Origin of the sequence: Bacillus sp. SH7-1, assembly GCF_008042405.1 — a bacterium.
Lineage (GTDB): Bacteria > Bacillota > Bacilli > Bacillales > Bacillaceae_G > Bacillus_A > Bacillus_A thuringiensis_N.
In genome coordinates this window covers 57672-115342 of the sequence record NZ_QNUD01000026.1, presented here as the reverse complement: position 1 = coordinate 115342, position 57671 = coordinate 57672, and the positions used below count along the sequence as shown (strand labels likewise).

Genomic DNA, 57671 nt, shown 5'->3' with positions numbered 1-57671 from the left:
AATCTTACATTGTGAGGAAATGAAAGACGGTAGTTTATACCGTTATCAAATAAAGTGGTGAAGATTGTTTCACAACTAGGGTGGTACCGCGATATTTATCGTCCCTACGTATTTACGTAGGGACGTTTTTTATTTAGGTCCTAACTTTGTTGTGGCTTCATAACTAGGGTGGTACCGCGATATTTTATCGTCCCTACGTATTTGCGTAGGGACGTTTTTTATTTAGGTCCTAACTTTGTTGTATCTTCATAACTAGGGTGGTACCGCGATATTTTTGTCGTCCCTACGTATTTGCGTAGGGGCGTTTTTTATTATTAGGGAGGACGTGAGTGTATTAGAAAAGAGTATTGATAGAACAATATAAATACCAGATTGTAAAACAGAAAAAGAGACAGAGAGGAGATTAATAAATGAATTCACAGCAATGGACTTCGAAATTAGGTTTCGTATTAGCTGCAGCGGGTTCTGCAATTGGACTAGGGGCGATTTGGAAATTCCCGTATATGGCTGGTATCGGAGGAGGCGGAGCGTTCTTCCTTATTTTCATCGGTTTCACATTATTAATTGGTTTACCGCTATTATTAGCTGAATTCGTTATCGGTAGAAGTACACAAAAAGAGGCCGTTGATGCGTATAGAGAAATCGCACCAAAAACATTATGGCCATGGTTAGGGAAACTAGGGATTGTAACTTGTTTCATATTACTTTCTTTCTACAGTGTTGTAGGAGGCTGGATTTTATTATATTTATGGAATGCAATTACAGGTAGACTATGGGAAGGAAATGGAGCATACGAAGCTACGTTTGGTGAAATCATTTCCAATCCGTATTTAGCAGTTGAATCACAGCTATTATTCATCCTTATTACTATTTTTATCGTAAGTAAAGGTGTACAAAATGGTGTTGAAAAAGTAAATAAATATTTCATGCCAGCACTATTCGTTTTATTCTTTGTATTAATCGTTCGTGCACTTACATTAGACGGTGCTGGAGAAGGAGTTCGTTTCTTCTTACAACCTGATTTCTCACATGTAACATCAGAAATCATTTTATATGCAATGGGACAATCGTTCTTCTCGCTATCTGTCGGTGTAGCCGTTATGGTAACGTATAGCTCATATTTACCGAAAGAGGAAAGTTTACCGCGTTCAGCATTTTCTATCGTAGCTTTAACATTAGTAATTACATTACTTGCAGGGCTAGCAATTTTCCCAGTTGTATTCGCATTTGGGATGGAACCATCTCAAGGACCGGGGCTATTATTTATCGTATTGCCAGCTATTTTCAGTAAAATGGCATTCGGAAAATTATTCTTCATCGTTTTCTTATTACTATTCTTCTTTGCGACTATTACATCAGCAATTTCGATGTTAGAAATTAGCGTTGCATCTTTAACTGCAAAAGGTAAAGGGAAACGTGAAAAAATGGCTTTAATCGTAGGATTATTAATCTTCGTTGTTGGAGTACCATCAGCATTGTCATTTGGTATATTAAGTGATCTGAAGATTTTCGGAAAGACAGTCTTTGATTTAGCGGATTATGCAGTTAGTAACGTACTAATGCCACTTGGTGTTTTATTAGTTTCCATCTTTGTTCCTTTAAAAATGAAGAAAGATGTATTAATGAAAGAACTTGGTGTAAGTAAAAATAAGGGCTATAAATTATTCGTATTATGGTTATTCTTACTTCGCTTTATCGCACCAATTGCGATTATTATCGTATTCTTAAATGTACTTGGCATTATTTAAAAAGAAAGGTAGCGTATCATTTTATGATACGCTACCTTTTTATTTTGCTCTTTTTTGTAGTTCATTTACTGTTACGAACTGATAGCCCTTCTTAGATAATGAGTCTAAAATACCTTCAATGGTCTGTAAATTTTCATTAGAATCATCATACATAGAGTGCAGTAAAATGATAGAACCTGGTTTTACATTTTTATTAACATATTCAATTTTATCGGCCGCAGATTTATAAAAAGTATCGGGTTCAAGATCCCATGTGATTGTTTCAATATTGTTTTTATTTAAATAATAGGGCAGACCAATTAGCTTTTTACCGTTAGGTGGTCTAAAATCAATTGCGCTTGTAAATCCTGTCTGGCGAATTAATGTATTCGTTTTTTCTATTTCTTCTTTAATAAAAGAAGGTGTTTTGAAAACCATTCTGTTATGAGAATATGTATGGTTTCCGATTTGGTGTCCAGATTGTACGATGTCTTCTCCTAACGATAGATTTTTCTCTAATTCATTTCCGATTAAAAAGAAAGTAGCTTTTGCATTGTATGTATCTAGTAGCGGTAATATTTGTTTTACATTGTTAGTAGGACCATCATCAAAAGTTAAAGCAATCACTTTTTCATTTGTTTCTACTCGGTTTGTTAAATCTCCAAACAATTGAAAACTTCTTGCGTTCATCAATTTGTATGTTCCAAATAATGCTACAGTAATAATGAATATTGTAACGATTGTAATGATTATTTTCTTCTTCATAACGCAACCTCACTATAGTTTTTGATTAGACTAAAAAGTATTATATCAAACTAAGTAATTTCATGCTTTAAAAAAGGATGTGGATGCAAGGGAAAAGAATTTATCATATAATAAAATGAAAAGGTATATTAGGAGGTGTTTACATGGCGATTATAATTCAATTGCCGGACACTGCAGCGTCTCATGCAAAGCCAAGTATGGAAATGGCGATACTTTGCGTGAGGTAGACAAGTAATATACAATCGCCTAAATGAGCTCGTATCATTTTTTATATTTGGCTTTGCACCTTATTGAAATGAACCATAAAAAATAAGGGGCGAGCAGAAATGAAATACGTAAAAGCTGCGACGGTTTTACCAGAAAGTTTAATTACTGAAATTCAAAAGTATATACAAGGTGAAACAATTTACATTCCAAAACAAGAAACAAAACGTTATAAATGGGGTACACGATCTGGAGGAAGAAAACAGTTAGATGAAAGAAATAAAGCGATTAAAGAAGCGTTTAAAAGTGGGATTTCCGTTCATCAACTTGCAGAGGAGTATTTTCTTTCCGGAGAAACGATTAAAAAGATAGTGTATTCTAAATGAAGATAAAAGAGTCTAGTTCAAATATTATTTTGAACTAGACTCTTTTTGTTTTGTATGTATCGGATATATTGTGTATGAATGGACAAGATAATAGAAAAAATGTGCCGTTTTTTTACTAGAATATAGAGCATTTGAGTGAAAAGCAGAAAGGTGAGCGTATATGAATCATTTAGGACAAATAACGATAGAACTATTTTTTGGTTTTTTTGTGCTATTGATTGCTACTAAAATATTAGGGAAGACACAAATATCTCAGTTAACGCCATTTGATTTTATTTCTGCCATTGTTCTCGGAGAATTAGTTGGAAATACTATATATGATCCGGAAATAAAAGTATGGTCTATTTTATATGCAGTACTTGTATGGGTAGTGTTAATCTATTCAATAGAAGTGATAACACAAAAATTTAGAGGGACGAGAAGTTTTTTTGAAGGCTCCCCTTCAATCATTATCCGTAATGGATATATTGATCGGGAACAATTAAGTTCAAATCATTTGGATATTAATCAACTACAACAAATGCTTAGACAACAAAAAGACATATTTTCAATCAGAGAAGTTGAATATATGATTTTGGAACCTAATGGGAACATAAGCGTTCTAAAGAAAAGTAAATACGACTCACCCACTATAAATGATTTAAGTTTAAAGCATAAGCCTGTATATTTACCAATTTCATTAATTAGTGATGGAAAAGTAGTGAAAGATAATTTGAGAGAAGCTGGCTTTGATGAAGGATGGCTGTATAAACAAATAAAGCAAAAAGGGATTACTAAATTTGAAGATGTATTATATGCAGAATGGAAAACAGACGATGGTTTCTTTTGTCAGGAAATGTAGCGGTAGAGAATAAGCGATGTATGTAATGTTTGTTTCTAAGTTATCTTTTACATATCAAAAAACGTAATCATTGTATACAATAAAACTAGATCAACAATTTGTATGGAGTGATAAAGATGGAAGCTTTTATTAGAAGTGATCAATACAATTTTATAAAATCACAAGCTTATATTTTAGCGAATGGGCATGCAACGGCAAATGATAGAGGTGTAATTCAAGCGTTAAAATCACTTGCGATTGAAAAGATAATACATGTATTTGAGAATTTAACGGATGAGCAGAAAGAGTTAATTGATACGGTATTAACAGTTCAAAATAGAGAAGATGCAGAATCGTTTTTACTAAAAATAAATCCGTATGTCATTCCGTTTCAGGAAGTCACAGCGCAAACATTAAAAAAATTATTTCCTAAAGCGAAAAAATTAAAACTTCCTGATATGGAAGAACTGAACATGAAAGAATTATCTTATTTAAGCTGGATTGATAAAGGGTCAAGCAGGAAATTTATTATAGCGAAAAATGATAAAAATAAGTTTGTTGGTCTGCAAGGTACGTTCCAAAGTTTAAATAAAAAAAGCATTTGTTCATTATGTCATGGGCATGAAGAAGTAGGAATGTTTTTAGTTGAAATTAAAGGTGATGTACAAGGAACTTTCGTTAAAAAGGGAAACTATATTTGCAAAGATGGTGTAGCTTGTAATCAGAATATGAAATCACTTGATAAATTGAACGATTTTATTGAACGATTGAAGAAATAAAGAAAAAACCTCTAGTATTTAAACTGGAGGTTTTTATTTTTGGAAGAAGTAATAATAGGCTTCTTTTATAGTTGTAAATTTATAAAAAAATCGGGTCATTTATAATAAAATTAGATAAAAATATTTATTTTGATATGGTTGCTTATATACAAGGAGGTAAAACATGAATTACGAAGAGATATTAAAAGTGAAACGGTGGCCTAAAGGTACGATAGCGGCAGGTCGTGGTCATACCGTTGCTCTTAAATCGGATGGCACAGTTGTGGCAGTGGGGCGAAATAAAGAAGGAGAATGCAATGTAAGCAGTTGTTGTGATATTGAAGCCGTCGCAGCGGGCAATGTTCATATGGCGACGAACACAGGTAATGCTCATACAATCGCTCTTAAAAGTAATAATACTGTGGAAGCGGTGGGATGGAATAAGCATGGTCAATGCGATGTGAACGACTGGAATAATATTGTAGCGGTAGCGGCAGGGTGGCGTCGTACCATTGGCCTTAAACTGGATGGAACGGTAATGGCAGTAGGGCGAAATAAAGAAGGAGAATGTAATGTAAGCAGCTGGCGAAATATTGTGGCTACGGCGGCGGGTGACTGGCATACAGTCGGTCTTAAAGTGGGCGGCACAGTGATGGGGGTGGGGAATAATCGATATGGACAATGCGATGTGAGCAGCTGGCGAGATATTGTAGCGGTAGCGGCTGGGTATCTTCATACTGTTGGTCTTAAAGTGGACGGCACAGTGACTGCAGTGGGGAATGATAAACATAACCAATGCGATGTAAGTGGATGGCGAGGTATTGTAGCGATAGCAGCTGGTACGAATCATACAATCGGACTTAAATCAGACGGTACCGTGGTGGCAGTGGGCTGGAATGAGTATGGTCAATGTAATGTAAGTGATTGGCGAGATATTGTAGCGATAGCGGCTGGTTGCGCGCATACGGTCGGACTTAAATCAGACGGCACGGTGGTCGCGGTAGGGAATAATGAATTTGGCCAATGCGATGTAGGTAGCTGGAACAACATTCGATTGCCTGGTAAATAGTCAATTTACAATAAATTATTAGTAATATTAAACTATTTTAGGAGTAATTATGGAATAGGATATGTAGAAAATAATTAAACTTAAATTTGCTGAATAAGAATCTTTTTTGAAAAGGGATTCTTATTATTTTTCGTAAAATGAGGGTCTAAATGGAATTTTTGAACAAACCTTATTTCAAAGTTACAGTAGAAGATATAAATAAAGTATAGGAGAGATAAAGGAATGTTAAAAAGGTTTTTACTTTCTTTACCGTATGTTTTACTTATATGTATCGTTCTCTACATAACGTACACAAATTCTTTTAGTTTTGGACAGATGTTATTAATTTCAATTGCAATTGGAATCATTGGTGGTCTTATTATAAGAATATGTAAGGATTTATTTACTTTTATCCAGTGGACAATTAAACAAAAGAAGTCTTGACTATGTTTAATTGTTACTAGGAGGGGATGGAATGAATCAGAAAAAGAGTAGGGTGAAAAATGAGATAGTACTTTGGACATTAACAGCTGTTGTTTTTATCATTGTATGGTACTTTTTTCAAAGATAAAAACGCATCGCACTTTGAAAAGAGAGTACGATGCATTTTTATTATTTTTTTTGCCAATTTTCTTTTATAAAGTCTGCACGGCCAGATTCTTTTTGCTCAGTAGCATATTTCTCTGGGTTCTTTTTATAGAAATGTTGATGGTATTCTTCGGCTTCAAAAAAAGGTGCAGCCGGGCGAATTTCAGTTACGATTGGATCTTTAAACATTCCGCTTTCAGTAAGAGCTTGTTTTGATTTTTCAGCAAGCTCTTTTTGCGTTTCGTTATGATAAAAAATAGCGGTGCGATAAGATGGACCACGATCAAAGAATTGTCCGCCATCATCAGTTGGATCGATTTGTGGCCAATATAAATTTAGTAATTTTTCATATGGAAAAATAGAAGGATCGAATGTAATTTGTACAACTTCTAAATGACCAGATGTACCAGCTTTTACTTGTTCATATGTTGGGTTTTCTACATGACCACCTGCATAGCCAGAAAGCACTTTATGAATACCAGGAAGTTCATCAAATGGCTTTACCATGCACCAAAAGCAACCGCCTGCGAAGGTTGCGAGTTCGTATGTTTTTTCGGACATTGTTGTAATCCTCCTAAATATATATGTTTTATATAGTATTATACAAAAAGTTTTATTGCGCAATAAAAAAGATTCGAAAATATATGTATTATTAAAAATATTTTCTGGAAACATGTTGACAATGAAAAGAACAACGTCCTATAATACGTTTAACAAATAAAAGTGAATTAAGAATTTTCTAACTTTATATGTTGCATATGCAAAGAAGAGGAAAGTAGATGGTTATGATCGTTTCAGAGAGCTGCTCCTAGGCTGTGAGAGTAGTAACAATCGAATCATTGAAGATCACCTCGGAGCATCGCTTGCGAAAGGGAAACTGAGTAGAGGGCGACGGCATCGTCTCCGGTAAAAGGACGGGGGTCTAATTGGACCTACAAAGCTTATATTTCGCGAGAAGTATAAGGAAGCTGAGTGGTACCGCGAAACTCTCGCCTCAGCAATCAAAGCTACTAAATTGTAGTAGTTGATTGCTGAGGCGAGAGTTTTTATTTTAAAAAATAGAATACGATAATGCGTAGAAGAGGAGAGTAAATGAAGAAAATTGTTTCAGAGAGCTGCCCAGAAGCTGTGAGGGTGGTAACAATTTCATCATTGAAAATCACCTCGGAGTACTACTTTTGAAAACTAGTAAAAAGTAGCGGAGTTGTTTTCGATAGAAAAACAAAAGTCTAATTGGACTTGCAGAGCTTATATTTCGTGAGAAGTGTAAGGAAGCTGAGTGGTACCACGATTCCCTCGTCTCAGCAATGGATTGCTACAAGTATGTATTATGTAATCGATTGTTGAGACGAGTATATTTTTAAGATTTATATACTGAATATTCTGTTAAAAATACTCATCTCAGCAATCGATATAGAAATGGATTGCAAAAATAGAGAGAAAAAGAGGAGCGATGTGAGATGGGAAACCAGTACATTTATATGAATGGGGAATTTGTAGAAAAAGAAAAGGCAGTTGTTTCAGTATATGATCACGGTTTTTTATACGGAGACGGTGTATTTGAAGGAATTCGTAGTTACGGTGGAAATGTATTTTGTTTAAAAGAACATGTAAAACGATTATATGAATCGGCAAAATCTATTTTACTTACAATCCCACTGACGGTTGAAGAAATGGAAGAAGCGGTTTTACAGACACTTCAAAAAAATGAGTATGCAGATGCCTACATTCGCTTAATTGTTTCAAGAGGAAAAGGGGACTTAGGACTTGATCCGAGAAGTTGTGTGAAACCGAGCGTTATTATCATTGCAGAACAATTAAAATTATTCCCACAGGAATTTTATGATAATGGACTAAGTGTTGTATCTGTTGCATCAAGACGTAATACGCCAGATGCATTGGATCCACGTATTAAGTCAATGAATTACTTAAATAACGTACTTGTAAAAATTGAAGCAGCACAAGCAGGAGTGCTAGAGGCCCTTATGTTAAATCAGCAAGGATATGTTTGTGAAGGATCTGGAGATAATGTTTTCGTTGTGAAAGATGAAAAAGTGTTAACACCTCCTTCTTACTTAGGGGCGCTAGAAGGGATTACGAGAAATAGTGTTATCGAGCTATGTGAACGACTTAATATTCCATGTGAGGAAAGGCCATTTACTCGCCATGACGTATATGTAGCAGATGAAGTGTTTTTAACAGGAACGGCAGCAGAATTAATTCCAGTTGTAAAAGTTGATTCAAGAGAAATTGGAGATGGAAAACCAGGAAGTGTAACGAAACAATTGACAGAGGAATTTAAAAAGTTAACGAGAGAAAGAGGCGTACGTGTTCCAGGAATGGCGGAGAGCTTACTGTAGATAGGGAGAGGAGTTAATTAAAATGGAGCAGCATACAACACGTGAGAAATTACAGTGTGAAGATGTGACAGGTGCCGGACATGTTATTCAATGTTTGAAAAAACTAGGTGTAACGACCGTTTTCGGTTATCCGGGCGGAGCGATTTTGCCAGTGTACGATGCGTTATATGGAAGTGGTTTGAATCACGTTTTAACTCGTCATGAACAAGCTGCCATTCATGCGGCAGAAGGATATGCGAGAGCTTCTGGAAAGGTCGGGGTAGTCTTTGCTACCTCTGGACCAGGGGCAACAAATTTAGTTACGGGCTTAGCGGATGCTTATATGGATTCGATTCCTTTAGTTGTTATTACAGGGCAAGTTGCAAAACCTCTCATCGGAAAAGACGGATTTCAAGAAGCAGATGTTGTCGGGATTACAGTACCTGTTACGAAGCATAATTACCAAGTTCGTGATGTGAATCATTTATCACGTATTGTACAAGAAGCTTTTTACATCGCAGAAAGCGGGCGACCAGGACCCGTATTAATTGATATTCCAAAAGATGTTCAAAATGAAAAGGTAACAAGTTTTTATAATGAAGTAATTGAGATTCCAGGGTACAAATTAGAGCCTATGCCAGACAGTAGGAAGCTTAGAGAGGTAGCTAAAGTAATTTCCGAAGCAAAACGTCCACTTCTTTATATTGGAGGAGGGATCATTCATTCGGGTGGTTCTGATGAACTTATTCAGTTTGCGAGGGAAAATCGTATTCCTGTCGTTTCCACTTTAATGGGACTTGGTGCATATCCGCCGGGAGATTCGTTATTTTTAGGAATGCTCGGCATGCATGGAACGTATGCTGCAAACATGGCAGTAACAGAATGTGATCTACTACTTGCATTAGGTGTTCGCTTCGATGATCGTGTAACAGGAAAATTAGAACTTTTTTCTCCGAACTCAAAAAAAGTACATATTGATATTGATTCTTCTGAGTTTCATAAAAATGTAACTGTGGAATATCCGGTTGTTGGAGATGTGAAAAAAGCGTTACACATGTTGTTACATATGCCAATTCGTACACAAACAAATGAATGGCTTACGAAAATAGGGGAATGGAAGGAGGAATATCCTCTTTCCTACAATCAAAAAGAAGGTGAGTTAAAACCACAGCATGTTATTAGTCTAGTAAGTGAATTAACGAACGGTGAAGCGATTGTTACGACAGAAGTAGGACAGCATCAAATGTGGGCTGCGCATTTTTATAAAGCGAAAAACCCACGGACTTTTCTAACATCTGGCGGACTAGGAACGATGGGGTTTGGTTTCCCGGCGGCAGTTGGTGCTCAGCTTGCAAAAGAAGAAGAACTCGTCATTTGTATTGCAGGCGATGCTTCTTTTCAAATGAACATTCAAGAACTACAAACAATTGCTGAAAATACCATCCCTGTAAAAGTATTTATTATAAATAACAAATTTTTAGGGATGGTAAGGCAATGGCAAGAAATGTTTTATGAAAATCGTTTATCAGAATCAAAAATTGGATCACCAGATTTTGTGAAAGTAGCAGAAGCTTATGGAGTAAAGGGATTAAGAGCAACAAATTCAACCGAGGCAAAACAAGTGATGTTAGAAGCATTTGCTCACGAAGGTCCTGTCGTAGTTGATTTTTGTGTAGAAGAAGGTGAAAACGTATTTCCGATGGTTCCGCCAAACAAAGGGAATAACGAAATGATTATGAAGAGGTGGGAAGAATGAGTCATACTTTTTCACTCGTTATTCATAACGAGCCAAGCGTCTTATTACGTATAAGTGGGATTTTTGCTCGGCGTGGTTATTATATTTCTTCTTTACATTTAAAAGAAAGAGATACTAGTGGTGTTTCTGAAATGAAACTCACAGCAGTTTGTACTGAAAATGAAGCGACATTACTTGTTAGTCAGTTGAAAAAATTAATTGATGTTCTGCAAGTAAATAAATTATAAGGAGTGTATGGAATATGAAAACATATTATGAAAAAGATGCAAATGTAGAGTTATTACAAGGAAAAACTGTTGCAGTAGTTGGTTATGGATCACAAGGTCTTGCGCAAGCACAAAATTTACGTGATTCTGGTGTAGAGGTTGTAGTTGGTGTTCGTCCTGGTAAGTCGTATGAAGTAGCGAAAGTGGATGGATTTGAAGTAATGTCTGTTTCAGAAGCGGTTCGAACCGCACAAGTTGTACAAATGTTATTGCCAGATGAACAGCAAGCTTATGTGTATAAAGCAGAAGTAGAAGAGAATCTTCGTGAAGGACAAATGTTACTTTTCTCACATGGATTTAACATTCACTTCGGCCAAATTAATCCGCCAAGTTACGTAGATGTAGCGATGGTTGCGCCAAAAAGTCCAGGTCATCTCGTTCGCCGTGTATTTCAAGAAGGAAATGGTGTTCCAGCATTAGTCGCAGTGCATCAAGATGCGACGGGAACAGCGCTACATGTAGCACTGGCGTATGCAAAAGGTGTAGGTTGTACACGTGCGGGTGTAATTGAAACGACATTCCAAGAAGAAACCGAAACGGATTTATTCGGTGAGCAAGCTGTACTTTGCGGCGGGGTAACTGCACTTGTGAAGGCCGGGTTCGAAACGTTAACGGAAGGTGGATATCGTCCTGAAATTGCATACTTTGAATGTTTGCATGAATTAAAGCTAATTGTTGACTTAATGTACGAAGGTGGATTAACGACTATGCGCCATTCTATTTCAGATACGGCAGAGTTTGGAGATTATGTAACAGGATCGAGAATTGTTACAGATGAAACGAAGAAAGAAATGAAGCGTGTTCTGACAGAAATTCAGCAAGGTGAATTTGCGAAGAAATGGATTTTAGAAAATCAAGCAGGGCGTCCGACGTATAACGCAATGAAAAAAGCAGAACAAAATCATCAATTAGAAAAAGTGGGAGCAGAGCTTCGTGAAATGATGAGCTGGATTCATGCACCGAAAGAATTAGTAAAGAAATAGAGTAAGAGAGTATAAATGAAAAATATGTAAGAGGGGATTTGACAAGATGAGAAGTGACATGATTAAAAAAGGTTTTGATAAAGCACCGCACCGTAGTTTATTAAAAGCAACTGGTTTGAAAGATGAAGATTTTGATAAGCCTTTCATAGCGATTTGTAATTCTTTTATTGAAATTATTCCAGGGCATAAACACTTGAACGAGTTTGGGAAACTTGTAAAAGAGGCAGTTCGTGCGGCAGGTATGGTACCATTCGAATTCAATACAATTGGAGTTGACGATGGTATTGCGATGGGACATATCGGTATGCGTTATTCTCTTCCAAGTCGTGAAATTATTGCAGATTCAGTAGAAACGGTTGTAAATGCACACTGGTTTGATGGCATGATTTGTATCCCAAACTGTGACAAAATTACACCAGGTATGATGATGGCAGCCCTTCGTATTAACATTCCGACTGTGTTTGTTTCAGGCGGCCCGATGGCAGCAGGAAAAACCTCTAAAGGCGAAGTTGTTGATCTAAGTTCCGTTTTTGAAGGGGTAGGAGCTTATCAATCTGGGAAAATTTCAGAAGAAGAATTAAAAGATATTGAAGATCATGGCTGTCCATCTTGTGGCTCTTGTTCGGGTATGTTTACCGCGAACTCTATGAATTGTTTATGTGAAGTGTTAGGTTTAGCTCTTCCTGGTAACGGGAGTATTTTAGCAATTGATCCAAGACGTGAAGAGTTAATTAAACAAGCAGCAGAGAAATTGAAAATTTTAATTGAAAGAGATATTAAGCCGCGTGATATTGTAACAGAAGAAGCAATTGACGATGCTTTTGCACTTGATATGGCGATGGGTGGATCAACGAATACAGTATTACACACGCTAGCACTCGCACAAGAGGCAGGACTAGATTATGATATGAACCGTATTGATGCAGTTTCAAGACGTGTACCTCATTTATGTAAAGTAAGTCCAGCTTCAAATTGGCATATGGAAGATATTGATCGTGCGGGCGGGATTAGTGCAATTTTGAAAGAGATGAGCCGGAAAGAAGGAGTACTTCATCTTGATCGAATAACTGCTACTGGGCAAACATTAAGAGAAAATATTGCTGATGCAGAGATTAAAGATAAGGAAGTTATTCACTCTCTTGAAAACCCTCATAGTGAAGAAGGGGGATTGCGTATATTAAAAGGCAACCTTGCGAAAGACGGAGCAGTTATTAAAAGCGGTGCAACTGAAGTAAAACGATTTGAAGGACCTTGCGTTATTTTTAATTCACAAGATGAGGCACTTGCTGGCATTATGCTTGGGAAAGTGAAAAAAGGAGATGTAGTTGTCATTCGTTATGAAGGACCAAGAGGTGGTCCTGGTATGCCAGAAATGTTAGCACCAACATCAGCAATTGCTGGTATGGGATTAGGTGCAGATGTTGCACTATTAACGGATGGTCGTTTCTCTGGAGCTTCACGTGGTATTTCGGTAGGGCATATTTCGCCAGAAGCAGCTGCGGGCGGAACGATTGCACTTCTCAAGCAAGGGGATATCGTTTGTATCGATGTTGAGGAACGCTTGCTAGAAGTAAGAGTGAGTGATGAAGAATTAGATAAGCGTAAAAAAGAATGGAAACGACCAGAACCGAAAGTGAAAACCGGCTGGCTTGGCCGCTATGCACAAATGGTAACATCGGCGAATACAGGTGCAGTTCTAAAAGTACCGAATTTTGATTGAGCCAATTTAAAAGAGATAAGGATGATATGAAATGGTGCAAAAGGTAAAGGAGAGAGTAAAAATTGAAGATATCTTAATGGCCCATAATTGCATGAAAGATATCGTTATTAAAACACCGTTACAACGTGATACAGTTTTATCTGAGAAATATGATTGTGACGTTTATGTAAAACGAGAAGACTTACAATTGATTCGCTCTTTCAAAATTCGTGGTGCGTACAATTTAATTCAAAGCTTACCGAAAGAGCAATTACAAAACGGTGTTGTTTGTGCAAGTGCTGGTAATCATGCGCAAGGAGTTGCTTATACGTGTAATTTATTGAAGATTCCGTCAAAAATTTTCATGCCGACGACGACACCTAAACAAAAAGTATCACAAGTACAATTTTTCGGTGGTGATTTTGCGGAAATTGTATTAGTTGGTGATACATTTGATAGCTCTTTCCAAGAAGCACAGCGCTATTGTGAAGAAAATAGAATGACGTTTGTTCATCCGTTTGATGATCCGCATGTCGTTGCTGGTCAAGGAACAGTGGCAGTTGAAATTATGCATGATATGGAGAAATCGGTTGATTATATCTTTACAGCAATCGGCGGTGGTGGATTAGCGTCAGGTGTTGGTACATATGTAAAAGGTGTTAGTCCTGCTACAAAGGTCATTGGCGTAGAGCCAATGGGAGCTGCATCTATGAAAGAGGCTTTTCTTCAAAATGAAAATGTTGCATTAGAGAAAATAGATAGTTTTGTTGATGGAGCAGCTGTTAAAAAGGTAGGAAAGTTAACTTTTGAAACTTGTAAAGATGTAATTGATGACATTGTTTTAGTACCAGAGGGAAAGGTTTGTACGACGATTTTAGAACTGTATAAGAAAAATGCAATTGTAGCAGAGCCTGCTGGTGCACTTTCTATTGCAGCACTTGATCTATACCAGGATGAAATTAAAGGTAAAACAGTTGTATGCACATTAAGTGGTGGAAATAATGATATTGATAGAATGCAAGAAATGAAAGAACGTTCGCTCATTTATGAAGGACTAAAGCATTACTTCATAATTGAATTCCCGCAGAGGTCGGGAGCGTTAAGAGAGTTTCTTGATAAAGGATTAGGGCCAGAAGATGACATTACTCGCTTTGAGTATATTAAGAAACATAATAAGGAAAATGGTCCAGCGCTAGTCGGTGTAGAATTAAAACATAAAGAAGATTACGAGCAATTAATTACTCGTTTCAAAGAAAATAATATTCAATTTATGGAGCTTAATAAAAATCCTGTTTTGTTTGATTTACTTATTTAATAGAAGGAAAGAGTTAGTATCCAAATAAAAAAGATAGATACAAGCGGTGAAATATAACGCTTGTTCTATCTTTTTTACAGTTAAACTAGATACTCATTAAATTCAAGAAGAATAAAGCTAGCTAACCAAAAAAATATTGCAATACGAATGATTACATACATAGTGAATTCAAAGGTAGTAAGTTTTCGTTCTCGTTTTATTTTTTTTAGAAGTCTAACAGAGAAAACGGAACATAAAAGTAGAATTGCTATAGATATTTTATAAATATTCTCTAACAAACTGACATTTTCTAATAAGTCTTTCAGCATATTCATCACCTATTCTCTCATGTATGTTACAGAGAAATGGTTCTTGCATTGATTAGTTACGTTTATTTATTATTTTCCCTGTATCATCAATTTCTACATCAGTTGAAATCGTTTGTAAATATTGTAGAGCTTTTCTCTTTTCTTCCTCATTTACAGGGGAAACTTGGTTGTTACGGATGATATAAGGATTGAATGACATTTGGACATCCTTTCCTTTAAAAGTTAAAGTTAATACGCCAGTTTCGGCACTTTTTCCGTTCACATAACTTGGGAACAAAAAGTTTCCTAATGAGTAAGCGACAGGAACGTTATTATAATATTCAAATCCTTGTAACCAATGTGGATGGCTTCCGACAATCGCGTCGGCTCCTGCTGTAACCATTTTATTTACATATTGTTTTTGATAATCTACCGGACGATTTGATTTTTCGACACCCCAATGCATATAGACAATTACATAGTCTGCATCTTTCTTTTGCTCTTTAATTGTTTTTGTTACAAGATCTAAATCATATCCATTCGCAACGCCAGGTTTATTGTCATCAGCTACCCAAGTAAAATCAGGCATAAATCGGACGAAGGAAAGGAATTTGAATTTTTTTCCTTTTACAGTCATTTCTCGTGCGGTATATGCATCTTTTGCATTTTTTCCGGCGCCAATATAAGGGAACTTTAATTTTTCTACATGAGAGATCGTATCTAATAATCCCTCTTGACCGTAATCAAGTGTATGATTATTCCCGATATTTACGATGTCATATCCAGTATTTTTAATAGCTTGTAGTGTGGATGGATCACTTTTAATCCAAAATAGCTGTCCAGGTGCTTTCTTTTCTTTCGTTGTAAATGCTGACTCTAAATTAACGAAAGAAATATCAGCTTTTTTTATTTCTTCTTTTACATGTTGGAATGGGTAGTCAGCCCCATTTTTTTCGATTACCGGACGTAATTGCCAATCAAACATTGTATCACCAGAAAAGGTGAGTGTAATTTCCGGGTCTTCTCTTTTTTTGTCGCTTGTTGAAGCAGTTTTGCTAGATTTGTTTTGGAAATCAGGTTTGTCTTTCGCTTTTGAAGTAAAAGAGTGGTTAATTAATACAACAATTGGTGTAATACAAAAGGCTATTAACAAAAATCGTTTTAGTAAAGTTTTCATAAATACCTTCCCTTTTGAGTTTATCCCGCTATTTGTGGGCAACAAAATTTCAGCTGAGTAAAGTTTCACTTTATGTATTGCTACAAAAAATTGCGGTTTATGTAGCGAAAAACATTTGTTAATATTCTCAATATTAAGTTAACATATAGATAACCTGTAAATCAATGAATAAACCAAAATATAGAAATAAAGAATTCGAAGGGTGAAGAATAAGAAATGGTTATATTAGGAGCAGTTGTAAATGGGATTTGTATTATATTTGGTACTTTACTTGGTAAATTATTTAGTAGAATTCCAGAAAGTATGAAGGGAACCATAATGCACGCAATCGGTTTAGCGGTTACTGTGCTTGGACTTCAAATGGCATTGAAAAGTGAAAATTTTCTTGTTGTCATACTAAGTTTAGTCATTGGTACGGTAATCGGGGAATGGCTACAACTAGAGGGAAAGTTAAAACTGTTAGGGGATTGGTTAGAAACTAAAGTTGGATCGAAAGGGAAAGGGAGCATATCAGAAGGTTTTGTAACCGCTACTTTAATTTTTGCAATTGGTGCGATGGGGATACTTGGTGCACTCGACAGCGGGATTCGCGGAAATCACGATATTTTATTTACAAAGGCGATTATTGATGGGTTTATTTCTATTATATTAACGACAACTTTAGGGATTGGCGTATTGTTTTCAGCAATCCCGGTGATTTTATATGAGGGTAGTATTGCGGTTTTTGCAACACAAATTAATAGTTTGGTCCCGAAAGAATTAATGAATCAATTTATAGTGGAAATGACAGCTACGGGCGGTATTATGATAGCCGCTATTGGATTGAACTTACTTGGTATTATTAAAATTAAGGTTGCAAATTTACTGCCAGGTATATTAGTAGTTGGAATAATTGTGTCATTTATTTATGGTTACGGTTTAATAGTAAAGTAGTATGGGATGGAGATACATATGGAGGGATTTCAATTTACAAAACGTGTGCAAAACATAATGAAGATTGCAGCAGAAGAGGCAGAATGTAATCTTATTCAACCAGTTCATCTGTTTATTGGTATGTGTAAAGAAGGTACTGGCGTTTGTGGCGACTTGTATATGTATTTGTTTCGTAATATGGGTACGGATTTTTTAGAAAAACTTTCATTGCGAAAACAATATGATTTAACGGATCAAGATTATAAAAAAATAGGACAATATAAGTTATCCCATAAGACGCTAGAAATTTTACAAATAGCGAAGAAACGTATGGAACGTTTTCAACAAGTAATAATGAATGAAGGACATGTTATATATGCATTATTTCGTGTAAATCCAGTTATTGAAAATGCACAGATGCAAAGAGATATATTACGTATTATAGCTGAGCCAAGAGATTTAGCAGTCGATTTAAAAGGTTTTGTTCCTATTTATAATGATTTAACTTGTACTGTTAGAAAGGCTAACGCTTCTGATTTTGAACAATTAGCAAGCTTTGGTGAAGCAGAATTTGGTGAACGGTGGTTACATTCGATAGAATATGGATTTCGTACATATAAAGAAAACTTACCTATTTATATAGCAGAACAAGAAGAAGTGATAGTAGGTTTCGCTTGTTATGATGTAGTGAGAGGAAAGAAAGGATTGTTTGGTCCAATGGGTATAGCGAAACAAAATCATGTGAAAGGTGTAGGGAGGCAATTGTTACATCTTTGTTTACAGAGTATGAAGCAAGAAGGATATGAATATGCAATTATTGGACAAGCAGGTCCGATTGAGTTTTATGAAAGAACTTGTGATGCTCGTTTAATACCGATAATGGATTATTAACCAACTTCATTTAGGGGGAGTTGGTTTTATTATGAAAAAAATGTGGGATTGTAGTGATTTTCACTAGAAAATAGCGGGTTTTGTAGAAAATCTTACAAATAAAGCAAATTACTAAACTTTTTACAAGAAAGGGTGTAGAATGGGTATCGAATGAAAGAAGGTGTGAAAATGGCCAGCTGGAAACGAAATTTAATGATTTGTTGGCTAGGTTGTTTTACCACTGCGGCCGGTATGAGCTTAGTAATTCCTTTCTTATCTTTTTATATTGAGGAATTAGGGGTGACTGGCACTTCTAGTATTGCACAGTGGTCGGGACTTGCATTTGGTGTAACGTTTTTAATGGGTGCGATCGTATCACCTATATGGGGAAAGCTTGGTGATATACATGGACGGAAATTGATGCTGATTCGCGCGAGCCTTGGTATGGCGATTATTATGACGCTTATGGGGTTTGTAACGGATGTATATCAATTAGTCGCACTAAGATTTTTGATGGGAGCAGTATCTGGTTTCCTTTCAACGGCGATGACATTTATTGCAGCAGAAACTCCGACAGAGCATTCAGGTTGGGCGATTTCCACAATTTCAACTGGTGGCGTGAGCGGTTCATTACTTGGACCGTTACTTGGAGGCTATTTATCTGAATTGATTGGAATGCGCCATGTCTTTCTTGTTACAGGAGCTTTTTTATTCCTTTCTTTTCTAATCGTCTTTTTCTTCTTACATGAAGAAAATCACTCTGCCAAGGCAAAAAAAGCACAGCCGAAAAAAGTATGGACGATGGTTCCAGCAAAGCATTTAATTATTAGTTTATTTGTAACAACATTTATTATTCAACTTGCGAATATGTCAATTCAACCTATTATTACGTTATACGTAAAGAATTTGGAAGGGGCAGGAACGTCTCATATCGAAATGATTGCAGGGGCAGTTATGTCAGCGACAGGGCTAGCAGTTATTTTGGCAGCACCTAAATTAGGGAGATTGTCAGATCATATCGGTCCTCAAAAAACGTTAGTAGTAGCATTGTTTGCTGCAGGAATTATTTTTATTCCGCAAGCATTTGTAACCTCAGCTTGGCAGCTATTAATTCTTCGATTTTTATTAGGTATCGCACAAGCAGGATTATTACCTTCCGTACAAACTCTACTAAAACAGCATACGCCAACCCATGTAACAGGACGAATATTTGGGTATAATCAATCGTTTCAGTTTTTAGGAAATATGATTGGACCAGTACTTGGTGGACAAATTGCAGCGCATGCAGGCTTCCAATATGTTTTCTTCTCTACATCATCACTATTATTTATTGCGTGCATCTGGGTTTATTTTCATAATAAGAACGAAGAGGTATCAGAGAAACGACATTTGGAAGTTAGTTAACTAAGTGAATGAAAAAAGGATGAAGCAATGATTGCTTCATCCTTTTCTTTAAAATTTAAGACATAGATAACTTAATGTACCAAGCTCATAACTACGGTGAATGACTTCACCGCTATTTTCACCACTTCCCATAGCGATAAATAAAGGAACAAAATGCTCTGCTCTTGGTACGGCTAATTGTGCATGAGGCGCATTGTTTTCCCAATTAAACAATGCATCTTTATCGTTTGTATGCATATGTTTTATAATCCAATCATCAAATTCAATTGCCCATTGTTCGGGTGTAGTTTGATTCCATTTCAGTACTCGTAAGTTATGAACGGTAACACCGCTACCGATTACTAAAATATCTTCTTGTCCAAGTCCTTTTAATGCTTCTCCAATCTTAAATTGTTCTTTTGCAGAAAGGAATGGATTTACTGATATTTGTACGACAGGAATGTTTGCTTCTGGATACATGCGATGCAAGAGTGTCCATGAGCCGTGATCTAAACCTCGCGTCATATTATGATGAACTGGAATACCTTTATTTTTAAATTTTGTTTCTAACATGGATGCTATGCTAGAAGAACCTTTTGCACGATATTTAATTTCGTATAACTCAGGAGGAAAACCTCCAAAATCATAAATTGTTTCATATTCGTTATCTGATGAGGAAATCGTTAATACTTCACTTTCCCAGTGAGCAGTGAAAATAACAATTGCTTTCGGTTTATATGTTTCGCCAAGTGTTTTTAAAAAGCGTGTATAATCTGTATCTTGAATAGCGAGCATTGGTGAACCATGTGCTAAAAATAGTGATGGCATCATAGTAGAGACCTCCTAAAAATATAATAATTACTTTATGTAAGTAACTATATAATTTTATTTGTGATTCGTCAACATAATAGTCTGACGGCTAATCGGAAAAGGAAGGTATTTGTCATAATGAAAGCAATTGCATATAATACATAATAAGAATAATGAATGTATATTCATTTTTTATAGATACATAATAGATTTGGGGGCTGACGAAATGAACGTAAAGGAAAGTTTCGTTACGGCATTGGATGGATCGGAAATTTATTTACGCAAGTGGTTACCAGAAAGTGAACCAAAAGGGATTATTCAAATTGCACACGGTATGACAGAGCATGCAGGTGTTTATACTGACTTTATTGATGCGTTATTAGAAGCAGGGTATGGTGTTTATGCACATGATCATAAAGGTCATGGGAAAACAGTGAAAAGAGAAGAAGACTATGGTCATTTTGAACCGGATATAGGGTGGAATCAGGTTGTGTCTGATGTGATCTTTGTTTCGGAAATGATAAAAGAAGAGCAGTCATGTCCCTTGTTTTTACTTGGTCATAGTATGGGATCTTTCCTATCAAGACGAGCTGTGCAACTTAGAGGCGAACTATATGATGGATTTCTTATTTCAGGAACTGGTGGGAATCCTGGATTTTTAGGAGTCATTGGTCATAAAGTAGCGACAATTGAGATGAAATTGCGCGGGGCAAAAACGAAAAGTCCGATGCTAAACTTTTTATCCTTCGGAAACTTTAATTCGAACTTTAAGCCAAATCGTACAAATTTTGATTGGTTATCTTCAGATAATAATCAAGTTGATAAATATATTGCGGATCCGTTATGTGGATTCATTTGTACGACGAGTTTTTATCGAGAATTATTTTCTGGTGTATTAGAAGTAAATAAACTAGAAGAATACAAGAAGACGCCAAGCAATCTTCCGATACATATATTCTCTGGAGACCGTGATCCTGTTGGAGATATGGGGAAAGGTGTAAAAGAAGTATATGAAAACTATAAAAAAAGTGGTGTGAAAGACGTGACACTACGTTTATATGAAAATGGAAGGCATGAAATGTTCCATGAAGTGAATAGAGATGAAGTATTTAAAGATTTGATTTCGTGGTTAGATGCGCATAATAGATGAGAAAGTTAAGCCCAAACCGATTGTAGTTTGGGCTTGTATTTATATATTTGTTAGAGAAAAGATTTTTTAAAAATTGCTTCAAAAAATATAGAAACAGTTTCGAGGAGTTGAATATATGAAATTTGGAATTATCGGTCCATCGGAAGATGAAATTATGCCATTTATTGAAGAGATGACTAATAAGGAAATAACGAACCTTGCGATGTTAACGTTTCATAGTGGGAAATATGAAAATGTGGAAGTTGTTGCATTGTATTGTGGTGTGTGTAAAGTTAACGCAGCAATTGCAGCTCAAATATTAATAGATAAGTTTAATGTGACACATATTATTGTAACAGGTGTTGCAGGAGCGATTGATAAAGTATTGAAAATTGGAGATACAGTAATTTCAACAGAAATAGCATATCACGATGTTGATGAAGGGATATTGACTGAATATCATCCGTGGATGGAGAGCGTATACTTTAATACAGATAGTACACTTCTTGAATTAAGCTGTGAAGTGGTTGAGAACAATCAATTCGCTCAAAATGTTTATTGTGGAAAAATAGTTACTGGAGAAGCGTTTATTAGTGAAAGCGGCCGTACAGAAATAATCTCTAAATACAATCCACTTTGTGTAGATATGGAAACTGCAAGTATAGCTCACGTCTGTTATGCAAATGCAATACCGTTTTTAGCAGTGAGATCAATAACAGATACAGAAGAAGCGTCTGGTATAGAAGTATTTGAAGATAATTGTGTTTCTGCTTCACATAATTCCATTTATTTTGTTAAGAAGTTATTAGAATTAGTGAAACAGTAAAGAAATATCGTATGAGAAGAAACCTCACTTTTTTGAAGTGAGGTTTCTTTAGGTAATGGAGTAATAGTAGCGGAAACTATTTTTAAAATGTGGCATAGCTTTGGTAGTTATAGTTGCGAGATTTTAAGATCAGCTATCTTCTAATCAAACTTTTAATACACAGCAACAGATGCTCGTTCACAATAATAGTATAATAGTGAATGAGGTGTTAATAATATGGAAGATAATACATTAGGTTTACTATTAGATGTTGTTGGGGAATTATTTTCAGATGAAATTTCAATTGCTGTATCGAATACGAAAGAATATATTTATTATCGGCCAAGTAAACGAATTGATTTAAAGATTAGCGTCGGGGATCCTATAAAGGAAGGAACGATTGCTCATAAGGCAATGGTGACGAACCAAAAAACCTCTGAGTTTATTAATCGGGATGTTTTTGGTATTCCTTATCACGGAATGGCCGTACCATTTGCAAACAATGGGAAGCTTGAAGGTTGCGTGACAGCTATTTATCCAGCTTTAACGGATGGAAAGTCAGTCGTTACTTTAAAAACAACGGACGGTTGGATTCCGGTTCCTTTTTCAAAGGTTATGTATTTAGAGGCGAAAGATAAAAAGACGTATGTAAATTCAGAAGAGTTAACAGGAACACATAAATACTCGCTACAAGAATTCGAATACTTGCTTCCGAAAGATTCATTTATTAGATGCCACCGTTCCTTTATTGTAAACGTAAATCATATTAAAGCGATATATCCTGATACGCATTCTACTTTTTTACTTTCGATGGATAATGGAGAGAGGGTACCAGTTAGTCAATCATACGCTAGCTATTTTCGCAAACTTCTAGGATTCTAGAATATTCTGCTTTAGAACCTTGATTCGCTGTTTTGTCTGAATTTTTGGCATTGTATACTGAAATCCCTATTTGGATACTGTTAAAGTGTAAAATAATTATGAATATTCATTAGGAGAGGGATTACATATGGAGAATAATTTGGATAGAATTAGGGATCAACGTCTGAAAGATCGCGTAGTTACACCTGAAGAAGCAGCTTCATGGATTGAAAGTGGAATGACTTTAGGCTTAAGTGGGTTTACACGTGCAGGTGATGTGAAAGCAGTCCCATTTGCGCTTGTAAACCGAGTTAAGAATGATAAATCTTTTAAAGTGAATGTTTATACTGGTGCCTCTTTAGGTTCTGATGTGGATAAATTATTTGCGGAAGCAGGAATTTTAGGGAAAAGATTGCCTTTCCAAGCCGATGCGGCTATGCGAAAAGGAATTAATAACGGAGACTTTTTATTTGTAGATCAGCACTTGTCTCATACAGCAGAGTTACTTCGCGCTGACGTAATGGATGTAGATTTTGCTATTTTGGAAGCGGTTGCGATTACTGAGGATGGCATGATTATTCCAACGACTTCAATAGGGAATTCTCTAGCGTTTTCTTTAAATGCTAAGTCCATCATCATTGAAATGAATATGGCTCAATCCGCGCAACTAGAAGGGCTACATGATTTATATGAACCAGGTAAACAAGGAGAAAGGCTTCCAATTCCAATTGTGAAAACGGATGATCGAATTGGAACGATTGGTATTCCTATCGATGCTGAAAAGGTGAAGGGAATTGTGTTTACGAACCAACTAGACTCACCATCGACAATTGTTCCTCCGGATGAAGAAACTGTTATCATGGCACAGCATTTAATAGAGTTCCTTCGAGAAGAAGTAAAAGTGGGCCGATTAACAAATCGTTTAGCACCGTTACAATCGGGAATTGGTTCAGTGGCTAATGCAGTTCTTCATGGAATGTTAGATTCTGAGTTTGAAGATTTAGAAGTGTATTCTGAGGTTTTACAGGATGCGGTCTTTGATCTTATGGATGCTGGGAAAGTCAATTTTGCTTCATGCTGCTCAATTACACTTTCTGAGGAGAAAATGCAAAAAGTATTTTCTAACTTTGAAAAATATCGTCACAAATTAATGATGCGCCCACAAGAGATATCCAATCATCCTGAAATCATTCGTCGCCTTGGATTAATTTCAATTAATACTGCTTTAGAATTAGATATATACGGAAATGTGAACTCTACTCACGTTTTAGGTACAAAAATGATGAACGGTATCGGTGGTTCTGGTGACTTTGCAAGAAATGCCCGTCTAGCTATCTTTGTTACTAAATCAATTGCGAAAGGTGGTAACATTTCAAGTATCGTTCCTTTCGTTTCTCATGTAGACCATACGGAACACGATGTAGATGTTATCGTCACTGAACAAGGGTTTGCTGACTTAAGAGGACTTGCACCAAGTGAAAGAGTGGAACTCATTATTGAGAATTGTGCACATCCAATGTATCGTGATCAACTACGAGCTTATTACGAGGAAGCAAAAACAAGAGGCGGACAAACTCCTCATATTTTAGAGAAAGCTTTTTCTTGGCATACGAATTATGCTAAAAATGGAACGATGCTCGAAGCAGTAGTAGAAACTGTGTAGGTATGTTCCGTAAGAAATAGTAAAACAAATGATTGAATTTTAAAGTTAAATTTTAGAGAAAGAGAACGCCAATTTTCAGGAATGGCGTTCTTTTTCTTTAAATAAATTGTTACAAACAGTTACCAATAATATGGTCAGCCATTTTAGTTTTATAGAAATTATCCCTAATCTATGAAAATAAAGGTTTTTTGAAGTGTTTTCCGAATCAATTTAGTATTTTACATATTGAAAGTGAGGAGAAAGAATCATGAAGATAAGAAAAGCGTTATTAAGTGAAGCAAATGAATTAAGTGAACTTGCACTACATTCAAAAGCAACGTGGGATTATAGCGAAGAATTCATACTTGCTTGTAAGGAAGATTTAACAATTACAGAAGAGTACATAAAAAATAACTTTGTATATGTTTTAGAAAAAGATAATATGAAGATTGGTTTTTTCTCATTTTTACGTAATGATAAAGCTCTCGATTTCCTATATATTCATCCTCGTTATAAAGGGAAAGGCTACGGGAAAATATTGTGGGACTATGTAATAGAAAAAGCAAATGAACTAGGATTAAAAAGTTTTACGATTGATAGTGATCCGAATGCAAAAGGGTATTACTTGAAAATGGGAGCAAAGTTAATCGGAGAGACACCATCCACTGTTTTTAAGGGTCGTTTACTGCCTCTTTTGAAATATGATGTGTAAAACAACTAATAGTAGGAGAAGCTGAAAATGGATCATATAAAGAGAAAAAGAATATATGAAGCACTAATAAAATCGTGGTCGATTGAAACAAGTTCAAAGTGGACAATTGAAAATCCAGCAAAGGGACAATGCGGCGTGACAGCTCTCATTATTCAGGAGTTGTGTGGAGGAGAGATACGAAAGACAAAGATAGGGGAAGTGTGGCATTTTTACAATATAGTAGATGAGGAAAGATATGATTTTATTTGGAGCCAATTCAGTGAAAAACTGAATTATATGGATATAGAATCAAATCGAGAAGAAGCATTTGCAGATACAAATGAAAAACAATATAGCATGTTGAAGAAAAAGATAACGAAAGAATTGAAATTATCTTTTGACTCTTAATCTTTAATAAGTTACTATAATGGTGGTAACTTATTAAAGGGAACTTCATAGAGTTGAAAGGGGAAATACTTTTGAAAACAACTTATGTAAACGCTACAATAGTAACGATGAATGAACAAAATGAAGTGATAGAAAATGGATATATCATTGTAGAAAATGATCAAATTATAGATGTGAAGAGCGGAGAATTCGCTAATGATTTTGAAGTAGATGAAGTAATTGACATGAAAGGAAAGTGGGTTTTACCAGGGCTTGTCAATACACATACACACGTTGTAATGAGTCTCTTAAGAGGTATTGGTGATGATATGTTATTACAACCATGGCTTGAGACGAGAATTTGGCCACTTGAAAGTCAATTTACTCCAGAACTTGCGGTTGCTAGTACGGAACTAGGATTACTTGAAATGGTGAAAAGTGGTACAACATCATTCTCTGATATGTTTAATCCAATTGGAGTAGATCAAGATGCAATTATGGAAACGGTATCAAGGAGCGGGATGCGAGCTGCTGTTTCAAGAACTTTATTTAGCTTTGGAACGAAAGAGGATGAAAAGAAAGCAATTGAAGAAGCTGAGAAATATGTGAAGCGTTACTATAACGAAAGTGGTATGTTAACTACGATGGTTGCACCGCATAGTCCATATACATGCAGTACAGAACTGTTAGAAGAATGCGCACGTATTGCAGTAGAAAATCAAACGATGGTTCATATTCACCTTTCGGAGACAGAGCGTGAAGTACGTGATATTGAAGCACAGTACGGAAAACGTCCAGTAGAATATGCAGCAAGTTGCGGATTGTTTAAACGACCGACAGTTATTGCACACGGTGTAGTATTAAATGACAATGAGCGTGCATTTTTAGCAGAACATGACGTTCGAGTAGCTCATAATCCGAATAGTAATTTAAAACTAGGTTCTGGTATAGCGAATGTAAAAGCGATGCTAGAAGCAGGAATGAAAGTAGGAATTGCAACAGATAGTGTTGCATCTAACAACAATTTAGATATGTTTGAGGAAATGCGCATTGCAACTTTATTACAAAAAGGTATTCACCAAGACGCAACAGCGTTACCGGTTGAAACAGCTCTTACACTTGCAACTAAAGGAGCGGCTGAAGTAATCGGCATGAAACAAACAGGATCACTTGAGGTTGGAAAGTGTGCTGATTTCATTACAATTGATCCATCTAATAAGCCTCATTTACAACCAGCGGATGAAGTGTTATCACACCTTGTATATGCTGCTAGTGGAAAAGATATAAGCGATGTAATTATTAACGGAAAACGTGTCGTTTGGAATGGCGAATGTAAAACATTAGATGAAGAGCGTATTATATTTGAAGCAAGTCGATATAAACGAGGTTTGCAAAGATAGGTATTTTTAGGCTGTGGAGAGGGTCTTCTCCACAGCCTGTTTTTGAGTCTAACCCTTTTTTATTAATAAAAAAGAAGAGAATGATTTATATAAAATCACTAGTTTCAAAAAATACTTCACGTAATAATGATTAGATGAAGTATTTTGATGTTTCTTATTTTTTTGTCTCGTTGACCCATTTAATAATGTCCTGGATGACGTACTCAGGAACATTAGCAGGGATTTCATATTCACTAGGAAGACTTAATTCCCCATCACCCTCCGTGAAGAAATGATTCAATTTTGGGTATTCATTGAACTGAACATTCCTGCGGTTTGAAAGCCCTTCCTGCCATTTTGTATATTCATTTTTTACTGTTACTTGATAATCGCGTGATCCTTGCAGAATCAGTAAAGGCTCTTTTCGTGATCTTGCCTCTTCAACTGGACGCCACCTAGAAACATCATACATAAAATGAGGTAACCCAAAATTGTAGCCAGCTGGAGGATGGTCAGGATTGAAAGTAGGATCTTGGATGAAAGCGAACTGTCTTTTTAGTTCATCGATTACTTCCTTTGACGCCCCTAGGTATTGATTCTGATCAATGGCAATGTCAGTCAATGGGCGTGCAGGTGGTGCGAGTAAGATACTTCCTCTAACAAGTGAGGAAGGGGATTTGCTTAGTATACGCGGCATTGTGCCGGCTCCTAGACTATGTCCAAGAATGAAAATATTATTTGGATCAATGCCTTCCTGCTGCGCTGCTGATTTTGCTGCATATATGGCATCATCTGTAGTTTCACGGTCTAACGTAACAGGTTCTGCACTCATCTTTAATGCGTGTTCTAAGGTGCGTTTTTCATAGCGCAACACTGCAATTCCATTGGACGAAAGGCCCACCGCAAGGTCTCGTAAGATTTTTGTTCCCAGATATGTACTATCGCGATCATGGATGCCAGCGCCATGAACAAGTACAACTACGGGTACCTTTTCACCAGGCTTATGTTTCGGAACTGTTAATGTGGCTGGTAATGGATAGGTAGAATTTCCAATGACGATTTCACGTTCTTGATAGGAAGCAGGTTGATCATATCTAGGATGCGGGATAATATAAGATTCTGGAGGCGTCCTTACCCCAACCTCATCTACTTTCCCGCCAGGTGTGAATTTTAAGAGTAACGGTATGGTAGTTCCTTCAATAGTTCCTGAAATTTCCACCGTCTGATGAACCAAGTTTCGTTCTTTTATCACGGGGGTTCCCATGCTTTTTATCCCGCTCCAGCCACTGTGTTTCCACCAGTTTTGTAATGTGTTTGTTGTAAACTTGGATTGAAAAGCAGTAGACGTCAACTGAAGTGCCTCTGCATACTTACCTTGCTGGAGATATTCAAGAAATAATGATGTACGCTCCGTTAAAAAGACTCGTTTCTTTTCTACAGGTTGTTTCTCACGTGTATCTGCGTGAATAGCTGTTGTAAGCGGAAAAGATGAAATGCCTAAAGAAAAGAGTAGGGTAAAGGAAAGTACTGATTTTTGTATTTTCTTTTTTTTAATCATATTTTAACCTCCAAAATGTGATGATAAAAAACAGGTATGATAAATTAAGGTTCGGTTGTAACAACGTCTAAATCATTGATATGTTCATCTAAAACCAACAGTTCTAGTTTTGTCGTAATCGCTCTGGCAACTTCTAACCTCTCTTTGTTCCTTCACTTTATATTTTGACTATACGAAACAAAGTTCTCGTTTTTCTTACTTGATCCTTACAAAATCCTTAAGTGTATAAGATTTGTAAAATACAACTTTCTACTTGACCTGGATTCCAAAAAACAAAGCGGCATTGCTGAATGGAGATACGAAGATATTCCAACCAAACTGTACCCTATACGTCTATTAAGTTAGTTATGGGGAAATTTACATAAAACAGAAGGGAGGTATGCAATAAGAGATTTTTTATAAACACTTGAGCGAACAGTGCAGATTAAACATTCAATCTTTAGCTATCCTTTTTAAAAGGGTAGCTTTTTTCTTGAACGAATAAATATTCAAAAGAATGTCGCATCTTTCTGGTAGTATTTCTGCTATAATATATTACGCTTTATAATATTTTATATTTAAGGAGAACAACTCATGAAGCGAAAGAAGAGCCGTTTAATGGTAATGGCACTTGTTACATCTTTATTATTAACAGCTTGTAATAATAAGGAAAATAAAAGTGATACAAAGGCAAAAAAACAAGTATTAAATGTAACAGTATCAGAAGAAATTCCTTCTCTTGATACAGCGAAAACGATGGATGGTACGTCAGCGCACGTTATGCAAAACATATTTGAAGGGTTGTATGTATTAGACGATCAAGATCAGCCGATTCCAGCAGTAGCAAAATCGTTTAAAAGAAGTGAAGATGGTAAAAAATATACATTTGATTTGCGTAAAGATGCAAAATGGTCAAATGGGGACAATGTGACAGCTCATGATTTTATGTTTGCGTGGAAACGTGCAATTACCCCTGAAACAGCGTCTCAATATGCGTCCATGCTCTTTTATGTGAAAAATGCGAAAGAGATTAATAAGGGGACGATGCCTCTTGATGAACTTGGGGTTACAGTTATAAATGATTATAAGTTAGAGGTGGAATTAGAACAGCCAATTCCTTATTTTTTACAATTGTTAGCACTACCTATATATTTACCACAGCATGAATCATTTTTGAAAGAACAAGGGAAGAATTATGCATTGGAACCTAGTAATCTCCTATATAACGGCCCATTTGTATTAGAGAAATGGAAGCATGAACAAGAGTTTCAATTAAAGAAGAATGCTACCTATTGGGATCAAAAGAAAGTGAAGTTAGACGAAATAAACTTTCAAATTGTAAAGGATACAATGACAGCTGTTAATTTATACGAAGCTGGTAATTTGGATAGGGTACCTATTAATTCTCAATTTGTAGACAAGTATAAAGGGAATAAGGAATTACATATGTCGAGTGATTCTGGAATTGCTATGCTACGTTTTAACGAACAAAATAATGCGTTAGCAAATAAAAAGGTACGTCAATCTATTTCATTTGCGTTAAATAAAGAGGACTTCGTTGCTCATTTTATTAATAACGGGGCAAAATCTGCAAGCGGACTTGTACCAGTTGGTCATGTAGATGAAGAGACTGGTAAAGATTTTAGAAAAGAAAACGGAGATCTTTCTTCATATGACTTGCAAAATGCGAAAAAGATTTGGGAAGAAGCGAAAAAAGAGCTTGGAGTAGAGCAGGTAAACCTCGAGTTTTTAACGTTTGAACAAGATAATGCAAAACGTCTGGCAGAATATATAAAAGGTGATTTAGAAAAGAATTTGCAAGGACTCACGATACAAATTAAACAACAACCATTTAAGCAAAAATTACAGTTAGAACAAACAGGTAATTACGATATAACTATGGCAAATTGGGGACCTGACTATAAAGACCCAATTAGTTATTTAGAGCTATTTACGACGGGTAATCCGAATAATAAAATGAGTTACTCTAATTCTCATTACGATGAATTAATAAAGAAAGCGAAAACTGATTTTGTACTAGAACCAGAGAAACGATGGGGAGTATTGCTAGAAGCTGAGCAGGTATTATTAGAAGATGCAGCTGTAGCACCGCTGTATCATATTGGTTCAGCGTATGTACAAAAGGATTACGTAAAGGGAATTGAAAAGCATCAATTTGGTGGTGTTTATACTTATAAAAATGCGTATATCGCTAATGAATAAATACAAAAAACCTTACTTTTAAAAAGTAAGGTTTTTTTACAGAGGGCAGGGAAATCCTTTGGTGGTGTTCCCGACATATAAAGAAGATAAATGCAAAATTGTAGTTATGCATTCATAAGAAGTTGCAACAAATAAGATTGAGCAGTTTGTTTAAGTAAAAAGAAGAATAGAAATATAGCATACATGGAATAAGGGAATGCAGTACAGGTCAGTATACAAGCATTCTCTTTCTGTAACTATGTTTGTTTTTAATTATATAAAAAAAATATTAGATTATATATTTTGTCCTTGGTATACTTAAAAGGTAATTTGGGGTATTAAGATGAATTGATAAAGCAGTTTGTTTGGAATTATTTGAGTATTATAAAAAAAGCGAGAGCTTAAGTGTTCGATTGGAACAGGACTTTTTTTATATGAATTAATTGGTATGTATAATACTTGGAGAGATATTAATTTGGGGATATCGGTGATTTGGTTTAGAAGTTAATGTTAAGGAATTAAGGGGAAAATTAGTATGAATAAGAAAGTAAAAAATTTAAAATATTTTATGGTTATATTAGCTTGCATTGCAATTTTTGGGACAGTTTTACCTAATGCATTAGATCCAAATGAATCATTAGCAGGAAAAATTTCAATTGCAACTTTCGGTACAATTGGAGCTTGTTTACTATTCTCTATTATGTATTTTATTGTAAAAAAAGCTATTTTAAGAGGTGGGAAATAAGATGGGACAAAATTTAGAGTTAGAATTACTTCCAATAGGATCTGTTGTAATGTTTAAAGATTGGGAACATCCATTAATGGTTTAAGGAAGAAGACGGATGGATTCTGAAACAAAAAACATGTGATTATGTATGTTGTTATTTCCCTCATGGTAGTATTTCTTCAGAGTACAATTTCTTTTTGAATCATGAAGATATCTTTAGTGTGTTACATCTTGGTTTTATTAATGAAACAGAATTAGAGTTTCAAAAATTATTTAAAAAAGAAATTGAAGAAAAGCAGTGATTCTTTTTAGGTGTTGGTGTTTTTGAAATAGTTAAAGAATAAATCTTAATTCACATATACATAAAAAAGGGGAATTTCTATGAAATCATTACGTTTATTTATGATTCTCACTCTTGTTGTATTGTTAAGCGCGTGCAATACAGCAACACAAGTTACAAAGGTTCAAAAAAATGGAGAAACGACTTTGAAAATTGGTTCTCTGCAAGGGTATTACGATGTACAAACGCTTAAAGCTGAAAAAGGAAATGTGGAAATCCCTTATGAAGCAGCTGTTGAAGAAGGTACGGTTTTATTACAAGTTACAAAAGATGATAAGGTTATTTATGAAGAAGAAATCACTTCTCAAAAAGAAGGTTTGCTTTCTTTTGAAGCTCCAAAATCCGGATCATATGATTTAATTGTACGCGTGAAGGGTGAAAAAGAGAAAGCAAAAGAAATTCAAATACATACTAAGCTATGAAAAAATGGCAAGTGGAGTGCACCCGCTTGCCGTTTCCATTTTCATTTGATTCTGTTACAACATATGTTTATCAATTTAAGAGGTGATCTTCCGAAATTCCTAATGAAGTTAAAATAAGAGATGAACAAAAAAATGTTACAGCTTGGCATGTTAGTAACGGAATTTATACCTCTCTTTTACATGATAAAAAGACTGGGTTTGATACATTTTTATTCGAAAGAGATGTAGGTGGTAAAAAGCAAGTAATAGTATTTAGGGGGAGGGACATATGGTGATGCTCTTTTTGGAGAAGGTGTCCTAGACCTTACTACAGATATTGATTATATAGGGGGAAATAAGTTGAAAAGCATTGAAGTTCTAAATACATACATTGAAGGGATTTCTGTTGCAATCCCTACGTGGTTAAAACATCTAATTGAGGCAGAGGAGATACATCAAAACTATGAGAATGTACAAGCACTTGGTGCATTAAAAACAGATGCAGTGTTGTACTATGTACACCGTACGCTGCAAGTGCTAGATGGATTGCCTTTAGATGAAGAAGCGTATCGTATTATTGAAAAGGTACTAACGTATAGTGAACTTGCAAAGGTAGGATCTTTAAAACAACGGGAGCAATGGAAGAAAAAAGGGATTAATCTATTGGTACATAACGAGGGTTCTGCTGATATCTTTAGTGATATTCAGTTTATTGAACGTGTAGAGACAAACTTAAACGCTATTGAATATTTGTTTATTCGAGATTTAATTAGAACACATGGATTAATCGGGCAGTATATCCGCGGGGAGGCTCGTTTGGACTCTCATGTTGATTTAATTAACACGTATAAAGAAGAATACGGAGACGTTAGGTTAAAGGAGATTCTATACTATCTTAACCAATGTATTATTGAGGGCGTATCAAAAGCTTTGTGGAGTGAAGTGAAGAACGATGTGAAAATTACAATTGATGGTTTGTTTGACGGTTATATGGAGCCATTTACTTCTCGCATACATAGACTCACGCCAAAACATAAGGAGTCAGCATTTGAAAAAGATATAATTATGGGGAGCGAGAAGAGTGACGTTCAAACATTCTTATCTGATAAGGATTTGTGGTATGTAGAACCGTCTATGCATGCTCTTAGCTTTGAGGATATTTGGACAGTTTTTGTTATGTTAAAGAATGAGATAGGCACTAGAAAAGTTCAGCATATACATTTCGAGAAATTGATGCAACAGCTGCATTATGATTTCAAAGGCGAAAAAAAGGACAACGTGTATCGTAAGCGGGTTATTGAGAAGTATCTACGGGAGTACCGTGAGAACGAGAAACCGAATACAACGCATGTTTCTTTTGAGGTTAAAGTCGATGAAGATATGAAGACTGCGTATGTGTCGTTTCAGTTTTCTGCTGTAGGTGAGGCGTTAATTACCTTCTGTGTAGAGGCAGAAAAGATAGATATGATGCATGCTCGGGCAAATGTGCTGCTGTTTGATTTCTTCGGGTTACGAAAGGATGCATATGATAGATTCCATAACGAAGAAGTGTATTTGGAGCATATGAATAGCTCGGCTGATGATAAACGAATTATTCTTGATTATATAAAGGGAGATACGATTGTAGATGTCGGAGCTGGTGGTGGTGTCATGCTAAACATGATTGAAGAAGAGACCGAGAATAAACGAATCTACGGTATCGATATTTCTGAAAATGTGATTGATACGTTGAAAAAGAAGAAGCAGAACGAGGGGCGTTCTTGGGACGTCATTAAAGGAGATGCAATCAACTTAAGCAGCTCGTTTGAAAAAGAATCGGTTGATACGATTGTATATTCTTCTATCCTTCATGAGCTGTTCTCTTATATCGAGTATGAAGGTAAGAAATTCAATCATGAAGTAATTAAAAAAGGACTGCAGAGTGCCTATGAGGTGTTAAAGCGAGGAGGTCGTATTATCATTCGTGATGGCATCATGACCGAAGATAAAAAGTTAATGCGGTTGATTCGTTTTAAAGATGCAGGCGGAATGAAATTCTTAGAGCAGTATGCCCATGAATTTAAGGGGCGTATAATCCAGTATGAGGTAATTGCAGAAAATACAGTCAAAATGCCTGTTAACGATGCAATGGAGTTCTTATATACATATACCTGGGGAGAGGACTCCTTCGTTCATGAAGTGCAGGAGCAGTTTGGAATCTTTACGCCAAACGATTATAAGGATTTTGTAAAGAGTATCTTTGGAGATAAAGTAAACATCGTTCAAGCTATGAACTATTTGCAGGATGGATATACAAACCATCTTAGCGAGAAAATCGAGTTTACAGATGAGTCTGGCAATGCGGTTGCGCTACCAGATAGTACGTTCTTTATGGTTTTAGAAAAGAGGCAATGATGTTGAAAACCTTTAAAAATATAATTTTAAAAAACTGAATTTAATAGTCTTCAGTTAAAGAGCGTGTTTTTAGAGTAACGAAAAATTCCTAATTTCTTAATTTTATACCGAGAAACATATCCAAGTGGGGTATTGGCGATTAAAACCGGGAATATTAGAACAACATCGCTAGCTGAAATTTATCGAAACGCTCTTGTGTTTCAAAACCTTCGTAATCCAGATAAGGATAAGGGGAAGTGTGGTGTTTGTGAGTTTCGGTATGTTTGTGGGGGATCGCGTTCTAGAGCATATGCGATGACGGGGATTACATGGAAAGTGAGCCTTTCTGCGTATATATTCCAAAAGCATTGCGAAAACAGAAAAAGAACATAAAAAAAGGGACATGAGTAAAAGCTTACTCATAGCCTTTTTTTATGTATAGTACTTCGCATCCTTCATTAAAAAATCACTACCTATATCTGTTGTACTAAAACAAGTTTTTTACACATGAATTCTATTAAACCGATTTTAACAACGAATAAAAATTCGTATCATATGGAATATCATCTTGATACATATAATTTTTTAGAATTCCTTCTTTTTCAAAACCTAATTTTAATAGAACTTTATTGGAAGCCTCATTTTCAAGAAATACAATGGCCCCGATACGCTTTAAATGAATGGTATGGAAACCGTATGATATAACTTCAGAAACAGCTTCAGTCGCATATCCTTTTCCCCAGTATTCAGGGAAAAAGGCATAACTTAAATTGGCCCGTTTATGCTCAGAAGACCAATCGTGAAAACCGATGGTACCAATGAGTTTTTTCTGGTTTTTTAATTCAATTCCCCATTTTATACCGCTTCTTGCATTGTAACTCAGTTTAAAGTTATGAATGATTTGTTTTACTTGATCAATATCTTGTAATGGCTTTTGCCCATAATAGCGCAGTACGTCAGTATTAGAGAAGCATTGTAGTATACTCGGTGCATCTTCTTCGGTAAGTTCTCTTAAAATGAGTCGGTCGGTTTTCAATATAGGAAACATGCTTTCACTCCATTTCTTCTGAAACTAAAATGTGTTGTTATTATATAATTTAGTCTGAAAATAAAGATTATTCAATAGAGAAGTATGATTTTGATATATGATAAAATTGATTGTGGAATAAATTACAAAAAGAGGTTTACATATGGAGAAAAACTCAATTTTAATTGTAGATGATGATAAAGATATTGTTCGATTTGTTCATGTGAATTTAATGCAAGAAGGTTTTAAAGTTTTTAGTGCTCATAATAGAGAAGAGGCTTTAGAAATAATAAATAATAACAGTATTCAACTTGCTATTTTGGATATTATGATGCCGCAAATGGATGGGATAGAATTGTGTAGAAGAATTAGAGAGAAACATAGTTTACCAATTATGTTTTTAAGCGCGAAATCATCAGATATAGATAAGGTAATTGGATTGAGTACTGGAGCAGATGATTATATTGTGAAGCCGTTCAGTACAATTGAATTTATAGCAAGAGTGAAAGCTCAATTAAGAAGGTATACATATTTCAATCAAAATGCTATCCAAGTAATAGAAAAGAAGATAAACATTAGAGGTTTAGAATTAGATGAAGTGTCAAGAACAGTAATGCTATATGGAGAAACAATCAATCTTACGAAAACTGAATATGATATTTTGTACTTAATGGCAGCTGCAAAGAATCGTGTGTTTACTATTGAAGAAATATATGAGAGTGTTTGGAAAGAAAGGGCATATGAAAGTAATAATACAGTAATGGTTCATATTGCAAGATTAAGAAATAAAATTGAAGAGAATCCAAAAGAACCGGAGTTTATTCAAAATGTTTGGGGAGTAGGATATAAAATTGAAGATTAAATCATTACAAGGCATTAGAGTTAAGTTTTTTATCGCATTTATATGTAGCATCTTGTTAGCAATTGTAAGTATAATAGCGTTTCAAATGTTAATTGGAAATATATATAGTCGTGCTAATTCATTAGAAGAAAAATATTCATTTTTATATTTTATAGTTTTTTTGATTTTTACTACGACATACTTTGCATTTATGACAAAAACAATGATGAATAGATTATCTGAAATTAATAAGAACGTGAAGGAAATAAGTAATGGCAATTTGGAAATCCATATACCTATTTCAAAAAATGACGAGATTGGTGAATTAGCGACGAATGTTAATAGAATGGCGAAAAGTTTAAAAGAGGCTATCGAGAATGAAAAAAAATCACAGGAAATGAAAAATGAAATGATTAGTAATATTTCACATGATTTACGAACGCCTGTAACATCTCTAATCGGTTACGCGGATCTATTAGGCAATAGACTTCATTCAAATATAGAAGAATGCGAGCAATATGTAAGTATATTAAAGCGAAAAAGTTATGAATTAAAAAATCAAGTAGATGATTTATTAGAATACTGTCAAATAAATTATAGAGAGATCGAATTACATAAGAGTGTAGTACATATGAAAGCGTTCATTGAACAAATCATGATTGATTTTGTACCACAACTAGATGATGCCGATATGAGCTTTTGTATTAAAGGTGATAAGGAGTTACATGTGGAAATGGATGTAGCGCTTATGGTGAGGTTATTCGAAAATGTAATTAGTAATAGTATTATGTACGGGAAAGATGGAAAGGAGATTTTTATTCAAGTTTCTAAAAGAGATATGAGTGTTGAAATAGAAATTAAAAATTTGGGACAATGTATTCCGAATAAGAACCTTCCTTACGTTTTTGAGAAGTTTTATCGTGGTGAAAAATCACGTAGCTCTTATACGGGTGGAAAAGGAATGGGGCTTGCAATTGCGAAAAGTATAGCAGAGCTTCATAAAGGGGATATCACTGTGCGCAGTAACGAGAAAGAAACTGTTTTCACCATCGTTTTACCACATTATAAAGAATTGTAAGAAAGTCGTAAGTATTTCTTTTATATGTCGTAATTTTCACATCGTATCATGTAGAACAAAGATAGGAGAGTAGGGATACAACATGTGGAAGAAATACGTATTAGTAATTTTAGTAGTTTTTTTAATTACAAGTTGGAGTGTAGTTTATTTAATGGATGGTGTTATATCAGTCGTTTTTTGGTGGAGTATACAAGCGTTTAGCTTAGTATCAATCTTTATTTTGATAGCGTCAGTATTACTATTTGTGTGGAAAGGCATTTTCAGAAAGCGAATAGATAGAACACTACTCTTCATAGTTCTTTTCTCTATAATAGGGGCTTGGCCCTTAGGATGGTTCGCTAACATAGGCGGACTTGCTTACCCAGCAGATGTACAGTCTATGACTCCTAAAGTAGTCGTTCGCTTTCCTTTGAATGAACGAGCACTAGTAGGCTGGGGTGGTGATCGGTTAGAAACGAACTATCATGTTATAAAACCGAATGAACGATGGGCATATGATATTCTTATCCCGCCTGCTGAAGTGAAAAGTAGTAAGTTAGAGGAGTATGGGATATACGGTACAGATGTACTGGCACCAGTTTCTGGAACAGTTGTATCAATTAATAATGATGAAAAAGATTTAGTTCCGGGATCGGAGGGTTTTCAGTCAATGGCCGGAAATCATATTTATTTACGACTAGATGAAACAGGCACATTTTTGATTCTTGCCCATTTAAAGCAAGGGTCAATTAAAGTGAGGGAAGGACAACGTGTAAATGAAGGAGAGATTCTTGCTCAAGTCGGTAACTCAGGAAGTTCAAGTGAGCCCCATTTACATATTCATCATCAAAGGAAGGATCCATCAAAGGTAAGTATGTTTTTAGCGGAAGGACTGCCACTGTACTTTCAAACTGAAAAAGGTGCGATAATGCCGGAAAGAGGCACATATATAAGAGGTAATTAGAAGAGATTTACTTCATTAAGAAAAGGTATTCCAGTTTTTGGAATACCTTTTCTCATTACCCTACAAATGTTTGATACAGTAAGAAAATATTTAAAATGATAACAAGTACAGCAATGATCCAAGCGATAAAGGTAGTTATGCGGTGATTAACGAGTACACCCATAATTTTTTTACTACTTGTAAACATAATAAGTGGTACTAATGCAAAAGCAATACCGAATGATAAGACGACTTGGCTCATGACTAGAGCGTAAGTTGGATTTACACCTAAAGCGATAATAACTAATGGTGGAATCATTGTAATAAATCGGCGTAAGTATAACGGAATATGCATTCGAATGAATCCTTGCATGATAATGTCACCAGACATTGTACCGACTGAGGAGCTAGATAAACCTGCTGATAAAAGTCCGATTCCAAATAAAGCAGCGGATGCAGGACCGACTAAGTTGCTAAATTGATTAAAAGCAACATCAAGATCTTCAACATGCAAGCCGTTTTTAAAGAATAGTGCAGCAGCAACAATTAACATGCTTGCATTAATTGCTCCAGCGATAACCATTGCGATAATGATATCAATAAACTCAAAGCGGAAAATCTTTTTCTTTTGTTCATCATTTGTTCCGACTACTCGGCGCTGCGTTAAAGCGGAATGTAAATATATTGCATGTGGCATAACTGTCGCGCCTAAAATACCAGCTGCTAATAAGATACTATCCACGCCTTGGAATTTTGGAATAAATAGCCCTGAAAGTAAAGGGCTTAATTCCGGTTTTGCGTAGAAAACTTGTACACCAAAAGCGATAACAACGATAAAAATCATCCCTGTTATAATAGCTTCTAATGGACGGAAACCTCTGCGTTGAAATTCAAGAATAATAAATGATCCGGCAGCTGTTATTAAAGCGGCTGGTAACATTGGAATCCCGAATAATAAGTACAATCCGAGTGCCGCTCCAATAAATTCAGCTAAATCTGTCGCCATAATAACGAGCTCCCCTTGAATCCATAAACCGATGGAAACAGGTTTTGGGAAGTTTTCTCGAGCGATTTCAGGAAGGTTTCTACCTGTAGCAATTCCTAATTTAGCGGATAAAGTTTGGATTAATACAGCCATTAAATTAGAAGCAAGAATTACCCAGAGTAATAAATATCCATATTGTGATCCAGCGGCAATATTTGTCGCGAAATTGCCAGGATCAATATAAGCGACGGAAGCGATAAAAGCAGGACCTAAGAATGGTAATAGTCTTTTTAAGCCTTTCGTTTGTCCGCTTAATGCTAAATGTGCGGATTGAACAGTTGTACTTTGAGAAGGGACTTGTTCATCTTTTGATATATCTTTATTCATAGTAGTTTTCCCCTTTAAAATGTTAACTTGATGAAATTATTGTAAGTATTCTTATTGTTTATTTCAATACATTTAAATGTACTAGGTGATATTTTTATTTGAACATAAATGTTTCCTTAGTGCAAATTATATGTCTTTATACAATGAATGGTGTGATGTTATAAAAAATTGGGAGTTTATGGCATGATGACGTGGGGAAACATAATGAATTAAAGGACTAATTTTGAAATTTATGTGAACATAAAGTCGATAATACAGCATATTAATTGATGGAATTGCATTTGTATGATATATAATATATTGGGATTACAACATAACCACAGTATTTTGGTGTGTAATCTTGTTTTTTATTTTTGTTAACTTATAGAAAATAGTATAAAGAGAAGAAAATGGATTCATTTTCTTATTATATATGTTTTGATATGAACGTTAACTTATACATGATTTTAAAATTTAGATAGGTGGTAGAAATACATTGGCAACTACAAAACCATATAGAGTATTACTATATTACATGTACACAACAATTGAAAACCCAGAAGAATTTGCGGCAGAGCATTTAGAATTTTGTAATTCACTTGAGTTAAAAGGAAGAATCCTTGTAGCTAAAGAAGGTATTAACGGAACTTGTTCTGGTACTGTAGAACAAACAGAGAAATACATGGAAGCAATGAACAACGATCCACGTTTTGACGGTATCGTATTTAAAATAGATGAAGAAGAAGGGCACGCATTCAAGAAAATGCACGTACGTCCTCGTCCAGAGTTAGTTACACTTCGTCTAGAAGATGACATTAATCCACACGAAATAACTGGGAAGTATTTAGAGCCAAAAGATTTTTATGAAGCAATGAAACAAGAAGATACAGTTATCATTGATGCACGAAATGATTATGAGTTTGATTTAGGACACTTTAAAGGTGCGATTAAACCGGATATTGAATCATTCCGTGAATTACCAGACTGGATTAGAGAAAATAAAGAAACACTTGAAGGTAAAAAGATTTTAACGTACTGTACAGGTGGAATTCGTTGTGAGAAGTTTTCTGGTTGGTTAGTTCGAGAAGGATATGAAGATGTAAGTCAGCTTCATGGCGGAATTGTAACATACGGAAAAGACCCAGAAGTACAAGGTGAGCTTTGGGATGGACAATGTTACGTGTTCGATGAGCGTATCGCTGTACCAGTAAACCAAAAAGAACATGTTATTGTTGGTAAAGACCACTTTACAGGTGAACCTTGTGAGCGCTATGTAAACTGTTCAAATCCAGAATGTAACAAGAAAATTTTATGTTCTGAAGAAAACGAAGCGAAGTATTTACGTGCATGTTCTCATGAATGCCGTGTAAGCCCACGTAACCGCTACGTAATACAACATGAATTAACTGAAGAACAAGTAGCTGCTGCGTTAGAGAAGATCGAAGCAGGGAAGTAAGTGGAATTCGTGTAATAAAAAAGGGTACTCCAAACTTTATGTTGGAGTACTCTTTTTATATTGTCCGGTTCAGCTTTTGGTCGGTTTCTGTCGGCAAGTCGATATATCTGGAAAATCGCCGATATATTTTGAGTTGCGCTGATATATTTAAAAAATCGCCGATATATTTCGAGATGCGCCGATATATCCGAAAAATCGCTGATAAAAATTTCATTTACTGTAGCGCACCACGTATTTCAATGTAAAAACAACCTTCTTTACTTCGTATCATCTTTCTCTCTCACAGCAGACAACACTGTTTGTTTTACCCATGCTTTTCTTCTTCTATGCTGTACACCCCATTGATATAACCCTTGCGCACCTAAAATAAGTGAAATGACGATGCCGCTAATTGCTATTAAAAGTGCGAAAAATTCAAGTGGCGACGATATTTTGTTTGAGTCGGTGTTTCTTAAAAGGTCAATCATAGTAAATCCTAACATTTGGCCCACTACAGAATAGAGCGTTAAAATTAATAATAAAAGGCTATCTTTTTTAGAGGCAACATTTTCTTGATATTTAAACAAACTATCAAGATTTTGTTTCGCGTTCGAGTATAGAACCTCAATATTAAAAAGTTTTCTTAAGCGGAAGAAAATATCTTCACTTTGTGATTGGGATACTAATTCTAAAGAAAAATAATTAGCAGTGAACGAATTGATTGAATAAATTAATTTCTCTATTTCATTAGTATCTTGTTCAATATTTAGCTCAGCATAGGCGTTTGCCATTTTTAATAAAACAATTTTATGGAATAGATTTAATAATAAAGCGTAATAAAATTCTCCGTACATTTGACTCGCAAGTTTAGCTATTGCATCGTCAGCTTCGTTTGTAATACATGTAAAAATATGTTCTTCCATTATGAAATAGCGATTGGGTGCCCATCTCTGGTAAGCGTGCAGCTTTAAATAATTATGAATATAAGGAAGGTTATTTGCACTTACATAAGCCTTGCCATCACTTGTTAATCCGGAAAGACTGGAAGTGCGATACACATCCACTTCATTTAGTTCTATATCTACTTTTATAGATAATAAAGTTTGAACGTACATTCTTTGGTCTTCAAAGAAAGGAAAGGTTTGAAAGTAAGAGCTTCTTAATCTCTTCTTCTCAAAGAAATCTGTTACGCCATGAAATAAATAACCAAAAATGAATCTTTCCACTTGGGAATACTTTTTTCCGTTACATTCAATACAAATAGTCTCAGTTGTATCATTTTTAGTTTCAAGTACACGGAAGCGAGCGGCGAATTCGATTGCTTCAGATAAAGTCATGTTTGGAGCAGTATTTACTTCTGTTCGAATTGTTAAGAAGCCAAGCTCATAAGGGCAAAGTGTTACATCAATAGAGTGTATCTTGAATGGAATTGAAATAAGGTTTGTTGTTAAATGTCCAGTTAAGTTAAGGTCCTTTGAATAACGTTGCAATCCTTTTTGATGCTCTGAATGAGGAAATAGAATTTTATTTGTAAATGAAAGATAGTATGCTTCCATATTTTGATGTGAAACTTGAAACTTTCCGTAGTATGTATTTTCATTTTCAAGATGGTCGAGTCGAAAAGGGCGAAAATCATTTTTTTGTAAGAAAGGGAACATATTTTGTTCGTACCCAGTTTTAAAAGAAAACGGGAATATAAATTGAAATATAGCTGTTGTTACATCTTTTTCTTCGATTGTTTGTATTGCCTCCATTTACATTGTTTCCTTTCCGTATATGCTATAAAAACAACATGCCCAAATTTATTTGAAAATAACCACTGTTTTATACTTGAGTAAGAATGAAAATTCAGCTTATTTAGCAGGGGACATGTATAATGTTATGTATACGAAAAGTTATAAATTTTTATTTTGAAAAGGGGGATGTAGTATGCGGATTTTAGTATTAGGAGCTGGTGGAGTCGGAGGTTTTTTTGGTGGCCGATTAGTTGAAAAGGGAGAAGATGTTACGTTTCTTGTTCGTAGTAAAAGGAAAAAACAATTGGAGGAAAGAGGGCTTGTAATTCGCAGTGTTAACGGGGATTTTTCCTTCCAACCGAAATTAATAACGAAAGAAGATAGAACTTCTCCATTTGATGTCATTTTATTTTCAACAAAAGCGTACCACTTAAACGAGGCAATTCAAGATTTGAAGCCGTTTGTAGGTGAAAATACTGTAATCATTCCATTGTTAAATGGTATCGCTCATTTATCACAATTACAAAAAGAATTCGGCGAGGAAAAAGTAATTGGCGGTTTATGCTTTATCGAGACGACGTTAAACGATCAAGGAGAAATTGTACAAACTAGCGCTGCCAACAGACTTGTGTATGGAGAAATTAAGTCTCAAGATTCAGAGAGAATAAAGCATATTTCTAAAGCATTTGCAGATACGAAATCTAGTTTTGTTTTAAGTGAAAGTATTACGCAAGATATGTGGCATAAATATTTATTTATTACTGTAATGTCAGGTGTGACAACATTAATGCGTGCACCAATAGGACCAATCCGTGAAAGCGAAGGTGGACGTGATTTTATACGAAGCTTATTTGAAGAATGCATGCAAATTATGAGATGTATTGGGGCACCAGTTAAGGCTGAGATTGCCAAGGAACATATGAAAACAATTGATAAAATATCATATGATATGAAGTCATCGATGCAGCGGGATATGGAAAAAGGTTCGTCTATTGAAGGGCAGCACTTACAAGGATATTTACTAGATGTAGCAGAACAATTTTCTATAGAAGCACCATTATTAGGAGCAGTATATCAAAATTTGAAAGTGTATGAAGAAATGACCTTAAACAGATTAGCAATAGAATTGGATGTATGAAAAAATAAAAAAGAAAGCAATATATAAGTGTATTGCTTTCTTTTTTTATGACAAATTATTTATTTCTTTTCGTTCTATCTGTCAAATTTATTTCCTGTTCACGTTTACCGTATAATTGATTAATCTCATTTGCTAACGCATCTAAATAGGAATCGGAAAAAATAGGCTTCTTTTCTTTAGACATATGGGTCTCCTTTATCGATTTTTTAGTATTCATTATGTATATTTACTGGCGGATTATGCGCAATCATTTTAAATTTTTTCTTTTTCAAAATTTTTGTTTACATTTTGAAAATAAAGGAGTATTATAATCCACAGTTTCAATTTTCTAAATCGCTGAAACCGCATGGTGCGGGGGACCCGTTCTTATGGATTAATACTTAATCCAATGGGGTGAATCCTTGAAAAAGGTAGGGCTACTCATAGGCCCGAATCCGACAGCTAACCTCGTAAGCGTTATATTGAGAAGGAAGGTGGAGCTTGTGCGACAAAAAATATAATGTCTACAAGTCTATTTCGTTATGGCTTGTAGACATTTTTTGTTTTCTGAAGAAATAGTTTATCCGCTGTAACTAGCAGAAAAGTTCGTACAAAATTATTGGAGAGTGGACAGCAGTGGTTTCATCTATTAAAAGATTTTTAATTGGAAGACCGTTAAAATCAACTGAGCTTGGAGAACAAAAGCTCAATAAAACGAAGGCGTTAGCAATTTTGTCTTCTGACGCTTTATCATCGGTTGCTTACGGTCCAGAGCAAATATTAATTGCTTTAGCAGGTCTTGGAGCAATCGCTTATTGGTATTCTATTCCGATAGCTGTTGGGGTATTAGTATTATTGACAGCCCTTATTTTATCTTATCGCCAAATTATTTTTGCTTATCCGCATGGCGGGGGCGCATATGTTGTATCAAAAGAAAATTTAGGAATGAATCCAGGCTTAATTGCTGGAGGATCTTTATTGGTCGATTATATTTTAACAGTTGCGGTAAGTGTGTCTGCAGGTACAGATGCGCTAACATCTGCTTTTCCTAGTTTACATGCACATAATGTAATCATTGCGATTATATTTGTTATATTTATTACTATTTTAAATTTAAGAGGGGTAACGGAATCAGCTTCCGTTTTAGCATATCCTGTTTATTTATTCGTTTTAGCACTATTTATATTAATTGGTGTAGGGATATATAATATTTTAACGGGACACGTTTCACCGACTTTACACACGCCAATTGGAACGCCGGTTGCAGGAATTAGTTTGTTTTTACTGTTACGAGCATTTGCATCGGGTAGTTCGGCTTTAACAGGTGTAGAGGCAATCTCTAACGCAATTCCAAACTTTAAGGATCCTGCACCTAACAATGCAGCGAAAACATTGCTTGCAATGGGAGCATTACTTGCAGTGTTATTTTCAGGGATTGTTTTCTTAGCTTATTATTACGGAATTACTCCAAGTAAAGAAGTAACAGTTGTTTCTCAAATTGCTGAACAAACATTTGGACGTAATTTCATGTACTATTTCATACAAGGTACAACAGCTTTAATATTAATCCTCGCTGCTAACACAGGATATTCTGCATTTCCGCTATTAGCAGTTAACCTTGCAAAAGATAAGTTTATACCGAGAATGTTTACGATTAGAGGAGACCGCCTAGGTTACTCAAACGGTATTATTATACTTGGAATCGCATCGATTATTTTAATTGTAGCTTTCCAAGGGCAAACAGAACATTTAATTCCGTTATATGCAGTAGGTGTATTTATTCCATTTACACTTTCTCAAACTGGAATGGTATTAAAATGGCTTCGTGAAAAACCTGAAGGATGGGCTTTGAGATTAACGGTTAATTTAATTGGTGCAGTTATTAGTTTTATCGTAATGAGCATGTTCTTTTTAACTAAATTTGCACAAGTTTGGTCAATCCTTATTTTCTTACCGGTCATTATCTTCTTGTTCCACCGAATTAAGAAGCATTACGATGCGGTAGGAGACCAATTAAGTTTAAAAACTTGTGAACGGATTGTTCCAATTGAAGGAAATGTAATTGTCGTTCCTGTAGCTGGTATGACACATGTAGTAGAAAATTCATTGAACTATGCGAAGTCTCTTTCTGCAGATCAAGTAATCGCGGTATATGTTGCTTTTGACAGAGAAGAGGAAAAGAAATTTGAAGAGAAATGGAAGAAGTGGCAACCTGAAGTAAGGCTTGTTACATTACATTCTCATTATAGAAGTATTATTCAGCCACTAACAAAGTTTATTGATACAGTACAGTATAAAGCGAGTGAATCAAATTACCGAGTTACGGTCGTTATACCACAGTTTATTCCGAAAAAAGGTTGGCATAACATTCTTCATAATCAATCTAGTTTACTCATTCGTGCTTATTTACTCTATAAAAGAAATGTTGTTATTACGACAGTTCCATATCATTTGAAAAAGTAAGAAGGTTTTTTAAGGATAGCTTTACGAAAGTGAAGCTATCCTTTTTGTGTATACGCTATGCATAATTGCATATGAGCCTAAAAGATATATTAATATAATTTTTATATCTGTTAGTAAATAGAGGTTTTTGTTGTGATATATGGATATTTCAATTGGAAAAGTGAAGTGGATTATATTTTGAAATAAGGACATGAAAGCTTGAAAATAAAGGGAATGAAAATACTTCTTTACGATAGATAAATAGCTGTGTTTAAATGACCTTACAGTACAAAACTTATATGAAAACAAAACGGAATTTCATATTTACGTACGTTGTTTAGTTTAAAATGAATAATATTTTTATGTAATATATTCACTGTGTGAATGTGGAAATGGCTATAAAATAGAAATTTTATACAATGTTATTCATACTAATCACATATGAAATGTTTTATAACAATAAGTAAGTACTATAGCAATAAAAGTTGAGAGAGGTGGTTCATACATGGATCGCGGTGAGAACGTTCTCTATTTTAACCATCTCAAATTATGTGCAAGAAAATAGAATAATAAAATGCGATAGTAATAGTTGCTAATACATAGGAGGAGTTAAAGTGAAAAAGACTTTAATTACAGGGTTATTGGTTACAGCAGTATCTACGAGTTGTTTTATTCCTGTAAGCGCTTACGTTGAGGAGGGGCAAACAGAAGTGAAAACAGTATATGCACAAAATGTAATTGCTCCAAATACATTATCCAATTCAATTAGAATGTTAGGATCACAGTCACCACTTATACAAGCATATGGACTAGTTATTTTACAACAGCCAGATATTAAGGTGAATGCGATGAGTAGTTTGACGAATCATCAAAAGTTTGCAAAGGCAAATGTAAGAGAGTGGATTGATGAATATAATCCGAAGCTAATTGACTTAAATCAAGAGATGATGAGATATAGTACTAGATTTAATAGTTATTATAGTAAGCTCTATGAACTAGCAGGAAACATAAATGAAGATGAACAGTCAAAAGCAGATTTTACAAGTGCATATGGAAAATTACAATTGCAAGTACAAAGCATCCAAGAGAGTATGGAGCAAGATTTATTAGAGTTAAATCGATTTAAAACGGTATTAGACAAAGATAGTAGCAACTTATCAATTAAAGCTGATGAAGCAATAAAAACACTGCAAGGATCAAGTGGAGATATTGTGAAATTAAGAGAAGATATTAAAAGAATTCAAGGGGAAATTCAAGCTGAATTAACGACTATTTTGAATAGACCTCAAGAAATTATTAAAGGTTCTATTAATATCGGTAAACAAGTATTTACAATTACAAATCAAACTGCACAAACGAAAACAATTGATTTTGTTTCTATCGGTACTTTAAGTAATGAAATTGTAAATGCTGCCGATAGTCAAACGAGGGAAGCGGCTCTTCGTATACAGCAAAAGCAAAAAGAGCTACTACCACTTATTCAAAAATTATCACAAACTGAAGCCGAGGCGACACAAATTACATTCGTTGAAGATCAAGTAAGTAGCTTTACAGAATTAATTGATCGTCAAATTACAACTTTAGAAACGTTATTAACGGATTGGAAAGTTTTAAACAACAATATGATCCAAATTCAAAAGAATGTTGAAGAAGGCACGTATACAGACAGTAGTTTACTTCAAAAACATTTCAATCAAATTAAAAAAGTTAGTGATGAAATGAATAAACAAACGAATCAATTTGAAGATTACGTTACAAACGTTGAAGTACATTAAAAATAAGTAACGATATAGGGAGAGAAGAAAAATGACAAAAAAACCTTATAAAGTAATGGCTCTATCAGCACTTATGGCAGTATTTGCAGCAGGAAATATTATGCCGGCCCATACGTATGCAGCTGAAAGTACAGTGAAACAAGCTCCAGTTCATGCGGTAGCAAAAGCTTATAATGATTATGAAGAATACTCATTAGGACCAGAAGGCTTAAAAGATGCAATGGAAAGAACAGGTTCAAATGCTTTAGTAATGGACCTGTACGCTTTAACAATTATTAAACAAGGTAATGTTAATTTTGGTAATGTATCGTCTGTTGATGCGGCTTTAAAAGGAAAGGTGATTCAGCATCAAGATACAGCGAGAGGAAATGCGAAGCAATGGTTAGATGTATTAAAGCCACAGCTTATTTCAACGAATCAAAATATTATTAATTACAATACGAAATTCCAAAACTATTATGATACTTTAGTTGCTGCGGTTGATGCAAAAGATAAAGCAACGCTTACGAAAGGTTTAACCAGATTATCAAGTAGTATTAATGAAAATAAAGCACAAGTAGACCAATTAGTAGAAGACTTGAAGAAATTCCGAAATAAAATGACTTCGGATACGCAAAACTTCAAGGGTGATGCAAATCAAATTACATCTATTTTAGCTAGTCAAGACGCTGGAATCCCGCTTCTGCAAAATCAAATTACAACGTACAATGAAGCGATTAGTAAATATAATGCAATTATTATCGGTTCATCTGTTGCGACAGCTTTAGGGCCAATTGCAATTATCGGTGGTGCAGTAGTTATTGCTACGGGAGCAGGAACGCCGCTAGGAGTCGCATTAATTGCAGGAGGCGCAGCGGCTGTAGGCGGTGGTACAGCTGGTATCGTATTAGCGAAGAAAGAGCTTGATAATGCACAGGCTGAAATTCAAAAAATAACAGGACAAGTTACAACTGCTCAATTAGAAGTATCGGGATTAACGAACATTAAAACACAAACTGAGTATTTAACAAATACAATTGATACTGCAATTACAGCGTTGCAAAACATTTCAAATCAATGGTATACAATGGGATCAAAATACAATTCATTACTTCAAAATGTAGATGCAATTAGTCCAAACGATCTTGTTTTCATAAAAGAAGATTTAAACATTGCAAAAGATAGCTGGAAAAACATTAAAGACTATGCAGAAAAGATTTATGCTGAAGATATTAAAGTAGTAGATACGAAAAAAGCATAATAACAATTAAACTGTTATAGCATTACGTATAGATAAGAGATTTTTAAATAATAGAGAGCTCCTGTTCAGTAGTGAGCAGGAGCTTTTTATATCCTTATAAAGAAAATAGGTGAAAAGTATGCAGAAAAGATTTTACAAAAAATGTCTTTTAACGTTAATGATTGCTGGAGTAGCAACGAGTAATGCATTTCCGTTACATCCTTTTGCAGCAGAACAAAATGTAAAGGTGTTACAAGAAAATGCCAAAAATTATTCTCTCGGACCAGCAGGATTCCAAGATGTAATGGCACAAACGACATCGAGCATATTCGCAATGGATTCATATGCAAAATTAATTCAAAATCAACAAGAGACTGATTTGAGCAAAATAAGTTCGATTAATGGTGAGTTTAAAGGGAATATGATTCAGCATCAAAGAGATGCAAAAATTAATGCGGCGTATTGGTTAAATAGTATGAAGCCTCAAATTATGAAAACGGATCAAAATATAATTGATTACAATAATACTTTTCAAGCGTATTATAGTGACATGCTAGTAGCGATTGATCAAAAGGATAGCGGAAAATTAAAAGCGGATTTAGAAAAGTTGTATGCCGATATTGTAAAGAATCAAAATGAGGTAGATGTATTACTAAGTAATTTGAAAGCTTTTCGCGATAGAATGGCGAAAGACACAAATAGTTTTAAAGAGGATACAAATCAATTAACAGCAATTTTAGCAAGTACGAATGCGGGCATCCCGGCTCTAGAGCAACAAATCAATACATATAACGATTCGATTAAAAAGAGTAATGATATGGTTATTGCTGGTGGTGTACTTTGTGTAGCGTTAATAACATGTCTTGCTGGTGGACCGATGATTACGATTGCTAAAAAAGATATCGCAAATGCAGAACGAGAAATAGCAAATTTAAAGGATAGAATTTCTGGAGCGCAAGCAGAAGTCGTAATTTTGACAGATGTGAAAAATAAAACAACAAATATGACTGAAACAATTGATGCAGCAATTACAGCACTACAAAACATATCAAATCAATGGTATACAGTAGGTGCAAAATATAATAATTTACTACAAAACGTAAAAGGAATTAGTCCTGAAGAGTTTGCATTTATAAAAGAAGATTTACATACAGCAAAAGATAGCTGGAAAGATGTAAAAGATTATACAGAAAAATTACATGAAGGCGTGGCGAAGTAAACAGTGGACTAGTTCCTCTGTTTATTTTTTATCTCGTTTTTAGTGAGAGTTGGACTTGTAATTTGATAAATAAATTTTCCATGTGTTTTATCAATGTAGCTTTTGGATAATGTTTAGTCAAATTGATACTAATAACCTAGATATACTTCTGATCAAGCTTTTTATATGTAATGTTTTAATGAAAAAAGCTATACTGTAATCAAAACTAAAAAGTGGAAAGGAAACACCAGAACATGGAAAATTATTTATTATTTATCCTTACAGCAATGCTAATCATAATGATGCCTGGTCCCGGTTTTGCACTAGTTACAAAAAATACTATCTCACATGGTAAAAACGGTGGGATAAAGACCGTTTTAGGAACGGTATCTGGAATGATGATTCATACAATAATGGCTACGTTAGGACTCTCTGCTATCCTAATGAAATTTGCTATGTTATTTACATTTATAAAATATGCTGGGGCTTTTTATTTAATTTACTTAGCTGTAAAGTCAATTAAAAGTGCTTTTTCTAAAAAAGAAGATATGTCAGTTTCAGTGGAAATGAACTCTAGGGATATTGGGACTATTAAAAGTTTTAGACAAGGATTTACAACGGCAATCTTAAACCCAAAAACGGCTGTATTTTTCCTAAGTTTTCTCCCCCAATTTATTGTGAGTAATCAAAGTCATTTCTTCCAATTTCTTTTATTAGGGCTCACATTTACCACTTTGACAGCAATATGGTATTTACTTTATATCGCACTCATACGTCAATTAAGAACTTTTTTAAGAAAAGAACGAGTGAACCGTACAATTGAGGGTATTACGGGCGCAGTATTATTAATATTTGGAGTTAGGTTGTTTTTCCAAAAATAAATATGTAAATGAAATGAGAGATAAATAATGGTAGTTATTCTTCGTTTCATTTATTCTAAAGCTACAATTTTATAGTTGATTTCACACCTTCATACTAATGTTATATACATATCTAACTTGATCTTCAAAAATGAGTTCCTTAATCATCTGGCGCATTTGCTGTATAAGAAAAAATCAAGGTAGTTTAGATAATTTAAACAAAATTGATACTTCATTTTTTTCTTAACTAAGCAATTTCATTTTTAGGTATTATAACTTAAGGGCTGTGGAACAAATTTTTCTTCAACTACTAACCAGCTAATAAAATCTTGGATATTTTTCAAAAATGTTTACTGTAATGGAATAAAAGGAGAGCATATATTAGTCATGGTAATATATGCTTTCCTTTATTTTATTGGCTTCTATAACTTAAATATTGATAACGTTACGATAGGGGCTCATTGCCATAAAACTGAAATTTCGTTTTGGAGTAATTTTATAACACCTAGGAACAAAAAAATGTACATTTTATGCTGAAGATACTGAGCTTCTTATCTCAGGGTATTTGCTTTTCTTAGTTTGATTGTGATGTCGTGAGAAAATAGACCCAAATAAAAATTTATATAACGCTTTCGAATAAGTACAATCTTTATAATAGAACCATATATACAATATGAACGTATACAATAAATATAATTAAAGGAGAATAGAACTTGATAAAACATATACTCAGTTTCATTCTTGGAATAATTGTTATATTAAGTGGCTCTTTTTGGGTTATTCCTCATAGCCTTGAAGCAATTGACAGTAATGTAAGCAATATTGCTCGCAACAAAAAGTATTTTAGCAATCTATATGACTATGATATTAAACTTTGGATGATTGCAACCCTTATATTTATCGTTTTTTGTGCAATAACTGTTTTTATATTAAAGTTACCTAATTATAAGAAGAAAAGTACTCATATAAAAAAATATAGGCATACAAATCAGCCGAAAAAAGCAAAGAAAAGGCGTCGTAAATAATTGTTTTTTATAAAACAATATACATATTTTAATTTGGACAACATAGGGGTAGCATCATATGTCCATCAAGCTAAAAAAAGCAAATAACCCAAAACAAAAAAATGTAGATTTTTTTGTTTTGGTGCATAATAAAATTCTTTAGTTGATGGCTGTGTAGCACTATTCCTTCTATAAAGATAACCAAGATTTAGAAATCATATTTTCAGTAGAAAAAAGCGATTCTAAATAGTGAATTCACAATTATAAGGAGGAATTTAATTATGACAGTAATTACAAAGCTTAAGCAAACTATTTCTGGATTAAAAAGTGCTCAAGCATGTTTAGAAGGATTCGTTCTTGATACTGACAATCAGCAAGCAAAACAACTGTATCAAAATGCAGCTCAGCAAGCGCAGACAATTATTGATTCTTTAGAACCACGTGTTCAGGAGATTCAACAAGATGAGCCTCAGTATAATCAATAAAACGCAGTCATCTTTAGATTTTTTGCAGAGGTCTTATCATAGTTAGATTTATATATCTGGGGTTCTGCCGTAAATCCATCAAGTTAAGAAATCGGTTGTTCCTCAAAATGAAAAAACCGAGCTAAATTCTCATAAATAACTGTAAAATAATAAAATTGTCGTTTTGGTGACACTTCAAAATATTTGCTTGATGGATATGTGGTGCTACTCCCTTATAAACAAAAGAAATCCCTCTAAACTAATTAGAAGGGTTTCCTTTTTGTTCAGCTTAGATACATTCTATGTAGAATCATTGAGATACACTAATTCACCACAATTTATGCTATTTTCAAATACTCCAAAATAAACTTCCGAACATTAGTTGACATTCAAATCCTCATAAACATTGGGCTTATCCTAATTCCCCTAATATCCTTAAAATTAGGAAGAAAAGTATACATTTAAAATATGATAAAGTGAAACTGTAATCAGTGGGGGATTTAATCATCCCCCACTGATTATTAGCCTTCACCAATTGGGATTTTACGGACAGTTTACCTCCCACCTAACTCCTTTGTTTTTACAAATAATACTCAAACATTTTTGCAACCTTTTCTTTCATTTTTTCTTTTATAGATAATTGATTGACGTCAGAGGATGTTACTCGCTTTGAATTTTGTAAGTCTACATTAATGACTGGCTTTATTTTAGAAATATAGTCAGGGTCATGGATATAACAGTTCATTTCTTCATTTAAATGAAACGAGCGCGAATCAAAATTCACGGTCCCAACCATCAATACGTTTTCATCAATCAAGAATGCTTTACCGTGTAACACTCCCTTTTTATAACCATATACTTCCATTCCTTGTTTTAATGCTTTTCGGATATATGGGTACGCTGCTTCTTTAACTAAAAGTGCATCCGAATGAGGTGAGAACAGAATTTTGATACGAACTCCCCTCTTTCTTGCATCTACTAATGCGTTCCAAATAGTTTTGTCTTTGGGTATAAAATAAGGTGTTACTATAATGATGGACTCTTTTGCTTGTTGAAACAGCCCTGCATAATCTTGCCCAAGTTTTTCTCCGCTGTAATATGCAGTAAATTGATGCGAGGTTGTTCCCTTTTCCTTTGTCGCACTGTGTATCGGAATCGGTTTCTCTGAGTTTTTCTTCCAATCTAAAACAAATTGGTGTTCTAGATCTTGAACTCCTTCTCCTCGTATTTGAAGGTGATAATCTCTCCAGTGACCTAGTTTTGCTTTTTCTCCCAAATACTTCTTGCCAATATTAAATCCGCCAATGTACCCAATCCTTCCATCAATAGCTGAAATACGACGATGATTTCGATGATCCAAAGAAGCGAAAAGATAAGGAAAAGCAGGCTTATTGTAATACGTAAAATGCACTCCTTTTTTTACTAATAATTCTCTTTCCTTTTTCTTTAGTAAAATTCCTCCTAGCCTATCTACTGCATAGTATACTTCTACACCTTCCTGACTTTTTTGCCTCAACAAATCTAGAAACTGATGACTTACTTTATCATCAGCAATAGAGAAGAAGCTAATATACACGTAATGTTTTGCTTGCTTTATATCTGAGAATAATTGATTGTTTAACTGTTTCCCATCTGTATACATAGTAATATCACTTTGACGAATAGGGTATTGGCTAGGCTGTTGGGCAAATCTCCCACTTTTTTCAGCTACTGTTCTGTCGATTTCACCCCAAACAAACAAAACTAAACATACACCGATAAATACAAAGAGGAGCAATCGGAAAATTATGCCTATCTTTTTCAGCATATCTAATCTCCTTTATATACCATTGTTTTTTTCTGTTAGTTTTTGTTGTCGGGACAAAATTATTCCTTAGCCATCCATGAAGCTAGTCTTTACCATAGAACATGCTAGTGATTTCATCCAAGTGATTCAGACATATCTATTATTTTCGTTATTTTACTGCTTTTTGATGATTCATATATATATTTTATAGCTTTTAAAAACTCTGTAAGTGTTTTGTAATATTTATGAGAGGCTTTTTTAACAGTTATGAGAGAGAAAAGAAAGATTTGTTATATATGATGAAATTAATCTTACTAGTAGGTGCTCTAATTGACCTAGAAATCAAGGAGGAAAAATAACAATGAAACAATTGAAGCCAGCAATTAGTGTATTAGGTAGTGTATCGATGGCACTGACTTTAGCATCTCCTGCTTTAGCAGATGTAAAACAACCGAATCCAGGAGGTACAGTTGAAATATTCAAAGAGAATGCAAATGCAAAAAAAGAAGATAAGAATTTCACGCTCGGATCTGATGGGGAGATAGGTTCGCTCATTACACAAAACATTGAAATGGCAAACAATGATTGGGACAAAGATGGTATTTCTAACGACTTAGAGATTAATGGTTATAAAATTGAATTCAATTCACAAACTGGAAAAAATGAAGCGAAAGCATGGGATCCTGAGAAGGATAAAGGGAAACCAAAATTTATATCGAATCCTATGAATGCAAATACCGATGGTGATCCTTTTACTGATATGTATGAGGTTGAGAATTATAACAACGATTCTGATACTAATTTCAATCCGATAGTTGCCAACATACCTAATTTGCAAATTGGTGTCAAACGAATTGAAGTAATTCCTATTGCAACCATTACGGATAATAATGGCGGATCAGTTAGCAGAGGATGGGAAAAAAGTGTATCTACACAACATTCATTTAATGTAGGTTTAAGTGGTTCAGGTGGTGTAGAAGGCTCAGCAGCCGGCCCTGTTCCTTCCGGAAGTGTTTCAGCAAATGTGGGATATGGATATTCAAAAACAACTACGGAAACGGAGAGTTATACAAATAATTTTGATTGGTCTACTGCAACAACTGTGGATACAGCGAACGCAGCAAAATTACGTGTACATTTGGAATATAAGAATGTAGGAACAGCATCCGCTGAAAATGTTTCCCCACATTTTAATATTCGTTTAGGAAACAAAATTATTAATACTGTAAAGGCAACACAAGATCGTTATAAAGCAAACTATTTAAGTACAGAAAAAGGTGGACGGAATAAAACAGAAGTAGTAATTGACAGTTTAGAAGGACAAGCAGATGCAAATATTGTCTTATCTTTGGATGAATTAAAAGCTGTTGAACAAGGGGAACTTCTTTCGATTGAAGTTTTACCTACAAGTACAATGGATTTATCTATTGAAAAAGGTGAAGAAATTATGCATTTGGGGGATTCAGGGAGATATGAGTCTAGAGTGAATGCAGCTACTGAACAATTAGAAACAGATATAGGAAATATACCAAAGTTTAGGGTATATACTCCTAAAGACAAATCCCTTGCTGATAAGCCAGTGTTATCCTATAACGAAGTCTTTCAACATGTAAATATAGATACGAAAAAAGTATATCATATTGTAAACAAGGCTAAAAATACTAATAACGTATCAGTGGTTTCAGCTAATAATGGAACTGATGCATTAAACGATTTAAAAGCGGGACAGGGAGATCGCGGTTATTTACATAAAGACTCTGTACACGGTGCTTTTGCAAAACTTCAGCAACCAACATTAGTAGAAGGTAGTTATGATTCTGTGACTCAAAAGATTAGGGCAACAATTTTACCTGGTTTATTTGGAGTTAGTAAAGAGATTCCTACTACGTATAACAAGAAATGGTATGCTCCGTCACAAACAGTAACACTAGTTAAACGTGAGAATGGATTTACATATGAGTCTAGAGAAAATATACACCCTATTAAATCTGAAATTGCTGCGCACCGAAAAGTTACATTTGAAATCAATGACGCACACAATTTAACGCCTATACAAAAGATTGATACTGAAATTAAAGCTAATAAAGAATTTGAAGATTATGTAGTAGATAATTCAGGTGAATTTGTTACAGAAGGAGTTCCTTATACTGTGGCCTCATATGGAAATACAGCTTATTGGGGAAGTCATCATGCCGGGAATAAATGGGAGTATCTTTGGTCTGAAAAATCTAGCGATGAAAAAGTGAATGTAATTATTGAAAGAGTAGGTCAACCTAAACCTGGAAAGCCAATTAAAAAGGATGAAGAGGTATTAATTAAATTTCAAAATCCTATTTATTCAGATTATGCATATTTAAAACTTCAAGATAGTTATATCCATTTAGATCAAAAACAGAACGCAAGTACTTTTAAATTTAATCATGCATATCCAAAGAATTTCACTGGACACCATAAGCAATGGAACATACTATCTAATGGAAACAAGTTAAAGGTAGGATATTTAATCGATTATATGAAATATGGTAATGGAGAGAATGGGACTGATACTATAGCATGGAATCTATCAAGAGTTCAGTAATAGGTAGTAATGCTGTTGCTAAGTTTGGAAAGAGAAACGGAAATGAATTGAATCCGAAAAGTTAAATACAATAATTTAGGTTACTAATAAGGAATGAGTTCGATGTTAAATCGGACTCATTTCTTTTAATTTATATAATTTAGTAACTACTATTTTAAATACTTATCTAGTCATATAAGTAATCAAATGTTAAAATTACTATCTGTATTACATGATATATTTTCTGAATTTTCATTCGTTTAGAGGCTGAAATGTGGAATTTTGATTTATT

At 34.7% G+C, this 57671-nt stretch carries 50 protein-coding genes, 2 pseudogenes, 1 riboswitch and 3 other annotated features (1 of these 56 only partly in view); of the genes and pseudogenes, 41 read left to right on the top strand and 11 right to left on the bottom strand.

From position 1 onward, the window contains the following. Nucleotides 1-109, top strand: a binding site (T-box leader) (it extends 114 nt beyond the left edge of the window). 301 nt (nucleotides 110-410) lie between these two features. Then, entirely contained in the window at nucleotides 411-1748 is a 1338-nt protein-coding gene (locus DN390_RS20700) for a sodium-dependent transporter (protein ID WP_147808296.1), read from the top strand. A gap of 39 nt (nucleotides 1749-1787) precedes the next feature. Here DN390_RS20700 and DN390_RS20695 read toward each other — a convergent pair whose 3' ends face one another. Further along, complete coding sequence (locus tag DN390_RS20695) at nucleotides 1788-2492, bottom strand: polysaccharide deacetylase family protein (RefSeq protein WP_147808295.1); 705 nt, start codon at nucleotides 2490-2492, stop codon at nucleotides 1788-1790. A 326-nt stretch (nucleotides 2493-2818) separates the two neighbouring features. On the opposite strand from DN390_RS20695, the gene DN390_RS20690 reads away from it, so the two are divergent. The 5 genes from DN390_RS20690 (at nucleotide 2819) to DN390_RS20670 (ending at nucleotide 6152) form a co-directional block, all read left to right on the top strand. After that, nucleotides 2819-3082, top strand: a complete 264-nt coding sequence (locus DN390_RS20690; RefSeq protein WP_087952976.1) for a CD3324 family protein — start codon at nucleotides 2819-2821, stop codon at nucleotides 3080-3082. A gap of 160 nt (nucleotides 3083-3242) precedes the next feature. Further along, the gene (locus DN390_RS20685) at nucleotides 3243-3923 is read left to right on the top strand and encodes a DUF421 domain-containing protein (RefSeq protein WP_147808294.1); all 681 of its coding nucleotides are present in this window, start codon (nucleotides 3243-3245) and stop codon (nucleotides 3921-3923) included. Nucleotides 3924-4039: 116 nt separating this feature from the next. Then, nucleotides 4040-4681, top strand: coding sequence for a FusB/FusC family EF-G-binding protein (locus DN390_RS20680; protein WP_087980155.1), 642 nt, complete (start codon nucleotides 4040-4042; stop codon nucleotides 4679-4681). A 163-nt stretch (nucleotides 4682-4844) separates the two neighbouring features. Continuing rightward, a complete protein-coding gene (locus DN390_RS20675; RefSeq protein ID WP_147808293.1) occupies nucleotides 4845-5729 on the top strand; it encodes an RCC1 domain-containing protein in 885 nt (294 codons plus the stop codon). A 222-nt stretch (nucleotides 5730-5951) separates the two neighbouring features. Next, a complete protein-coding gene (locus DN390_RS20670) occupies nucleotides 5952-6152 on the top strand; it encodes a hypothetical protein (RefSeq protein WP_097951476.1) in 201 nt (66 codons plus the stop codon). Nucleotides 6153-6320: 168 nt separating this feature from the next. Here the strand turns inward: DN390_RS20670 and msrA are convergent, their stop codons facing one another. Continuing rightward, on the bottom strand, nucleotides 6321-6857 hold the full coding sequence (msrA, locus tag DN390_RS20665; protein WP_097879500.1) for a peptide-methionine (S)-S-oxide reductase MsrA: 537 nt from the start codon (nucleotides 6855-6857) through the stop codon (nucleotides 6321-6323). A gap of 193 nt (nucleotides 6858-7050) precedes the next feature. Further along, nucleotides 7051-7296 (top strand) — a binding site (T-box leader). A gap of 67 nt (nucleotides 7297-7363) precedes the next feature. Further along, nucleotides 7364-7603 (top strand) — a binding site (T-box leader). A 153-nt stretch (nucleotides 7604-7756) separates the two neighbouring features. On the opposite strand from msrA, the gene ilvE reads away from it, so the two are divergent. Genes ilvE through ilvA form a run of 6 tightly spaced genes read left to right on the top strand, consistent with a single transcriptional unit; the run spans nucleotide 7757 to nucleotide 14654 of the window. Further along, nucleotides 7757-8656, top strand: coding sequence for a branched-chain-amino-acid transaminase (ilvE, locus tag DN390_RS20660; protein WP_147808292.1), 900 nt, complete (start codon nucleotides 7757-7759; stop codon nucleotides 8654-8656). Nucleotides 8657-8678: 22 nt separating this feature from the next. Beyond that, entirely contained in the window at nucleotides 8679-10391 is a 1713-nt protein-coding gene (gene ilvB / locus DN390_RS20655) for an acetolactate synthase large subunit (protein WP_147808291.1), read from the top strand. Next, nucleotides 10388-10618 carry an ACT domain-containing protein gene (locus DN390_RS20650; RefSeq protein WP_000019909.1) on the top strand — a complete coding sequence of 77 codons (231 nt, stop codon included), beginning with the start codon at nucleotides 10388-10390 and terminating at the stop codon, nucleotides 10616-10618. Before ilvB ends, DN390_RS20650 begins: the two co-directional genes overlap by 4 nt. A 14-nt stretch (nucleotides 10619-10632) precedes the next feature. Continuing rightward, the gene (gene ilvC, locus DN390_RS20645) at nucleotides 10633-11640 is read left to right on the top strand and encodes a ketol-acid reductoisomerase (RefSeq protein ID WP_147808290.1); all 1008 of its coding nucleotides are present in this window, start codon (nucleotides 10633-10635) and stop codon (nucleotides 11638-11640) included. Between the two features lie 46 nt (nucleotides 11641-11686). Continuing rightward, the gene (gene ilvD / locus DN390_RS20640; RefSeq protein ID WP_147808289.1) at nucleotides 11687-13360 is read left to right on the top strand and encodes a dihydroxy-acid dehydratase; all 1674 of its coding nucleotides are present in this window, start codon (nucleotides 11687-11689) and stop codon (nucleotides 13358-13360) included. 31 nt (nucleotides 13361-13391) lie between these two features. After that, nucleotides 13392-14654, top strand: a complete 1263-nt coding sequence (gene ilvA / locus DN390_RS20635) for a threonine ammonia-lyase IlvA (protein ID WP_147808288.1) — start codon at nucleotides 13392-13394, stop codon at nucleotides 14652-14654. An 80-nt stretch (nucleotides 14655-14734) separates the two neighbouring features. Here ilvA and DN390_RS20630 read toward each other — a convergent pair whose 3' ends face one another. Both DN390_RS20630 and DN390_RS20625 read right to left on the bottom strand, forming a co-directional pair. After that, complete coding sequence (locus DN390_RS20630) at nucleotides 14735-14962, bottom strand: hypothetical protein (RefSeq protein WP_147808310.1); 228 nt, start codon at nucleotides 14960-14962, stop codon at nucleotides 14735-14737. Between the two features lie 52 nt (nucleotides 14963-15014). Then, nucleotides 15015-16118 carry a CapA family protein gene (locus tag DN390_RS20625; RefSeq protein WP_147808287.1) on the bottom strand — a complete coding sequence of 368 codons (1104 nt, stop codon included), beginning with the start codon at nucleotides 16116-16118 and terminating at the stop codon, nucleotides 15015-15017. A 216-nt stretch (nucleotides 16119-16334) separates the two neighbouring features. On the opposite strand from DN390_RS20625, the gene DN390_RS20620 reads away from it, so the two are divergent. The 3 genes from DN390_RS20620 (at nucleotide 16335) to DN390_RS20610 (ending at nucleotide 19304) form a co-directional block, all read left to right on the top strand. Then, nucleotides 16335-17051, top strand: coding sequence for a DUF554 domain-containing protein (locus DN390_RS20620; protein ID WP_060630398.1), 717 nt, complete (start codon nucleotides 16335-16337; stop codon nucleotides 17049-17051). Between the two features lie 18 nt (nucleotides 17052-17069). Further along, complete coding sequence (locus tag DN390_RS20615; protein ID WP_147808286.1) at nucleotides 17070-17921, top strand: GNAT family N-acetyltransferase; 852 nt, start codon at nucleotides 17070-17072, stop codon at nucleotides 17919-17921. A gap of 168 nt (nucleotides 17922-18089) precedes the next feature. Further along, entirely contained in the window at nucleotides 18090-19304 is a 1215-nt protein-coding gene (locus DN390_RS20610; RefSeq protein WP_147808285.1) for a multidrug efflux MFS transporter, read from the top strand. A gap of 48 nt (nucleotides 19305-19352) precedes the next feature. Here DN390_RS20610 and DN390_RS20605 read toward each other — a convergent pair whose 3' ends face one another. Next, entirely contained in the window at nucleotides 19353-20114 is a 762-nt protein-coding gene (locus DN390_RS20605) for a DODA-type extradiol aromatic ring-opening family dioxygenase (RefSeq protein WP_147808284.1), read from the bottom strand. A 205-nt stretch (nucleotides 20115-20319) separates the two neighbouring features. On the opposite strand from DN390_RS20605, the gene DN390_RS20600 reads away from it, so the two are divergent. The 7 genes from DN390_RS20600 (at nucleotide 20320) to DN390_RS20570 (ending at nucleotide 27008) form a co-directional block, all read left to right on the top strand. Then, a complete protein-coding gene (locus DN390_RS20600; protein WP_147808283.1) occupies nucleotides 20320-21243 on the top strand; it encodes an alpha/beta hydrolase in 924 nt (307 codons plus the stop codon). Between the two features lie 115 nt (nucleotides 21244-21358). Then, nucleotides 21359-22048: a 5'-methylthioadenosine/adenosylhomocysteine nucleosidase gene (locus DN390_RS20595; RefSeq protein ID WP_147808282.1), complete on the top strand. Its 690-nt coding sequence runs from the start codon at nucleotides 21359-21361 to the stop codon at nucleotides 22046-22048. A 216-nt stretch (nucleotides 22049-22264) separates the two neighbouring features. Beyond that, complete coding sequence (locus tag DN390_RS20590; RefSeq protein ID WP_097951491.1) at nucleotides 22265-22909, top strand: LytTR family DNA-binding domain-containing protein; 645 nt, start codon at nucleotides 22265-22267, stop codon at nucleotides 22907-22909. 127 nt (nucleotides 22910-23036) lie between these two features. Beyond that, nucleotides 23037-24551: an acetyl-CoA hydrolase/transferase family protein gene (locus DN390_RS20585; RefSeq protein ID WP_060630404.1), complete on the top strand. Its 1515-nt coding sequence runs from the start codon at nucleotides 23037-23039 to the stop codon at nucleotides 24549-24551. A 247-nt stretch (nucleotides 24552-24798) separates the two neighbouring features. Then, nucleotides 24799-25242 carry a GNAT family N-acetyltransferase gene (locus DN390_RS20580; RefSeq protein ID WP_147808281.1) on the top strand — a complete coding sequence of 148 codons (444 nt, stop codon included), beginning with the start codon at nucleotides 24799-24801 and terminating at the stop codon, nucleotides 25240-25242. 27 nt (nucleotides 25243-25269) lie between these two features. Next, complete coding sequence (locus tag DN390_RS20575) at nucleotides 25270-25629, top strand: YunG family protein (protein ID WP_147808280.1); 360 nt, start codon at nucleotides 25270-25272, stop codon at nucleotides 25627-25629. 53 nt (nucleotides 25630-25682) lie between these two features. Next, complete coding sequence (locus DN390_RS20570; protein ID WP_142237735.1) at nucleotides 25683-27008, top strand: bifunctional S-methyl-5'-thioadenosine deaminase/S-adenosylhomocysteine deaminase; 1326 nt, start codon at nucleotides 25683-25685, stop codon at nucleotides 27006-27008. Between the two features lie 154 nt (nucleotides 27009-27162). On the opposite strand, the gene DN390_RS20565 is transcribed toward DN390_RS20570, so the two are convergent. Next, on the bottom strand, nucleotides 27163-28545 hold the full coding sequence (locus DN390_RS20565; protein WP_147808279.1) for an alpha/beta hydrolase: 1383 nt from the start codon (nucleotides 28543-28545) through the stop codon (nucleotides 27163-27165). A gap of 573 nt (nucleotides 28546-29118) precedes the next feature. Here DN390_RS20565 and DN390_RS20560 point away from each other — a divergent pair. The 6 genes and pseudogenes from DN390_RS20560 to DN390_RS20535 form a co-directional block, all read left to right on the top strand. Continuing rightward, entirely contained in the window at nucleotides 29119-30747 is a 1629-nt protein-coding gene (locus DN390_RS20560; RefSeq protein WP_147808278.1) for a peptide ABC transporter substrate-binding protein, read from the top strand. 514 nt (nucleotides 30748-31261) lie between these two features. After that, nucleotides 31262-31471: a hypothetical protein gene (locus DN390_RS20555; RefSeq protein WP_001036919.1), complete on the top strand. Its 210-nt coding sequence runs from the start codon at nucleotides 31262-31264 to the stop codon at nucleotides 31469-31471. Nucleotide 31472: 1 nt separating this feature from the next. Next, nucleotides 31473-31755: pseudogene (locus DN390_RS30725) on the top strand (DUF4176 domain-containing protein). 79 nt (nucleotides 31756-31834) lie between these two features. Further along, nucleotides 31835-32215, top strand: a complete 381-nt coding sequence (locus DN390_RS20545) for a BA_1872 family lipoprotein (protein WP_147808276.1) — start codon at nucleotides 31835-31837, stop codon at nucleotides 32213-32215. Between the two features lie 339 nt (nucleotides 32216-32554). Beyond that, entirely contained in the window at nucleotides 32555-34588 is a 2034-nt protein-coding gene (locus tag DN390_RS20540; RefSeq protein ID WP_147808275.1) for a class I SAM-dependent methyltransferase, read from the top strand. A gap of 111 nt (nucleotides 34589-34699) precedes the next feature. Further along, nucleotides 34700-34974, top strand: a pseudogene (locus tag DN390_RS20535) (radical SAM/SPASM domain-containing protein); the annotation flags it as partial. Nucleotides 34975-35084: 110 nt separating this feature from the next. Here the strand turns inward: DN390_RS20535 and DN390_RS20530 are convergent. After that, entirely contained in the window at nucleotides 35085-35615 is a 531-nt protein-coding gene (locus DN390_RS20530) for a GNAT family N-acetyltransferase (protein ID WP_097951502.1), read from the bottom strand. Nucleotides 35616-35757: 142 nt separating this feature from the next. Here DN390_RS20530 and DN390_RS20525 point away from each other — a divergent pair, with 142 nt between their 5' ends. From DN390_RS20525 to DN390_RS20515, 3 genes are all read left to right on the top strand, one after another. Further along, nucleotides 35758-36456, top strand: coding sequence for a response regulator transcription factor (locus tag DN390_RS20525; protein WP_147808274.1), 699 nt, complete (start codon nucleotides 35758-35760; stop codon nucleotides 36454-36456). After that, complete coding sequence (locus DN390_RS20520) at nucleotides 36446-37513, top strand: sensor histidine kinase (protein WP_147808273.1); 1068 nt, start codon at nucleotides 36446-36448, stop codon at nucleotides 37511-37513. The genes DN390_RS20525 and DN390_RS20520 overlap by 11 nt, the downstream gene beginning before the upstream one ends. An 82-nt stretch (nucleotides 37514-37595) precedes the next feature. Continuing rightward, entirely contained in the window at nucleotides 37596-38456 is an 861-nt protein-coding gene (locus DN390_RS20515) for a M23 family metallopeptidase (RefSeq protein WP_147808272.1), read from the top strand. Between the two features lie 55 nt (nucleotides 38457-38511). Here the strand turns inward: DN390_RS20515 and DN390_RS20510 are convergent, their stop codons facing one another. Then, a complete protein-coding gene (locus DN390_RS20510; RefSeq protein WP_147808271.1) occupies nucleotides 38512-39807 on the bottom strand; it encodes an Nramp family divalent metal transporter in 1296 nt (431 codons plus the stop codon). A gap of 475 nt (nucleotides 39808-40282) precedes the next feature. Between DN390_RS20510 and trhO the strand changes: the two genes are divergently transcribed. Further along, on the top strand, nucleotides 40283-41242 hold the full coding sequence (trhO, locus tag DN390_RS20505; protein ID WP_061666774.1) for an oxygen-dependent tRNA uridine(34) hydroxylase TrhO: 960 nt from the start codon (nucleotides 40283-40285) through the stop codon (nucleotides 41240-41242). Between the two features lie 257 nt (nucleotides 41243-41499). Here the strand turns inward: trhO and DN390_RS20500 are convergent, their stop codons facing one another. Continuing rightward, nucleotides 41500-42975, bottom strand: a complete 1476-nt coding sequence (locus tag DN390_RS20500; protein ID WP_147808270.1) for a hypothetical protein — start codon at nucleotides 42973-42975, stop codon at nucleotides 41500-41502. 175 nt (nucleotides 42976-43150) lie between these two features. Between DN390_RS20500 and panE the strand changes: the two genes are divergently transcribed. Next, nucleotides 43151-44095, top strand: a complete 945-nt coding sequence (gene panE / locus DN390_RS20495) for a 2-dehydropantoate 2-reductase (RefSeq protein ID WP_147808269.1) — start codon at nucleotides 43151-43153, stop codon at nucleotides 44093-44095. A 55-nt stretch (nucleotides 44096-44150) separates the two neighbouring features. On the opposite strand, the gene DN390_RS31245 is transcribed toward panE, so the two are convergent. Further along, nucleotides 44151-44279 (bottom strand): hypothetical protein, encoded by a 129-nt coding sequence (locus DN390_RS31245; protein WP_000031869.1) that lies wholly within the window; start codon nucleotides 44277-44279, stop codon nucleotides 44151-44153. Nucleotides 44280-44419: 140 nt separating this feature from the next. Next, nucleotides 44420-44566, top strand: a riboswitch (cyclic di-AMP (ydaO/yuaA leader). A 144-nt stretch (nucleotides 44567-44710) separates the two neighbouring features. Here DN390_RS31245 and DN390_RS20490 point away from each other — a divergent pair. The 7 genes from DN390_RS20490 to DN390_RS20460 all read left to right on the top strand — a co-directional run bounded on the left by DN390_RS20490 (nucleotide 44711) and on the right by DN390_RS20460 (nucleotide 53057). After that, nucleotides 44711-46537 (top strand): APC family permease, encoded by a 1827-nt coding sequence (locus tag DN390_RS20490; RefSeq protein ID WP_000254867.1) that lies wholly within the window; start codon nucleotides 44711-44713, stop codon nucleotides 46535-46537. Between the two features lie 593 nt (nucleotides 46538-47130). After that, nucleotides 47131-48291 (top strand): non-hemolytic enterotoxin NHE subunit A, encoded by a 1161-nt coding sequence (nheA, locus tag DN390_RS20485; RefSeq protein ID WP_147808268.1) that lies wholly within the window; start codon nucleotides 47131-47133, stop codon nucleotides 48289-48291. Between the two features lie 31 nt (nucleotides 48292-48322). After that, a complete protein-coding gene (gene nheB, locus DN390_RS20480) occupies nucleotides 48323-49531 on the top strand; it encodes a non-hemolytic enterotoxin NHE subunit B (protein WP_147808267.1) in 1209 nt (402 codons plus the stop codon). A gap of 118 nt (nucleotides 49532-49649) precedes the next feature. Further along, nucleotides 49650-50729, top strand: a complete 1080-nt coding sequence (nheC, locus tag DN390_RS20475) for a non-hemolytic enterotoxin NHE subunit C (RefSeq protein ID WP_147808266.1) — start codon at nucleotides 49650-49652, stop codon at nucleotides 50727-50729. Between the two features lie 233 nt (nucleotides 50730-50962). Then, on the top strand, nucleotides 50963-51589 hold the full coding sequence (locus tag DN390_RS20470) for a LysE family translocator (RefSeq protein WP_147808265.1): 627 nt from the start codon (nucleotides 50963-50965) through the stop codon (nucleotides 51587-51589). 692 nt (nucleotides 51590-52281) lie between these two features. Next, complete coding sequence (locus DN390_RS20465; protein ID WP_147808264.1) at nucleotides 52282-52593, top strand: hypothetical protein; 312 nt, start codon at nucleotides 52282-52284, stop codon at nucleotides 52591-52593. A gap of 260 nt (nucleotides 52594-52853) precedes the next feature. After that, nucleotides 52854-53057, top strand: a complete 204-nt coding sequence (locus DN390_RS20460; protein WP_018765626.1) for a DUF1657 domain-containing protein — start codon at nucleotides 52854-52856, stop codon at nucleotides 53055-53057. Between the two features lie 559 nt (nucleotides 53058-53616). On the opposite strand, the gene DN390_RS20455 is transcribed toward DN390_RS20460, so the two are convergent. Beyond that, the gene (locus DN390_RS20455) at nucleotides 53617-54843 is read right to left on the bottom strand and encodes a phospholipase D-like domain-containing protein (RefSeq protein WP_147808263.1); all 1227 of its coding nucleotides are present in this window, start codon (nucleotides 54841-54843) and stop codon (nucleotides 53617-53619) included. A 340-nt stretch (nucleotides 54844-55183) separates the two neighbouring features. Here DN390_RS20455 and DN390_RS20450 point away from each other — a divergent pair, with 340 nt between their 5' ends. Then, complete coding sequence (locus tag DN390_RS20450; protein WP_147808262.1) at nucleotides 55184-57400, top strand: binary toxin-like calcium binding domain-containing protein; 2217 nt, start codon at nucleotides 55184-55186, stop codon at nucleotides 57398-57400. Nucleotides 57401-57671 lie beyond the last annotated feature (271 nt).

What these genes read in the sequence shown, in the direction of transcription:
- nheB (WP_147808267.1), top strand. Translation starts at nt 48,323, where the DNA reads ATGACAAAAAAACCTTATAAAGTAATGGCTCTATCAGCACTTATGGCA.
- ilvA (WP_147808288.1), top strand. Translation starts at nt 13,392, where the DNA reads ATGGTGCAAAAGGTAAAGGAGAGAGTAAAAATTGAAGATATCTTAATG.
- DN390_RS20685 (WP_147808294.1), top strand. Translation starts at nt 3,243, where the DNA reads ATGAATCATTTAGGACAAATAACGATAGAACTATTTTTTGGTTTTTTT.
- DN390_RS20620 (WP_060630398.1), top strand. Translation starts at nt 16,335, where the DNA reads ATGGTTATATTAGGAGCAGTTGTAAATGGGATTTGTATTATATTTGGT.
- DN390_RS20625 (WP_147808287.1), bottom strand. Translation starts at nt 16,118, where the DNA reads ATGAAAACTTTACTAAAACGATTTTTGTTAATAGCCTTTTGTATTACA.
- DN390_RS20545 (WP_147808276.1), top strand. Translation starts at nt 31,835, where the DNA reads ATGAAATCATTACGTTTATTTATGATTCTCACTCTTGTTGTATTGTTA.
- DN390_RS31245 (WP_000031869.1), bottom strand. Translation starts at nt 44,279, where the DNA reads ATGTCTAAAGAAAAGAAGCCTATTTTTTCCGATTCCTATTTAGATGCG.
- DN390_RS20700 (WP_147808296.1), top strand. Translation starts at nt 411, where the DNA reads ATGAATTCACAGCAATGGACTTCGAAATTAGGTTTCGTATTAGCTGCA.
- DN390_RS20555 (WP_001036919.1), top strand. Translation starts at nt 31,262, where the DNA reads ATGAATAAGAAAGTAAAAAATTTAAAATATTTTATGGTTATATTAGCT.
- DN390_RS20575 (WP_147808280.1), top strand. Translation starts at nt 25,270, where the DNA reads ATGGATCATATAAAGAGAAAAAGAATATATGAAGCACTAATAAAATCG.
- DN390_RS20675 (WP_147808293.1), top strand. Translation starts at nt 4,845, where the DNA reads ATGAATTACGAAGAGATATTAAAAGTGAAACGGTGGCCTAAAGGTACG.
- DN390_RS20510 (WP_147808271.1), bottom strand. Translation starts at nt 39,807, where the DNA reads ATGAATAAAGATATATCAAAAGATGAACAAGTCCCTTCTCAAAGTACA.
- DN390_RS20615 (WP_147808286.1), top strand. Translation starts at nt 17,070, where the DNA reads ATGGAGGGATTTCAATTTACAAAACGTGTGCAAAACATAATGAAGATT.
- DN390_RS20565 (WP_147808279.1), bottom strand. Translation starts at nt 28,545, where the DNA reads ATGATTAAAAAAAAGAAAATACAAAAATCAGTACTTTCCTTTACCCTA.
- ilvD (WP_147808289.1), top strand. Translation starts at nt 11,687, where the DNA reads ATGAGAAGTGACATGATTAAAAAAGGTTTTGATAAAGCACCGCACCGT.
- DN390_RS20500 (WP_147808270.1), bottom strand. Translation starts at nt 42,975, where the DNA reads ATGGAGGCAATACAAACAATCGAAGAAAAAGATGTAACAACAGCTATA.
- DN390_RS20600 (WP_147808283.1), top strand. Translation starts at nt 20,320, where the DNA reads ATGAACGTAAAGGAAAGTTTCGTTACGGCATTGGATGGATCGGAAATT.
- DN390_RS20450 (WP_147808262.1), top strand. Translation starts at nt 55,184, where the DNA reads ATGAAACAATTGAAGCCAGCAATTAGTGTATTAGGTAGTGTATCGATG.
- DN390_RS20580 (WP_147808281.1), top strand. Translation starts at nt 24,799, where the DNA reads ATGAAGATAAGAAAAGCGTTATTAAGTGAAGCAAATGAATTAAGTGAA.
- DN390_RS20695 (WP_147808295.1), bottom strand. Translation starts at nt 2,492, where the DNA reads ATGAAGAAGAAAATAATCATTACAATCGTTACAATATTCATTATTACT.
- nheC (WP_147808266.1), top strand. Translation starts at nt 49,650, where the DNA reads ATGCAGAAAAGATTTTACAAAAAATGTCTTTTAACGTTAATGATTGCT.
- panE (WP_147808269.1), top strand. Translation starts at nt 43,151, where the DNA reads ATGCGGATTTTAGTATTAGGAGCTGGTGGAGTCGGAGGTTTTTTTGGT.
- DN390_RS20630 (WP_147808310.1), bottom strand. Translation starts at nt 14,962, where the DNA reads ATGCTGAAAGACTTATTAGAAAATGTCAGTTTGTTAGAGAATATTTAT.
- ilvE (WP_147808292.1), top strand. Translation starts at nt 7,757, where the DNA reads ATGGGAAACCAGTACATTTATATGAATGGGGAATTTGTAGAAAAAGAA.
- DN390_RS20670 (WP_097951476.1), top strand. Translation starts at nt 5,952, where the DNA reads ATGTTAAAAAGGTTTTTACTTTCTTTACCGTATGTTTTACTTATATGT.
- ilvC (WP_147808290.1), top strand. Translation starts at nt 10,633, where the DNA reads ATGAAAACATATTATGAAAAAGATGCAAATGTAGAGTTATTACAAGGA.
- DN390_RS20680 (WP_087980155.1), top strand. Translation starts at nt 4,040, where the DNA reads ATGGAAGCTTTTATTAGAAGTGATCAATACAATTTTATAAAATCACAA.
- ilvB (WP_147808291.1), top strand. Translation starts at nt 8,679, where the DNA reads ATGGAGCAGCATACAACACGTGAGAAATTACAGTGTGAAGATGTGACA.
- DN390_RS20455 (WP_147808263.1), bottom strand. Translation starts at nt 54,843, where the DNA reads ATGCTGAAAAAGATAGGCATAATTTTCCGATTGCTCCTCTTTGTATTT.
- DN390_RS20590 (WP_097951491.1), top strand. Translation starts at nt 22,265, where the DNA reads ATGGAAGATAATACATTAGGTTTACTATTAGATGTTGTTGGGGAATTA.
- DN390_RS20560 (WP_147808278.1), top strand. Translation starts at nt 29,119, where the DNA reads ATGAAGCGAAAGAAGAGCCGTTTAATGGTAATGGCACTTGTTACATCT.
- DN390_RS20610 (WP_147808285.1), top strand. Translation starts at nt 18,090, where the DNA reads ATGGCCAGCTGGAAACGAAATTTAATGATTTGTTGGCTAGGTTGTTTT.
- DN390_RS20650 (WP_000019909.1), top strand. Translation starts at nt 10,388, where the DNA reads ATGAGTCATACTTTTTCACTCGTTATTCATAACGAGCCAAGCGTCTTA.
- DN390_RS20470 (WP_147808265.1), top strand. Translation starts at nt 50,963, where the DNA reads ATGGAAAATTATTTATTATTTATCCTTACAGCAATGCTAATCATAATG.
- DN390_RS20585 (WP_060630404.1), top strand. Translation starts at nt 23,037, where the DNA reads ATGGAGAATAATTTGGATAGAATTAGGGATCAACGTCTGAAAGATCGC.
- msrA (WP_097879500.1), bottom strand. Translation starts at nt 6,857, where the DNA reads ATGTCCGAAAAAACATACGAACTCGCAACCTTCGCAGGCGGTTGCTTT.
- DN390_RS20605 (WP_147808284.1), bottom strand. Translation starts at nt 20,114, where the DNA reads ATGATGCCATCACTATTTTTAGCACATGGTTCACCAATGCTCGCTATT.
- DN390_RS20525 (WP_147808274.1), top strand. Translation starts at nt 35,758, where the DNA reads ATGGAGAAAAACTCAATTTTAATTGTAGATGATGATAAAGATATTGTT.
- DN390_RS20690 (WP_087952976.1), top strand. Translation starts at nt 2,819, where the DNA reads ATGAAATACGTAAAAGCTGCGACGGTTTTACCAGAAAGTTTAATTACT.
- DN390_RS20595 (WP_147808282.1), top strand. Translation starts at nt 21,359, where the DNA reads ATGAAATTTGGAATTATCGGTCCATCGGAAGATGAAATTATGCCATTT.
- DN390_RS20460 (WP_018765626.1), top strand. Translation starts at nt 52,854, where the DNA reads ATGACAGTAATTACAAAGCTTAAGCAAACTATTTCTGGATTAAAAAGT.
- DN390_RS20515 (WP_147808272.1), top strand. Translation starts at nt 37,596, where the DNA reads ATGTGGAAGAAATACGTATTAGTAATTTTAGTAGTTTTTTTAATTACA.
- DN390_RS20530 (WP_097951502.1), bottom strand. Translation starts at nt 35,615, where the DNA reads ATGTTTCCTATATTGAAAACCGACCGACTCATTTTAAGAGAACTTACC.